Raw genomic sequence first — 57,671 nt, 5'->3', positions numbered from 1 at the left:
CCCGCGTTCCAGACCGAGCTTATGGCTGAGCAGACTGATCGCCGCGATCAGCACCACCACGAAGGTCAACACCACCGACAGCCTTGGTAACATTTGCAGTTTCAGGTGTTCAAGGTACGAGCGCAGCGACAGCCCCAGCGCCGTGATGATGGTAAACAGCACGATGCCGAAGCCGAGCTGGGTTTCGCGGAAGGCGAGGGCGATCAGTACCGGGGTAAAGGTGCCGAGGGTCTGCAAGCCGATCAGGTTGCGCAGGATCAGGATCACCAGCACGCCGATCGGGATCATCACCATGATCATGAAGGTCTGCTGGGTTTGCAGCGGCAGCCCGTACAGCGAGTATTCGAGGAAGTTGGCGTCGGTGTTTTCGTCGGTCAGCTTGGCCAGGCGAATGGCGTTCATTTCGCTGTTGTTCAGGCTGAACGTCACGGTGGCTTTCTTGCCGCCATCGACGGTGATCAGGTTTTCATCGCCGGTCCACCACAGCAGGCGGTCGGTCGGCAGGCCTTGCTCGCCGGTTTCCGGGTTGAAATACAGCCAGTCGGTGCCGTTGAAGCTGCGCAGCCAGAGTTCCGGTGTTTGCGGTTGGTCGGCCACCAGACGGATGGTGTGGACCTTTTCCACCGGCACGTGGGCAATGGACAGTACCAGTTCGACGATTTTGGCCTTGTGCCCGCTGGACGGATCGCCGCCCAGCAACAGTTTCACGTTGTCGTCGTTGAGGTTGTTGACCCGTTTGATCGCTTCGCCAATGAAGGTTTCGACGTCGGCCGAGTGCTGGCGAATCGGTGCGAGCAGGGCTTCGGCGGCAACTTTTTCTGCGCCTTCGACGGCGATGCTGTCGCGGAAGGTCGGGCCTTTGATCTTGGATTTTTCACCGGTGTAGCGCTTGGTCAGCACCAGGCGGTAATAAAGCGTCTGGTTGCCTTTGGCCCGGCGTGCCGACCAGGTGACCTTGCGGTTGCCGTCGACACGGTTCACGGCCACGCCGTAATTATTGGAGATGAAGCTTTCGTTGAGGCTGACGAAATCGCGGCTCAGCGGCGGCACGAACATCTGGATCTTGACCGGGTCCTTGACACTGGCGACGAACTCGACTTTGGCGTCGATGTTCCACAAGTCGTCGGTGGCGTCTTCGGTCACGGGAATGCCGAGCACGAAAATCTGATAGGCCGTAACTGAAATGCCCAGCACCACCAGGATGGCGATCAGCATTTTCAGATGGAGGGTAAGAGAGCGCATTGGAATTACTCTGCGGTATGTGCGTCGGTGGCGCAGGCGGGTTTGCCAGCAGCGTATTTAAGACTGGGGTCGACCAGCGCATCAAAGCGCTTGAGCGCTTCGGAGCCGATCAGGAGCGGATATTGGAAGGCGCTTCGGTCGGTCAAGTTCACTTCGATGCTGCGTAAAGCCGAACCCATGCAGATATCCAGCTCGATCACCGGACGGGCGGTGTACTTTTTGCCTTCTTCCGGATCGTAGTCGCCGGCGCGGCGCTTGATCTTGCTGACGCGGGCCAGTGGCCGTTCGATCGGGTGCGAGTGCGCCGCGTCGATCGCCAGATAGAAGCGCACCCACGACTCGCCATTGCGTTTGAAGCGTTTGATGTCGCGGGCGCTCAGGGAGGCGGTTTTCGCCCCGGTGTCGAGTTTGGCCGCGACTTCCAGGTCGATGCCGTCCAGCGAGGCGTACTCGTTGAGGCCGTACACAGTCTTTTCCCCCGCCGCGGCGACACCGGGCAGGCAAAGCAGATAAAGGAAGGTGGGGAAGGGCTTGAGTCTCATAAATCCTGGTGCGCAGCGGTCCGTGTTTCGATTCAAGGCCCTGGCATCGCTGCGCAAGCTCCCTCGTATGCCTATCAGCTATTTATGACAATTAGTGCAGACGTCACAAACAAATGCGGGCGGCATTCTAGCACGGTGGTTTTATGGCGCCAGCGCTGGCCAGCGGCTATGAGCCTTTGGGTCCGTAGGAGCGAAGCTTGCTCGCGATGGACTTCAGGACGACGCGTGTATCCAGAGAATACGCGTTATCGTTGGCGTCCATCGCGAGCAAGCTCGCTCCTACAGTCGTATGTGGTTATTAGACGATTGTCGACAATACCTATTTATCCTTTGACTATTAGGCCTGTATTCGCTAGTTTTTGCCGCATAAGCTTTCAAGGTGTCGACAATATGCTGAATCAACTCGATCCCCCGGTCATTGCCCAAGACGATTCGGAAACACTTTCCGAGAACGTCTTCCGGCGCATTCAGGCGGCCATCGTCAAGGGCGAGATTGCCCCGGGCAGCAAGATCTCCGAACCGGAACTGGCGCGCACCTATGGCATCAGCCGTGGCCCGTTGCGTGAAGCGATCCACCGTCTGGAAGGCCAGCGCCTGCTGGTTCGCGTGCCGCACGTCGGGGCGCGAGTGGTTTCCCTGAGCCACGCCGAGTTGCTGGAGCTCTATGAAATCCGCGAATCCCTCGAAGGCATGGCCTGCCGTCTCGCGGCAGAACGCATGACCGTCGAAGAAATCGACGAACTGCGCCGCGTCCTTGAAACCCACGAGCGCGATGCGGCGTTTCAGGCCGGTGTCGGCTATTACCAGCAGGAAGGCGATTTCGACTTTCATTACCGGATCATCCAGGGCAGCGGCAACCGCACCCTGACGCAGATGCTCTGCGGCGAGCTCTATCAACTGGTGCGCATGTACCGCATCCAGTTTTCCACCACGCCCAATCGCCCGCGCCAGGCCTTTGCCGAGCACCACCGGATTCTCGACGCCATCGCCGACCGTGACGGTGAACTGGCCGAGTTGTTGATGCGCCGTCACATCGGCGCCTCCAAACGCAATATCGCCCGTCATTACCAGGACGGCGCCACTAAGACAGCCACTGAAAGAGGTGAGTCATGAGTTTCAACAAAAGCACTCCAGGCCAGCGTTTCCGCGATGCGGTCGCCAGCGAGCATCCGCTGCAAGTGGTCGGCGCGATCAACGCCAACCATGCGCTGCTGGCCAAGCGCGCCGGTTTCAAGGCTATCTATCTGTCGGGTGGCGGGGTGGCTGCCGGCTCCCTCGGCGTGCCGGATCTGGGCATCACCGGCCTGGATGACGTGCTGACCGACGTGCGCCGCATCACCGACGTCTGCGACCTGCCGCTGCTGGTGGACGTGGACACCGGTTTCGGTTCCTCGGCGTTCAACGTTGCGCGCACCGTCAAGTCGATGATCAAGTTCGGCGCGGCGGCGATTCACATCGAAGATCAGGTCGGCGCCAAGCGCTGCGGTCACCGTCCTAATAAAGAAATCGTTTCGCAGCAGGAAATGGTCGACCGCATCAAGGCTGCGGTTGATGCGCGCACCGATGACAGCTTCGTGATCATGGCCCGCACCGATGCGCTGGCCGTTGAAGGTCTGGAGTCCGCACTGGATCGCGCTGCGGCGTGCATCGAGGCCGGCGCCGACATGATCTTCCCGGAAGCCATCACCGAACTGGAGATGTACAAGCTGTTCGCCAGCCGCGTGAAAGCGCCGATCCTGGCCAACATCACCGAATTCGGCGCGACGCCGCTGTACACCACCGAGCAGTTGGCCGGTGCCGATGTGTCGCTGGTGCTATACCCATTGTCCGCGTTCCGCGCCATGAACAAAGCTGCGGAAAACGTCTACACCGCGATCCGCCGCGACGGCACGCAACAGAACGTGATCGACACCATGCAGACCCGCATGGAGCTTTACGATCGCATCGACTACCACACGTTCGAGCAGAAGCTCGATGCGTTGTTTGCCGCGAAGAAGTAAGGATCAAAAGATCGCAGCCTCGTTTCACTCGACAGCTCCTACAGGGTGTTGTCGAACGCAGCCAATGTAGGAGCTGCTGAAGGCTGCGATCTTTTCAACATCACCCGAATAGCGTGACGAATCACAATTTGCCGATTCCCTGACAAATTCAAAAATACTGGAGACAGCAATGGCCGAAGCAAAAGTACTCAGTGGCGCCGGGCTCCGTGGCCAGGTTGCCGGACAAACCGCACTGTCCACCGTGGGCCAGTCGGGCGCAGGCCTGACCTATCGCGGCTACGACGTTCGCGAACTGGCGGCTGACGCCCAGTTCGAAGAAGTGGCCTACCTGCTGCTGTACGGCGAACTGCCGACCAAAGCACAACTCGCTGCTTACGAGGACAAACTGAGCAAGCTGCGCGACCTGCCGCAAGCCTTGAAAGAAGTGCTGGAACGCATCCCCGCCGACGCCCACCCGATGGACGTGATGCGCACCGGTTGCTCGTTCCTGGGCAATATCGAGCCGGAGAAAGATTTCTCCGAGCAGCACGACAAAACCGACCGCCTGCTGGCCGCGTTTCCAGCGATCATGTGTTACTGGTATCGCTTCAGCCACGACGGCAAGCGCATCAGCTGTGTGAGCGACGAACAATCCATTGGCGGCCACTTCCTGCACCTGCTGCACGACAAGAAACCGAGCGAGTTGCACGTCAAAGTGATGAACGTTTCGCTGATCCTCTACGCGGAACACGAATTCAACGCTTCGACCTTCACCGCGCGGGTGTGTGCATCGACCCTGTCCGACCTGTTCTCCTGCGTCACTGCGGCCATCGGTTCCCTGCGCGGTCCGCTGCACGGCGGCGCCAACGAAGCGGCGATGGAAATGATCGAGCGCTTCTCGTCGCCGGAAGAGGCGATCAAAGGCACCCTCGGCATGCTCGAGCGCAAGGACAAGATCATGGGCTTCGGCCACGCGATCTATAAGGACAACGATCCGCGCAACGAGGTGATCAAGGGCTGGTCGAAAAAACTCGCGGACGAAGTGGGCGACACGCTGTTGTTCCCGGTTTCCGAAGCCATCGACAAGACCATGTGGGAGCAGAAAAAACTGTTCCCGAACGCCGACTTCTACCATGCGTCGACGTACCACTTCATGGGTATTCCGACCAAGTTGTTCACGCCGATCTTTGTCTGCTCGCGCCTGACCGGTTGGGCAGCGCATGTGTTCGAACAGCGTGCCAACAACCGCATCATCCGCCCGAGCGCCGAATACACCGGCGTCGAACAGCGCAAGTTCGTGCCAATCGAACAACGCTGAATGGTGAGGGCTGACTCCGGGATCTGAATGCAACGCAGATCCCTGTGGGAGTGAGCCTGCTCGCGATGACGGACTGACATTCAACATCAATGTCGCCAGATACATCGCTATCGCGAGCAGGCTCGCTCCCACAGTGGATGGTGTGAACTTCAAGTCTGGTGCCAGGCCCCATCCTTTGTAATTACCGTGACCGAGTCCTGACCGATGAACACTGAATTCCGTAAACCGCTGCCCGGCAGCCATCTGGATTACTTCGATGTCCGTGCGGCGGTCGAAGCCATCCAGCCCGGCGCCTACGACACCCTGCCGTACACCTCCCGCGTGCTGGCGGAAAACCTGGTGCGTCGCTGCGACCCGGCCACGCTCACCGAATCCCTGAAGCAATTCATCGAGCGCAAACGCGACCTCGATTTCCCGTGGTTCCCGGCCCGCGTGGTGTGCCACGACATCCTCGGTCAGACCGCATTGGTCGACCTCGCCGGCCTGCGTGACGCCATCGCCCTGCAAGGTGGCGACCCGGCGCAAGTGAACCCGGTGGTGCCGACGCAACTGATTGTCGACCACTCCCTGGCCGTCGAGCGCGGTGGCTTCGATCCGCAGGCGTTCGAGAAGAACCGCGCCATCGAAGATCGTCGCAACGAAGATCGTTTCCACTTCATCAACTGGACCAAAAAGGCGTTCAAGAACGTCGACGTGATTCCGCCCGGCAACGGGATCATGCACCAGATCAACCTGGAGAAAATGTCTCCGGTGATTCAGGTGCGCGATGGCGTGGCGTTCCCTGATACCTGCGTCGGCACCGACAGTCACACCCCGCATGTCGATGCGTTGGGCGTGATCGCCATCGGCGTTGGTGGTCTGGAAGCCGAGAGCGTGATGCTCGGCCGCGCATCGTGGATGCGTCTGCCGGAAAGCGTCGGCGTCGAACTGACCGGCAAGCTGCAACCGGGCATCACCGCCACCGACATGGTGTTGGCGCTGACCGAGTTCCTGCGCAAGCAAAAAGTGGTTGGCGCATGGCTGGAATTCTTCGGCGAAGGCGCCTCCGCGCTGACCCTCGGCGACCGCGCAACCATTTCCAACATGGCCCCGGAATACGGCGCCACCGCGGCGATGTTCTACATCGACCAGCAAACCATCGACTACCTCAAACTCACCGGCCGTGAAGACGAGCAAGTGCAGTTGGTCGAGCACTACGCCAAGACCACGGGCCTGTGGGCCGACAGCCTGAAGGGCGCGCAATACGAGCGCGGCTTGACCTTCAACCTGTCCTCGGTGGTACGCAACATGGCCGGCCCGAGCAACCCGCACGCCCGCGTTGCGACCTCGGATCTGGCCGCGCAGGGCATCTCCGGCCAGTGGAGTGACGTGCCTGGCCAGATGCCGGACGGTGCGGTAATCATCGCCGCCATCACCAGCTGCACCAACACCAGCAACCCGCGCAACGTGATTGCCGCCGGCCTGCTGGCGCGCAACGCGAACAAGCTCGGTCTGACCCGCAAGCCGTGGGTCAAATCGTCCCTGGCGCCGGGTTCGAAAACCGTAGCGTTGTACCTCGATGAAGCGGGCCTGACCGACGAGCTGGAACAACTCGGTTTCGGCGTTGTGGCCTTCGCCTGCACCACCTGCAACGGCATGTCCGGTGCGCTCGATCCGGTGATCCAGCAAGAGATCATCGACCGCGACCTGTACGCCACCGCCGTGCTCTCGGGCAACCGCAACTTCGACGGGCGGATTCACCCGTACGCCAAGCAAGCGTTCCTCGCTTCGCCGCCATTGGTGGTCGCGTATGCCATCGCCGGCACCATCCGTTTCGACATCGAAAAAGATGTGTTGGGCCTGGATGCGAACGGCAAGGAAATCCGTCTGAAAGACATCTGGCCGAGCGACGAAGAGATCGACGCAGTGGTCAAGGCCTCGGTCAAACCGGAGCAGTTCCGTCAGGTCTACATCCCGATGTTCGCCATCCATGAAGACACCGGGCCGAAGGTCACGCCGCTGTACGATTGGCGCGAGATGAGCACCTACATCCGCCGTCCGCCGTACTGGGAAGGCGCGCTGGCCGGTGCGCGTCCGCTCAAGGGCATGCGCCCGCTGGCGGTGCTGCCGGACAACATCACCACCGATCACCTGTCGCCGTCGAACGCGATCATGCTCGACAGCGCCGCCGGCGAATACCTGGCGAAAATGGGCCTGCCGGAAGAGGACTTCAACTCCTACGCCACGCACCGCGGCGATCACCTGACCGCGCAACGCGCGACCTTCGCCAACCCGAAACTGTTCAACGAAATGGTCCAGGAAAACGGCAAGGTCAAGCAGGGCTCGCTGGCCCGCGTCGAGCCGGAAGGCCAGGTGATGCGCATGTGGGAAGCCATCGAAACCTACATGGAGCGCAAGCAGCCGCTAATCATCATTGCCGGCGCCGACTACGGTCAGGGTTCATCCCGCGACTGGGCAGCGAAGGGTGTGCGTCTGGCGGGTGTGGAAGCGATTGCCGCCGAAGGTTTCGAACGCATTCACCGCACCAACCTGGTGGGCATGGGCGTGTTGCCACTGGAGTTCAAACCGGGCACCGACCGTCACACCCTGGCCATCGACGGCAGCGAAACCTACGACGTGATCGGCGAACGCACGCCGCGTGCCGAGCTGACGCTGGTGATCAACCGCAAAAACGGTGAGCGCGTCGAAGTGCCGGTGACCTGCCGTCTCGACACCGCCGAAGAAGTGTCGATCTATGAGGCCGGCGGCGTGTTGCAACGCTTCGCTCAGGACTTCCTCGAAGAATCGGCAGTCGCCGTCTAAAACCCGGTTTGCGGGCAGGGGATTTCAAGTCCCTTGCCCGCTATGAAGGAGTAACAATGGCTCACGCACCGCAGATCAAAATCCCCGCCACCTACATGCGTGGCGGCACCAGCAAAGGCGTGTTCTTCAGCCTGAAAGACCTGCCCGAAGCGGCTCAGATTCCTGGCCCGGCGCGCGATGCGCTGTTGCTGCGCGTGATCGGCAGCCCCGACCCGTACGACAAGCAAATCGACGGCATGGGCGGCGCGACCTCCAGCACCAGCAAAACCGTGATCCTGTCGAAAAGCCTCAAGGCCGATCACGACGTCGATTACCTGTTCGGTCAGGTGTCGATCGACAAGCCTTTCGTGGACTGGAGCGGCAACTGCGGCAACCTGTCGGCGGCGGTCGGTTCGTTCGCCATCAGCAACGGCCTGGTCGACGCCAGCCGCATTCCGCACAACGGTGTGGCGGTGGTGCGCGTGTGGCAGGCCAACATCGGCAAGACCATCATCGCCCACGTGCCGATCACCAACGGTGAAGTGCAGGAAACCGGCGATTTCGAACTCGACGGCGTGACCTTTCCGGCGGCCGAAGTGCAGGTCGAATTCATGGACCCGGCGGCGGAAGAAGAGGGCGGTGGCGGTTCGATGTTTCCTACCGGGAATTTGGTGGACGACCTCGAAGTGCCCGGCGTCGGGACCTTTAAGGCGACCATGATCAATGCCGGTATCCCGACCATTTTCGTCAATGCCGAAGACATCGGTTACACCGGCACCGAGTTGCAGGGCGCTATCAACGGTGATCCGAAAGCGTTGGCGATGTTCGAGACCATTCGGGCCTATGGCGCGTTGCGCATGGGACTGATCAAGTCGCTGGACGAAGCGGCCAAACGTCAGCACACACCGAAAGTAGCCTTCGTTGCCAAACCTGTGGATTACGTCGCGTCGAGCGGTAAAGCGATTGCAGCGGGGGATGTCGATCTGTTGGTGCGTGCGTTGTCCATGGGCAAGTTGCACCACGCGATGATGGGCACCGCGGCGGTGGCCATCGGCACGGCGGCAGCCATTTCCGGCACTTTGGTGAACCTCGCGGCCGGTGGTGTCGAGCGCAACGCTGTGCGCTTCGGTCATCCGTCGGGCACCTTGCGCGTCGGCGCCGAAGCGAGCCAGGTGAGCGGCGAGTGGACCGTCAACAAAGCCATCATGAGCCGCAGTGCGCGGGTGTTGATGGAAGGCTTCGTCCGTGTGCCGGGGGATTCTTTCTAACCGACACATAACCCCCGTAGGAGCTGCCGAAGGCTGCGATCTTTGCTTTTTAAAACAAGATCAAAAGATCGCAGCCTTCGGCAGCTCCTACGATTTAACCTGAACCGAGGTCCCATCAACGAACCACTTCAAGAGTGAATCGAACATGAGCACCAACGTCGACCAGAACAACCGCCCCGACTACGACACGGTCCTGCAGGACATTGCCGACTACGTCCTCACCTTCAAGATCGAATCCAATGAGGCGTTGGACACCGCCCGCAACTGCCTGATAGACACTCTCGGCTGCGGCCTCCTGGCCCTGCGCTTTCCCGAATGCACCAAACACCTGGGCCCTATTGTGGAGGGCACCGTCGTCCCGTTCGGCACCCGCGTGCCCGGCACCAGTTACCGTCTCGATCCGGTCAAAGCGGCCTGGGACATTGGCTGTATCGTTCGCTGGCTCGACTACAACGACACCTGGCTCGCCGCCGAATGGGGCCATCCGTCCGATAACCTCGGCGGCATTCTCGCGGTGGCCGATCACCTGTCGCAAAAGCGTCTGGCCAGTGGTGATGCGCCACTGACCGTTCGCGCCGTACTTGAAGCCATGATCATGGCTCACGAGATTCAGGGCGTCATTGCGTTGGAAAACTCCTTCAATCGTGTAGGCCTTGATCACGTCATTCTGGTGAAAGTCGCCTCGACCGCCGTTACCGCCAAACTGATGGGCGCCAATCGCGAGCAGTTGCTGTCGGCGTTGTCCCATGCCTTTGCCGACGGGCAAGCGCTGCGCACCTATCGGCATGCGCCGAATGCCGGTTCACGCAAATCCTGGGCGGCGGGTGATGCGACCAGTCGAGGCGTGCGCCTGGCGGACATCGCGATGCGTGGCGAGATGGGCATTCCCGGCGTGCTGACGGCCAGGCAGTGGGGCTTCTACGACGTGTTGTTCAGCCACACCAACAACGACTTGGCGCTCAAGGCCGAAGGCAAGCGTGCCTTCAGTTTTACCCGCTCCTATGGCAGCTACGTGATGGAAAACGTGCTGTTCAAAATCAGCTTCCCGGCCGAATTCCACGCGCAAACAGCCTGCGAAGCCGCCGTGACCTTGCACCCGCTAGTCAGAAATCGCCTGCACGACATCGACAGAATCGTCATCACCACCCACGAATCGGCGATCCGCATCATTTCCAAGGTCGGCCCGCTGGCCAATGCGGCGGATCGCGACCACTGCATTCAATATATGACCGCCGTCCCGCTGGCCTTTGGCAATCTGGTGGCCGAGCAGTACGAAGACAACTTCCATGCGGCGCATCCGGTCATTGATGTGCTGCGCGAGAAAATGGTTATCGTCGAAGACCCGCAATACACCCGTGAATACCTGGAGGCGGACAAACGCTCCATTGCCAATGCGATACAGGTGTTTTTCAAGGACGGTTCAAGCACCGAGAAGGTGGTGGTTGAATACCCGATCGGTCATCGCCGTCGCCGCGCGGAGGGTATTGCGCTGCTGGAAGACAAATTCAAGGCGAATCTGGCGACGCGATTCACGGCGCAGCGCAGTGCCGAGATTTTTGCGTTGTGCAAGGATCAGGCGCGGCTTGAGGCGACGCCGGTGAACCGGTTTGTGGATTTGTTTGTTATCTGAGAGACCGCGTTATCGTTCTTCGTCGGAACGCCGCCCGGAGCAAGCCCGCTCCCACAAGGGATTTTCAGTGAATACAACATTTGCAGACGACTGAGATTCACTGTGGGAGCGGGCTTGCTCGCGAAGGCGGCCTGACAGGCGCTGGAAATCTATTTGAACCGCCGCTCCACGCCTTTCTCAACGAGGATTTTCGCGGAGATTTCTTCCACCGAAAAATGCGTGGAATTGATGTGCGCAATGTTCTCGCGGCGGAACAGGTTCTCCACCTCGCGCACTTCAAACTCGCACTGTGCGTAGCTCGAATAGCGGCTGTTGGGCTTGCGCTCGTTGCGGATCGCGGTGAGACGGTCCGGGTCGATGGTCAGGCCGAACAGCTTGTGCTGGTGGGCGCGCAGGGCGTTTGGCAGGGTCAGGCGTTCCATGTCATCTTCGGTCAGCGGGTAGTTGGCCGCGCGGATGCCGAACTGCATGGCCATGTACAGGCACGTCGGTGTCTTGCCGCAACGCGACACCCCCACCAGGATCAGATCGGCCTTGTCGTAATAATGCGTGCGCGCGCCGTCGTCGTTGTCGAGGGCGAAGTTCACTGCCTCGATGCGTTCCATGTAATTGGAATTGTGGCCGATCGAATGGGACTTGCCGACGGTGTAGGAAGAATGCTCGGTCAGTTCCTGTTCAAGCGGTGCCAGGAAGGTCGAGAAAATGTCGATCATGAAACCATTGGACGTTGCGAGGATCTCACGGATGTCCTGATTGACGATGGTGTCGAAGATGATCGGCCGGAAGCCGTCTGTTTCGGCGGCTTTGTTGATTTGTTGTACCATGGCCCGCGCTTTGTCCACGTTGTCGATATACGGCCGCGTGAATTTGCTGAAGGTAATGTTTTCGAACTGCGCCAGGAGGCTTTGACCCAGGGTTTCGGCTGTAATGCCCGTGCCATCGGAGATAAAGAAAGCAGATCGTTTCATTTGCACCTTGGGCCTTAAGCTAATGTTCATTCTTGGATATGATAGGCGCGATTTGCCGGCCGCCAATGGCCCGCATTCTCACTTATTTTCCAGGTCCAGGCCATACAGTCGGCAAACGCTCCTTTATAGAGCACCGGCTTCTGAGCTTTTCCAACACAGTTAGTGGAGAGATCACCTTGGTAGAGTACGTAGTTTCCCTCGATAAGCTCGGCGTCCATGATGTGGAGCACGTAGGGGGCAAGAACGCATCCCTGGGCGAGATGATCAGTAACCTTGCAGGTGCCGGTGTATCGGTGCCCGGTGGCTTCGCCACGACAGCTCAGGCTTATCGTGATTTTCTGGAACTGAGCGGCCTGAACGATCAGATCCACGCCGCCCTCGACGCCCTGGACGTCGATGATGTCAACGCCCTGGCCAGGACCGGCGCCCAGATCCGTCAATGGATCATGGAAGCCGAATTCCCGGAGAAGCTCAACGCCGAGATCCGCACCGCGTTCGCCACGCTGTCGGCCGGCAACCCTGACATGGCCGTGGCCGTGCGCTCTTCCGCTACCGCCGAAGACTTGCCGGACGCTTCCTTCGCCGGTCAGCAGGAAACTTTCCTGAACATCCGTGGTGTCGAAAACGTTATTCGCGCCGCCAAAGAGGTGTTCGCTTCGCTGTTCAACGACCGCGCCATTTCCTACCGCGTGCACCAGGGCTTCGACCACAAACTGGTGGCCCTGTCGGCCGGCGTGCAGCGCATGGTCCGCTCCGAAACCGGCACCGCTGGCGTGATGTTTACCCTCGATACCGAATCGGGCTTCCGTGACGTGGTGTTCATCACCGGCGCCTACGGCCTGGGTGAAACCGTCGTACAAGGCGCGGTGAACCCGGACGAATTCTACGTCCACAAACAAACGCTTGAGGCCGGTCGCCCGGCGATCCTGCGCCGTAACCTCGGCAGCAAAGCCATCAAGATGATCTACGGCGAAGTCGCCACGGCCGGCAAGTCGGTCAAGACCATCGACGTCGACAAGGCTGATCGCGCACGTTTCTGCCTCAGCGACGCCGAAGTCAGCGAGCTGGCCAAACAAGCGATGATCATCGAGAAGCACTACAAGTGCCCGATGGACATCGAATGGGCCAAGGACGGTGACGACGGCAAGCTGTACATCGTTCAGGCCCGTCCTGAAACCGTGAAGAGCCGTACCTCGGCCAACGTCATGGAACGTTACCTGTTGAAAGAAACCGGCACCGTGCTGGTTGAAGGCCGCGCCATCGGCCAGCGTATCGGCGCCGGCAAGGTGCGGATCATCAAGGACGTGTCCGAGATGGACAAAGTCCAGCCGGGCGACGTTCTCGTTTCCGACATGACCGACCCGGACTGGGAGCCGGTCATGAAGCGCGCCAGCGCCATCGTCACCAACCGTGGCGGCCGTACCTGCCACGCGGCGATCATCGCTCGCGAACTGGGTATTCCGGCCGTGGTCGGTTGCGGCAACGCTACCCAGCTGTTGAAAGACGGCCAGGGCGTCACCGTTTCCTGCGCTGAAGGCGACACCGGTTACATCTTCGAAGGCGAACTGGGCTTCGACATCAAGAAAAACTCCGTCGACGCCATGCCGGATCTGCCGTTCAAGATCATGATGAACGTCGGTAACCCGGACCGCGCCTTTGACTTCGCGCAACTGCCGAACGCCGGTGTGGGCCTGGCCCGTCTGGAGTTCATCATCAACCGCATGATCGGTGTGCACCCCAAAGCGCTATTGAACTACGACGGCCTGCCACAGGAAATCAAGGACAGCGTCGACAAGCGCATCGCCGGTTACAACGACCCGGTCGGCTTCTATGTCGAGAAACTGGTCGAAGGCATCAGCACCCTGGCGGCCGCGTTCTACCCGAAAAAGGTCATCGTGCGCCTGTCGGACTTCAAGTCCAACGAATACGCGAACCTGATCGGCGGCAAACTCTACGAGCCGGAAGAAGAAAACCCGATGCTGGGCTTCCGTGGTGCTTCGCGTTACATCAGCGAATCGTTCCGTGACTGCTTCGAACTCGAGTGCCGCGCCCTCAAGCGTGTGCGCAACGAGATGGGCCTGACCAACGTCGAAATCATGGTGCCGTTCGTTCGTACCCTGGGCGAAGCGAGCCAGGTCGTCGACCTGCTGGCTGAAAACGGTCTGGCCCGTGGCGAAAACGGTCTGCGCGTGATCATGATGTGCGAACTGCCGTCCAACGCGATTCTGGCTGAAGAGTTCCTTGAGTTCTTCGACGGTTTCTCCATTGGCTCCAACGACCTGACTCAGCTGACGCTGGGCCTGGACCGTGACTCCGGGATCATCGCTCACCTGTTCGACGAGCGTAATCCGGCGGTCAAGAAGCTGCTGGCGAACGCCATTGCCGCGTGCAACAAGGCCGGCAAGTACATCGGCATTTGCGGTCAGGGCCCTTCGGACCACCCAGATCTGGCCAAATGGCTGATGGAGCAGGGCATCGAAAGCGTTTCGTTGAACCCCGATTCCGTACTGGAAACCTGGTTCTTCCTGGCGGAAGGTCAAGCTTCGGCGTGATCCTGTAGGAGCGAGCTTGCTCGCGATGGGCTGCAAAACGCCGCGTTTAATCAGCATAAACGCGTCATCGTTGGCGACCATCGCGAGCAAGCTCGCTCCTACAGGGAACGACGTAGCTCAGTGATGGCCTTTTTAGGATTCAAGTAGGGCGGGCATCCAGCCGGATGCCGCCCTTTTTTGTGCAAGGGCATTATGCAAAGCAGCAGCGACCTATTTCCTGTCGCCCTGATCAGCGCCGAGCGGCGCGGCGATCTGAGCGAAGACGTCTATCGTTTGAAGCCCGGCAACGGCCCTGACGGCACCGTCGAACTGGCTGTCACGCGCCTCGGCCTGGCAGATGAGCCGGCTGTGCGTGGCGTACCCGTGATTCTGTTGCACGGTAGTTTTTCCAATCGCCGTTTCTGGTTTTCTCCAAAGGGCCTGGGGCTCGGGGCTTACCTGACGCGCCTGGGATTCGATGTATGGATTCCGGAAATGCGCGGCCATGGCCTGTCCCAGCGCAACCAGGACTACCGCAGGAACCGCGTCGCCGACTACGCTCGTTACGATCTGCCGGCCATTGGCGCGTTCGTGCGTGAGCAGAGCGGCCAGGTTCCGCACTGGATCGGCCACTCGCTGGGCGGGATTACCCTGGCGGCGGCACTCGGTGGCGAGTACATCGGCGAGCCGGTGGTGGCCTCTGCGGCGTTCTTCGGCACGCAAGTCAGCCGCACCTACTGGCCGTTGAAACTTCCGCCGGTTGAGTGGAGCGGGCGCTTCATTCTCAAGCGTTTCGCCCAACTGTCCGGTTCACGGCTCAAGCGCGGCCCGGAGGACGAGCCGATTGGCCTGGCCCTGGAAGGCATGCGCTGGTACGGTCTTTTCGGGCGCTTTGGCGATGCCGACAAGGATTGGTGGGCGGGATTGGCCGAAGTCCGGTTGCCGATACTGGCGGTGAGTGCGGCGGGTGACCATCAGGATCCCGCGTGGGCCTGTCGCAAGTTGTTTGACCAGGTTGGCTCCGAGAATAAGCAGTTCGTCAACCTCGGTCGCGAGCAGGGCTTCGGCGATAATTTCGGTCACGTGGAAATGCTCGTCAGCAAAGCGGCGCAGGCTGAGGTCTGGCCGTTGGTGGCGCGCTGGTTGGCCGATCAGCGCACGCCGTTGCTGGGAGACAAGCCGGATTTGGCGGCGGCAGTCTGAGCCTGATGCTCTATCAAGGGCATTTCTCTCTGATCGGCTTGCGGCTAAGATACGACGCACTAAGTTTTTTTGGTCACTTTGCGACATCCTCGATTGTCTTCCTCTTTACAGGAGTTTCTCGATGAACCATTACCTCACGCCTGACCTGTGCGATGCCTATCCGGAACTGGTGCAGGTGCTGGAACCGATGTTCAGCAATTTCGGCGGCCGTGATTCCTTCGGTGGCGAAATCGTGACCATCAAGTGCTTCGAAGACAATTCGCTGGTCAAGGAGCAAGTCGAGCTCAAGGGGAATGGCAAGGTGCTGGTCGTCGATGGTGGCGGTTCCCTGCGTCGCGCGTTGCTGGGCGACATGCTGGCCGAAAAAGCCGCAAAAAACGGTTGGGAAGGGTTGGTGATCTACGGGTGCATCCGCGACGTCGATGTCATCGCGCAGACCGATCTGGGCGTTCAGGCCCTCGCCAGCCACCCGATGAAAACCGACAAGCGCGGTATCGGCGATCTTAACGTTGCGGTGACCTTTGCCGGTGTGACGTTCCATCCAGGCCACTATGTTTATGCGGACAACAACGGCGTGATCATTTCGCCAAGCCCGCTGAAAATGCCTGAGTAAACGTCGAGCCAAGACTTTGGTTTCTAGAACGGGGTGAGGATGTTCGAGGAAGAAAACGCGCAGTGGGGGCTGGTGCATGCCCTGGTGCTGGATGGTAAAGGCGGTGCGCGTTCGCTAGCCCGGACTGAACTCGATGACTTGCAGCTGCAGGCGCATGAAAGCCTGTGGCTGCACTGGGATCGCAGTCACCCGCAAACCCAGACCTGGCTGCGTAAATCCAGCGGTTTGAGTGAATTCAGCTGTGATCTGTTGCTGGAAGAAAACACCCGTCCGCGTCTCTTACAGCTTTCCGACAGCGAACTGCTGCTATTTTTACGCGGGGTCAACCTGAATCCGGGGGCCGAACCGGAAGACATGGTCTCGGTGCGGATCTTCGCCTCGGCACAGCGGGTGATTTCCCTGCGTCTGCGTCCGTTGCGCGCCACTGATGAGTTGCTGGTGCAGCTCGCCGAAGGCAAAGGACCGAAAACGGCCTCCGAACTCATCCTTTATATGGCTCAGTACCTCACCAACAAGGTGCAGGATCTGGTCAGTTGCCTCTCGGAAGTGGTCGATGAGGAAGAAGAAAAGCTGGATGCCGACGAACGGTATTCACCCAAACACGATTCCATTTTGCAGATCCGTCGCAGGGCGGCTGCGCTGAAACGTTTCCTTGCACCGCAGCGGGATATTTTCGGTCAACTGACGCGGATAAAACTGCCCTGGTTTGTCGAAGATGACGGCGATTACTGGAACGAATTGAACAACAGCCTGACCCGCTACCTCGAGGAGCTGGAGTTGACCCGGGAGCGTGTGGGGCTGGTCCTGGAGGCTGAAGATCGGCGTTTGAGCGTGCGCATGAACCGCACGATGTACCGCTTCGGGATCATCACCGGGATCTTTTTGCCGATGAGCTTCCTGGCCGGGCTTTTGGGTATCAACGTTGGGGGGATTCCATTCTCTGCCAGCCCTTACGGCTTCCTGGTCGCGTGCCTGATGATGGTCTCGGTGGCACTGGGGCAGTGGTGGTTATTCCGACGTTTGCGCTGGGTCTGACGATGAATCATGTGACCCGTGCAAATCTGGCCGCGTCTTTCACAGACATCACGAGAGGTGCGTATGCACGATCCGTTTGAACAGTCTTTGCGCGACATGCTGAACGCTTCACCGTCCACCCGTGACGACGATGCGTGCCTCGGCCGTGTCCTGAAAACCGCTAATCGCCAGGTCGGCGCCGGCGATCTGTTCAGCCTGCTGGGCCGATGGTTGCCCGCGCTGATGATCGCCCTGAATAACGGATCGGCCCATATCTCGCCGGTTTCCCGTCACCGTAAACCTACCGTTCGCACTGCTGATAAGGCTGATTGAATATGGAACTTGATCTCTGGACTCAGAGCCTCGTCACTGCAATGACTGCGTTATGGACCAAGGTTGCGAATTTCATTCCGAACCTGTTCGGTGCACTGGTCGTGCTGCTGCTGGGTTTTGTCGTTGCGAAACTTTTGGATACTTTGTTGTCCAAGTTGCTCGCCAAGCTGGGTCTCGATCGCCTGATGGGCGGCACCGGTCTGACAAAACTGCTGTCCCGGGCCGGCCTTCAAGTGCCGATTTCCACGCTGATCGGCAAAATTGTCTATTGGTTCGTTCTGCTGATTTTTCTGGTTTCGGCCGCAGAATCCCTTGGACTTGAGCGAGTTTCAGCTACGCTGGACATGCTTGCACTGTATTTGCCGAAAGTTTTCGGCGCTGCGCTGGTGCTGCTGGTGGGTGTACTGCTGGCGCAACTGGCCAATGGGCTGGTGCGTGGTGCTGCGGAGGGCGTAGGGCTGGATTACTCCGCCGGGCTGGGGCGAATTGCCCAGGGTCTGGTGATCATCATCAGCATTTCGGTCGCGATCAGCCAGTTGGAGGTCAAGACCGACCTGCTGAACCATGTGATCGTGATTGTATTGATTACCGTTGGTCTGGCGGTTGCGCTGGCCATGGGACTGGGAAGCCGGGAAATTGCCGGTCAGATTCTTGCGGGAATCTATGTGCGTGAGTTGTATCAGGTTGGGCAACAAGTGCGTGTTGGTGAGGTCGAAGGTCAGATCGAAGAGATCGGCACGGTTAAAACCACATTGCTGACCGATGAGGGTGAGCTAGTCTCTCTCTCCAATCGGATTCTCCTGGAGCAGCATGTGAGTAGCCGCTAACCCGGCAAACCCTGCTAATGTACGCCGCCGCAAAATGCCCTGAAAGGGCTGCGGCGGACATTGACCTGACTGTCGGCCAGACTTGTTTTGAATAAAGCTCAATCGCTCTCCACGCGCTACGACCCCCGCGAGCTCTCTGATGAGGAGTTGGTCGCGCGCTCGCATACCGAGCTGTTTCACGTAACGCGCGCCTATGAAGAATTGATGCGGCGTTACCAACGAACATTATTTAACGTCTGTGCACGATATCTTGGGAACGATCGCGACGCAGATGATGTCTGTCAGGAAGTGATGTTGAAGGTGTTGTATGGACTGAAGAACTTCGAGGGCAAATCGAAGTTCAAGACATGGCTGTATAGCATCACGTACAACGAATGCATCACGCAGTATCGGAAAGAACGGCGAAAGCGTCGCTTGATGGACGCTTTGAGTCTGGACCCCCTCGAGGAAGCGTCTGAAGAAAAGGCGCCGACACCCGAAGAGAAGGGCGGACTTGATCGCTGGCTGGTGTATGTGAACCCGATTGACCGTGAAATTCTGGTGTTGCGATTTGTCGCAGAGCTGGAGTTTCAGGAGATCGCAGACATCATGCACATGGGTTTGAGTGCAACAAAAATGCGTTACAAACGTGCTCTAGATAAATTGCGTGAGAAATTTGCAGGCATTGCTGAAACTTAGTTCGGCGCAAATATCTCTTACGTGTAGGCAACTTCTGATAGAATTGCCGCCGAGTTGTCCCCCGGTTTGCGGGACTGCTTCACAATCACCAGATGGGGATTTAACGGATGAAACTGAAAAACACCTTGGGCTTGGCCATAGGTTCTCTTATTGCAGCCACTTCGCTCGGCGCACTGGCACAAGGCCAAGGCGCAGTTGAAATCGAAGGCTTCGCCAAGAAAGAGTACTACGACAGCCAGCGCGATTTCAAAAACGACGGCAACCTGTTCGGTGGCTCGGTTGGTTACTTCCTGACCGACGACGTTGAACTGCGTCTGGGCTACGACGAAGTTCACAACGTTCGTGGCGAAGATGGCAAGAACATCAAGGGTTCGGATACCGCTCTTGACGCTCTGTACCACTTCAACAACCCAGGCGACATGGTACGTCCGTACGTATCCGCTGGTTTCTCCGACCAAAGCATTGGCCAGACCGGCCGTGGTGGTCGTAACGGTTCCACCTTCGCCAACGTTGGCGGCGGTGCCAAGCTGTACTTCACAGACAACTTCTACGCCCGTGCCGGCGTTGAAGCTCAGTACAACATCGACCAGGGCGACACCGAGTGGGCTCCTAGCGTCGGTATCGGTGTGAACTTCGGTGGCGGCTCCAAGCCTGCTGCTGCTCCAGTTCCAGCACCGGCTGAAGTCTGCTCCGACAGCGACAACGATGGCGTTTGCGACAACGTTGACAAGTGCCCGGACACCCCGGCCAACGTAACTGTTGACGCTGATGGCTGCCCAGCTGTTGCTGAAGTCGTTCGTGTTGAACTGGACGTTAAGTTCGATTTCGACAAATCTGTTGTTAAAACCAACAGCTACGGCGACATCAAGAACCTGGCTGACTTCATGAAGCAGTACCCATCCACCAGCACTACTGTTGAAGGTCACACTGACTCCGTCGGTCCTGACGCTTACAACCAGAAACTGTCCGAGCGTCGTGCAAACGCCGTTAAGCAAGTTCTGACCAACCAGTACGGTGTTGAATCGTCCCGCGTTCAGTCTGTTGGCTACGGCGAATCCCGTCCGGTTGCTGACAACGCCACTGACGCTGGTCGTGCTGTAAACCGTCGCGTAGAAGCGCAGGTTGAAGCCAAAGCTAAGTAATTAGCCCGCAGCTCTGAGAAAAGCCCGGCTTAGGTCGGGCTTTTCTTTGTCTGCGATTTGGGTTTCAGCATTGGATTTGCGGTGTGTCGAAAAGATCGCAGCCTGCGGCAGCTCCTACATTGGCCCTGCGTACATCCTTGTAGGAGCTGCCGCAGGCTGCGATCTTTTGATCTCACCGTAGGCGGCCACCTCACCAATCACCAGAATCGCAGGACTTTTCAACTCAAAGGCGTAGGCATCTTCCTCCATCGCCATCAGATCGCTCCGACATTCCCGCTGATTCGGCAGGGAAGCGTTTTCAATCATCGCCACAGGCGTATTCGCCGCCATACCCCCCGCCAGTAATTGCTCGCGAATTTCACTCAGCTTCGCCACGCCCATGTAGACCACCAATGTCGTGCCACCTTGCGCCAGGGCTTGCCAGTTCAGGCGGCTGCCATCCTGCGTGTGGGCCGTCACCAGCGTCACACCGCGCGCAACGCCCCGTAGCGTCAACGGAATATCGCATTGCGTCGCACCGGCAAGCCCGGCGGTGATGCCATTGACCAGCTCGACATCGACCCCGCGTTCGCGCAACCACTGCGCCTCTTCACCGCCGCGACCAAAAATGCACGGATCGCCGCCCTTGAGCCGCACCACGCATTTGCCCTGGCGGGCATAACGCAGCATCAAACGATGAATGAACGCCTGAGGCGTGGAGCGACAGCCACCGCGTTTGCCCACGGCAATGATCCGCGCCTGGGCGCAATGCTCAAGCACTGCTTCGTTCACCAGATCGTCGATCAACACCACGTCGGCTTCGCTCAACGCTCGAACAGCCTTGAGAGTCAGCAATTCCGGGTCGCCAGGACCTGCACCCACCAACCAGACTTTTGCGTTCATAGTGTTTTCCTCACGAGATGACGGCGATCGGCTGCGCAGTTACAGCCAACAAACGCTTGATTTCCGGGACGCAGGAACCGCATTGCGTGCCGCAACCCAATTCTTGTTTCAAGCCATGCAAGTCCAGGCCTCGGCGGATGCCGGCACAGACCGCGTTCTGGCTGACGTTCTTGCAGTTACACAGGGTTCTAGTGCCGGCGGCGGGCGCGCTGGCATTACCTGGTGGCGCGCTCAGCGGTGCGAGCAGCCAGCGCCGCAGTTGTTGGTCGACGCGACCTTCGAGCCAAAGGTCCTGCAGCCAGTGCTGGGCGAGGGTCTCGCCGGCGAGACGAATCGCGGTAATTCGGCCGTTCTCGATCCGCACCCGTTTGCCGATGGAGCGCCGAGGGTCGTCGTAGGCCAGTACCGGACCGTCGTTGAGGCTCAGGCACTGGTCGATATCACGCAACAATTGCGGATCTGGCGCGGCGGCGCTGGCAGCGCGTATGAGCAGCGCAGGGCGCTCACGGCCAGTCAGGCTGAGGCTGACGTAGGAAAACGCCTCGCAAAGCGGTCGTAGCGTCTCAAAGTGTTGTTGGACATTGCCTTCGATCAGGGCGAAAAACGTCCAGGGCAGATGCACGGGGTCAAGTCGTACCCCGGTGTGCTTGAGTTCCGGCTGTTTCGACAGCGGGTCGAACGCCGGTTGGGTGATCGCATTGACGCCACCCTTCAGGAAGCGATCGCCCCAGTGCATGGGCAGGAAGGCTTGGCCGGGGCGCACACTGTCGTCGCTGTCGACGGCAACAATGACCGCGCCGCGACGGCTTTTCAGGCTGACCAGCTCGCCCGGTTGCAGTCCATGGCGGTGCAGTTCATCCGGGTGCAGGCTCAACACGGCTTCGCTGACATGGCCGAATAACTGCGCGGCAGTGCCGGTGCGGCTCATGCCGTGCCATTGATCGCGCAGGCGGCCGGTGATCAGGGTCAGCGGGAATTGCCCGTCGCGTTGTTCCCTGGCGGCGCGATACGGATCGGCGACGAACCGGGCGCGTCCGCTGGCGGTCGGGAAAGTCCCGTCCACGTACAGTCGGGCCGTACCTTCACTGGCGCCTGTCGGAAAAGGCCATTGCTGTGGGCCGAGACGATCGATCAGGTCATGACTGATGCCGGAAAGGTCCAGATCACGGCCGCGAGTCAATTGCTTGTACTCATCGAAAATCTGCGCCGGGGTTTCGAACGCAAACAGACTGGCTTGCCCGGGACGCAGATGTTTTTCCAGACGCTGTGCGAAATCCACCGTGATCGCCCAGTCGGAGCGTGCTTCTGCGGGGGCGATAATCGCACGACGGACGTGGGAAATCCGCCGTTCGGAGTTGGTCACTGTGCCGTCCTTTTCGCCCCAACTGGCGGCGGGCAACAGCAGGTCGGCGAACGCGGCGGTTTCGGTGGTGCGAAAGGCTTCCTGCAACACCACGAACGGGCAGGCTTCCAGCGCTGCACGCACGGCGGTCTGGTCCGGCATTGATTGCGCGGGGTTGGTGCAGGCGATCCACAGGGCTTTGATGGTTCCGCTACGAACCTGCTCAAACAGTTCGATAGCGGTGAGCCCGGTTCTTTCGGGCAACGGGTCCACGCCCCAGTAAGCCGCCACTTCTGCTCGATGCTCAGCATTGGCCGCTTCGCGATGGCCAGGCAGCAAGTTAGACAGACTGCCGGTTTCGCGACCACCCATGGCATTCGGCTGACCAGTCAGTGAGAAAGGTCCTGCACCCGGACGGCCGATTTGCCCGGTGGCGAGGTGAAGGTTGATCAGCGCACTGTTTTTCGCGCTGCCGGCGGTGGACTGGTTCAATCCCATGCACCACAACGACAGGAAGCTTGGCGAGGTGCCCACCCACTCGGCGCACTGTTGCAGTTGTTCAACGCTGATCCCGCACAACTGCGAAACCATCGGCGGCGTGTAATCGCGCACCAGGTTTTTCAGTTCTGCCAGCCCTTCGGTGTGGGCCTCGATGAAGTCGCGGTCGATCCAGTCTTCCCACAGCAACAGGTACAAAATCCCATGGAACAAAGCGACATCGGTGCCCGGAAGAATCGCCAGATGCAGGTCTGCCAAGTCGCAGGTGTCGGTGCGACGTGGGTCGATGACGATGACTTTCATCTGTGGCCGGCGGGATTTGGCCTCTTCCAGACGACGAAACAGTACCGGGTGGGCGTAGGCCATGTTGCTGCCGACGATCATCACACAGTCGCTCGACTCCAGGTCTTCGTAGCTGCACGGCGGCGCGTCGGCGCCCAGGCTGCGTTTGTAGCCAACCACCGCCGAAGACATGCACAACCGCGAATTGCTGTCGATGTTGTTGGTGCCAACCAGCGCTCGCGCCAGTTTGTTGAAGCTGTAGTAATCCTCGGTCAGCAGTTGCCCGGAGATGTAAAACGCCACACTGTCCGGGCCATGTTCGGCGATGGTTTTGGCGAAGACGCTGGCGGCGTGATCGAGGGCCGTGTCCCAATCGGTGCGGCTTCGGGCCAGGCCTTTGCCGAGGCGCAGTTCCGGGTACAACGCTCGGGCCGCGAGGTCACCGGTCAAGTGCAGCGTCGAGCCTTTGCTGCACAGTCTGCCGAAGTTGGCCGGGTGGGCCGGATCGCCGCTGACGCCGAGGATGCGCTCGCCGTCATGCTCGATCAGCACGCCGCAGCCGACCCCGCAGTAGCAGCAGGTGGAAGCGGTGATCTTGTGGTTCATCAGCTGGCTTCCCGCAGGGCTTCACCGAACATCAGGTGATCACGAATCTCGCCGATGTCATGGTTCTCACGAATCTGCCGGAAATACCAACCGCCATCTGCCGTATCGCCATACAGACAGGCCCCGACCAGCACGTCATCCTTGATGACCAGTTTCTTGTAAATCCCGCTGATGGGGTCGGAGAGGGTGATGGCTTCGGTGCCTTCGCCGCCCATGAAGTCGCCGGCGGAAAACAGGTCGATGCCGGTGACTTTCAGTTTGGTCGAGGTCACCGAACCCTTGTAGGTGGCGAACCCCAGCCGGGCGAGATGGTTGGCGCAGACCCTGGCCTGCTCGAACAGCGGCGCAACCAGGCCATAGGCGATGCCACGGTGGCTGGCGCATTCACCGATGGCATAGACCCGTGGATCGTAGGTTTGCATCGTGTCGTTGACCAGAATCCCGCGACTGCAGGGGAGGCCGGACTTTTCCGCGAGTTCGGTCGCGGGGCGAATGCCGGCGGCCATCACCACCAGATCGGCGGGAATGATCTCGCCATTCTGGAACTCAATCGAGCCTACCCGGCCATTGCCGGCATCGTGCAGGGCCCGTGTTTGCTCGCAAAGGCGAAAGTGCAGGCCACGCGACTCAAGCGCGGTTTGCAGCAACCGACCGCTGATGTTGTCCAGTTGTCGCTCCAGCAACCACTCACTGTTGTGCACCACGGTGACGTGCATGCCGCGCAGCATCAGGCCGTTGGCCGCTTCCAGGCCCAGCAGTCCGCCGCCGATGACGACGGCATGCTTGTGGGTTTTTGCGGTGTTGATCATCAACCGGGTGTCGGCGATGTCGCGGTAGCCGATCACGCCGTGCAAGGTATTGCCGGGGATTGGCAGGATAAACGGGGTCGAACCTGTGGCGATCAGCAGGCGGTCGTACTCGGCTTCGGTCCCGTCTTGGGCAATGACCCGGCGTTTGACCCGGTCGATCTCCACTACTTTGCGGTTGAGCAGCAACTTGATGTTGTTGTCCAGGTACCAGTCCAGGTCGTTGAGCACGATCTCTTCGAAAGTTTGCTCGCCGGCCAGTACGGGCGACAGCAGAATGCGGTTGTAGTTGGTATGCGGTTCGGCGCCGAAGACGGTGATGTCGTACAGCTCGTTGCTCAGCTTGAGCAACTCTTCCAGGGTTCGAACCCCGGCCATGCCATTGCCGATCATCACCAGTTTGAGTTTTTTCATCAGGTTCTCCGGAGCGCTCGGACCCGCCTTGTCAGGGCGTTTCAGGCGTGCTCAGCACATTTCGCGCAAACAAAAAAAGGCGTCCCGCTAGTTGCCTAGCGAGGACGCCTTTGTCCTGGTCCCGTTATGTCGGGAAGCGCACCCTTCGTCGTTGAAGGCTGGGCTTTATGTAAGTTAAGAGAGGTAATGCAGTGGTTGTGCCAAGTTCTCCAAGGAATGGCTTTACGGGGCAGCGGGCGGGAATTCAGGAACGGATTCAAAATTTTCTGCACTGATTTGAGGCGGCTTGCTCGGTACTGGAGCATGCGAAACCTGTGGCGAGGGAGCTTGCTCCCGCTGGGCTGCGAAGCAGACCCAAAAATCTGCGACCGCTGCGCGATCGAGCGGGAGCAAGCTCCCTCGCCACATAGGGTCTGGTTCGAATCAGGATGAATGGACAACTAGAATCAGCAGCACCAGATTCACCAGCAACGCCCCCAGCGCCAACGTCCGCCAGACCTTCACCGGCTCACGCTCCAGCAAGGGTCTTGGCCGCACGCTCAAACTGCGGCGCTCGCCCTGTTCCAGTACCAGCAACCATTCTTCCGCCGTTTCATATCGCTCATCCGGATTCGCCGCCACCGCGCGCTCCAGACTTTGCGCGATCCATTCAGGCAGGTCGGGCCGGTAGCGACTGGCGCTGACCGGTGCACCAAACCGCGGCCGCTGGAACGCTTCGATTTCGCCGTAGGGAAAGTGCCCGGTGAGCAAGAAATACAAGGTCACGCCGACCGCATACAAATCCTGTTGCGCGGACGGCGGGTCACCGCGAAAGGCTTCCGGCGCGATATAGCTGGGCGTTCCGGGCAGGGCCGAGAGCTGATCTTCAGACAGGCCGGGGCAGTAGGCGAGGCCGAAGTCCAGCAGGCGCAGCTCGCCGTCGTCCCCCAGCAGCAGGTTTTCCGGTTTGATGTCGCGATGGAAAATCTGCCGTCGATGCAACATACCGACCGCCCGCAGCAAACGTTCTGCCAGATCCTGCCATTGGGCCAGCGGCAGCGTTGTGGTTCGCTCAGCCACTTGCGCCAGGGTAGAACCGGAATATTCACGCATCACGTAGTACAAATGCTGACGCTGATGGGCGGCATGGACTTCAGGAAAATGCCGACCGGCTACACGTTTGAGAAACCATTCTTCCGACAGCAACGCCTGCCCGGCCAGGTGATCGTCGCGCAATGCAACGGGCAAGGTTTTCAGCAACCAAGGTTGTTGCTGAGCGTCGCGCACCCGATAAAGCAGCGATTGCTGGCTCTGACCGAGTATCCCTTCGACCTGCCAGCCCTCAAAGGTCTGGCCCGGTTTCAGTGCTGGCGGTAGCGGCCACTGCTGCACATGAATCAACGCATCGCCGATGCTGGTTTCACCGAGGCCGTCGACCCGCACCAGTAAAACGCTGGCATTGTCCTGACTGCCCGCCAGATGCGCCGCACTCACCAGCGTTTGCGCCGCGCTGTGCAGATCCGGTTGATCACGCAGAATTGCCGCAATGGCGGTGTCACCCAGGACGGCCCAGATGCCATCGCTGAGCAGCACGAAACTCTCATCGAGGCGCAACTCGCCATCGAGAAAATCCAGCACCAGATGCTGATCGAGGCCCAGCGCTCGTTTGAGCACATGCTGCATGCCCGGCTGGTCCCAGACGTGGTCTTCGCTGATCCGCTGCAATTGATCGGCGTGCCAGCGATAAACCCTGCAGTCACCGACATGCGCCAAGGTAAATCGCCTGCCGCGCATGACTAAAGCACTGACAGTGGTGAGCAGCGGTTGCCCACCGCCATTGGCCTGCAACCAGCGATTCTGTGCCAGCAGCAGGCGATCCAGTGCCTGGGCGACGCCCCAGGTTTCCGGGGTGGCGTAATAGTCCAGCGCCAGCGCCTGCAAGGTCGAACGGGCGGCGAGCCCGCCATCGGCGCACTGGCTGACGCCGTCGGCGATGGCGAACAGGTAACCCTTGCTCGCCGCCAGTGCCGGCGCGGGGGTGACCAGGCGCAGGGCGTCCTGATTCTCCTCGCGCGGACCCATGGCGCTGGCTTCGGCGAAACTCAGCTGCAGGCTCATTAGCGCTTACACCCGCGCAGCAGTGACCGCAGCCGAGCCCCAAGTGGTTCTCCAGCGACGTTTCACGCCGTGCAGGCCGAACCAGGCGAGGACGCCGAGGCTGGCGAACAACCACAAGGCCAGTTGATAGCTGCCGGTGTTTTGCTTGATCGCACCCATGCCCGCCGCGAGGGCGAAACCGCCGATACCACCGGCCATGCCGATCAAACCGGTCATCACGCCGATTTCACGACGAAAACGCTGTGGCACCAATTGGAAAACCGCACCGTTACCCGCACCCAAACCGAGCATGGTGCAGACGAAAAGTGCCAGTGCCGCGTAGGAGCTTGGCAAGTTGAAACCCACCACCGCGATGCAGATCGCTGCCACCGTGTACATCGCCAGCAAGGTGCGAATCCCGCCGAAACGGTCAGCCAATGCGCCGCCCAATGGGCGCATCAGACTGCCGCCAAACACGCAGGCTGCCGTGTAGTAGCCGGCGGTCACCGGGCTCAGGCCATATTGGTCGTTGAAGTAACCGGGCAGGGCGCTGGCCAGGCCGATAAAGCCGCCGAAGGTCACGCTGTAGAAAAACATGAACCACCAGCTGTCGCGGTCGCCCAAGGCTTTAAAGTAGTCGGACATCGACTTGGCTTTCGGCCGCTCAGGCGCATTTTTGGCCAGCCAGGCGAAGACGATGAGGGTCAGGACCAGCGGGATCACGGCGAAGCCGAACACGTTGCTCCAGCCAACCGCGGCGGCCAGCACCGGGGCGATCAGGGCCGCGAGCACGGTGCCTGAGTTACCGGCACCGGCAATGCCCATGGCTTTGCCCTGATGCTGCGGCGGATACCACTGCGACGCCAGCGGCAGGGCCACGGCGAAGGACGCACCGGCCATGCCGAGGAACAGGCCCAGCAGCAGCGCTTGTTCATAACTGTGAATGCCGAGTTTCCAGGCGCCGAACAGGGCGCAGATGACGATCACCTGGCCGATCATCCCGGCGGTTTTCGGCGACAGGCGATCCGCCAGCATGCCCATGATGAAGCGCAACACGGCGCCGGCCAGAATCGGCGTGGCGACCATCATCCCGCGTTGTTGGGTGGTCAGGTGCAGGTCGGCGGCAATCTGCACCGCCAGCGGGCCGAGCAGGTACCAGACCATGAAACTCAGGTCGAAATAGAGGAAGGCTGCGAACAGAGTCGGGGTATGGCCGGATTTCCAGAAGCTTGAATTCATCGCGCACCTCAGCTGTGAGTTGTCTCGAGTAGGAGTCATGAGCTTGCAGGTGGGGCGCCGCAACGGCCGCACCACCGGCCCCGGGCTGTGGGGCCTAAACAAAAAAACGCCGCCACCCGATTCGCCTTGGGCAAATGAGGTGAGCGACGTCTTTGTCGTAGGTGGGGCAACCGCCGTTGGTTACCTGTAGGGATTACTTAGCGAGATTTGTGCCACATTTTGAATAGCTAAAAAGATCGCAGCCTTCGGCAGCTCCTACAGGGTGTATGCCATTCCAATGTAGGAGCTGCCGAAGGCTGCGATCTTTGCTTTTGTCAGCCCAACAACTCACTCATCGCGATAATCTGCTCTGCCACCTGAATCAGCTTCTGCTGCCGGCTCATGGCCTGGCGGCGCATGAGGGTGTAAGCCTCTTCCTCGTTGCAGTCTTTCATCTTCATCAGCAACCCCTTGGCCAGCTCGATGCGCTTGCGTTCGGCCAGTTGCTGGTCGCGGGCGTGCAGTTGGGCGCGCAGGGCCTGGTCGCTTTCGAAGCGTGCCATGGCCACGTCGAGAATCGGCTGCAAGCGTTGTGCATGAATACCTTCGACGATGTAGGCGCTGACCCCGGACTTGATGGCCTGGCGCATCACATCGGGGTCATGTTCGTCGGTAAACATCACGATCGGCCGCGGCTGGTCGCGGGTTACCAGCACCACTTGCTCCATCACATCACGGCTCGGTGACTCGGTATCGATCAGAATCACGTCCGGACGCACCGTTTCGACGCGCGCGGGCAGGTCGATGGTCAGGCCGGATTCGTCGATTACCTCGAATCCGGCTTCGGTCAGGGCCGCTTTCAGCCGGCCGACCTTCTTCGCGGTGTCGTTGATCAGCAGGATACGCAACATGTTCGCAGTCTCCTGTCAGCGGCTGGCGAGAAGGGGTGAGCTGTCGCTCATGGCGTGCAGCTTGAAACTGCGGGCATAACCGGCCGGGTCGGACCCGTCCCAGATTTTGCCGTCGATCAACTGACTGCTGCGCATTTCCTGGCCCGACGAGGCAACACCGACTGCGGTCGCGGCCTCTCGATACAAGTCTAGTTGCTGGACCTGACGGGCCACCGCGAGGTAGTCCGGGTCGTCGCGCAACAAGCCCCAGCGGCGGAATTGGGTCATGAACCACATGCCATCGGACAGGTAAGGCAGGTTGACCTCGCCACCGCCATGGAAGCGCAGTGCGTGCGGGTCTTGCCAGCGATTGCCGAGACCGTCGGCGTAATCGCCGAGCAGGCGCGGTTCGATGCAGTCGAGCGGTGCATCGAGGTAGTCCGGGGCGCTTAACAACTGCGCGGTACTGCGGCGATTCTCGGCGCTTTCTTCGATGAAGCGGCTGGCCTCCAGAATCGCCATCACCAGCGCCCGGGCGGTGTTGGGGTATTGCTCGACGAACGCGCGGGTGCAACCGAGGACTTTTTCCGGATGGTCGGGCCAGATAGCCTGGGTCGTCGCCAGCGTAAAGCCGAGATTCTGTTTCACCGCGCTGGCGGACCAGGGTTCACCGACGCAGAAACCGTCGATCCGCCCCGCTTGCAGGTGCGCGACCATTTGCGGCGGCGGCACCACCACGCTGTCGACGTCGTGCAACGGGTGAATGCCCTGGCTCGCCAGCCAGTAATACAGCCACATGGCGTGGGTGCCGGTTGGAAAGGTCTGAGCGAACGTGAGTTTTGGGCGAGTTTGGTGCACGTGACGGTCCAGTGCTTCAGGACCGGTCACACCCAGGGCCTGCAAACCGTGGGAAAGGTTGATGCTTTGCCCGTTCTGGTTCAGGCCCATGAGCACCGACATGTCGGTTGGGGCGACGCCGCCGATGCCAAGGTGCACGGCGTAAATCAGGCCGTAAAGACTGTGAGCAGCATCAAGTTCGCCGCTGACCAGTTTGTCCCGCAGGTTGGCCCAGGAGGACTGGCGCTTGAGGTTCAAGGTCAGCCCGTAAGGCTGTGCAAACCCTTGAGTGGCGGCGACCACCACCGAAGCGCAGTCGCTCAGGGCCATGAAGCCGAGGTTGATGTCGGTCTTTTCCGGGGCATCGCTGCCGTTGACCCAGGCCAATGGGCCGGCTGATGGTTCGTTCATCGCGTCCTCACCTTGCAAAAAAAAGGCGTCGTCCCGGGTCCTCGCACGAGCAAGGTCGGGTGACGACGCCATTGTCCTGGCACTCATCTCGCCGTTGACAGGAGTGCTGATACCTCTGTGGGTGCAAGGCATATGCCAGCCCGGGTTTCATCAGCTTTCCATCAGGACTTCCCGCGCCATGTCTTTCATCCTGCCGACCCTTCATCGTCAGGCCGCAAAGGAGGTTGGCGTGCAAACCGAATCACTTCATGCCACAACATTCTCGGACGCCCGTTCCGGCGGGCGGGTGTTGCATCTGCGTGTCAGCGAATCCACCGAACTTCTGGGCTCGGCGCAGCGCCATCGGTTGGTCGGCGGTTGGGAAGGGCTGATCGCGGTCAGCGAGGCGCTGCAAATGAGCGGCGGCGGTGTGCAGATGTTGCCGCTGCCCGAGACACGGCTGGTGAAGCTACAGGTCTTTTTCGACCTGAGTGATGCGCTGATGGGGCAACGGCCGAGCCATGCCCCGTGGGCCATGTTGCCGGTCACGTACGAGACCGTTCGGTCGGAACGCGCGCTGGAGCGCTGGTACATCGAGCAGGCCATGGGCGCAAGTCCGGCCTACCAGGCCTTTGCCGGCGTGCTGCGTCAGACCGAGAATTACGGGCTTGTGCGATTCCTGCTGGAACAGGGCACCCGCAGTGAAAAACTGACCGACCTGGCGCAACGCTATGGCGTTTCCGTGTCGCACTTTCGTCGATTGTGCCGACAGGCGCTGGGCAGTGCAGCCAAGCCTGCATTGCGCGGCTGGCGCACGGCTCAGGCGCTGTTGAACATGAGTTTGCGGGACTGCTCGCTGACGGATGTCGCGCTGGAGTCCGGCTTTGCCTCTTCTTCGCATTTCTCCAAGGAAATCCGTGAGCTGGTGGGCTTCACGCCCAGCAGCCTCGCCGACATTACCTACCTTCCAGGCAAGTGAGCCGATGAACCGCCGATCGTTCTCCTTATCCCTTTTGCCCGTCTGCCTGACCACGGTGTTGCTGCTCGCACCCTTTGCCGCGCAGGCCGCTGTCTATAATTTCGAGGCCCGCGAACAAAGCGCGCGCACTTTTTTCAGCGAGCTGTCCGGACCACTGGGCAAGCCGGTCATCGTCAGCAAGGCCGCTGCGGCCAAGCGGATTTCCGGTACGTTCGATCTGCTCACGCCGCAACGAACCTTTGAGCGAGTCAGCTCGCAAATGGGCTTGATCTGGTATAGCGATGGTCAGGCGATTTATCTGTATGACGCCCCGGAACTCAAAAGCTCGATGGTGTCGCTGCAGACCTTGACCGTGGCCAAGCTTCAGGCGTTCCTGGAACGCTCCGGGTTGTACGATCGTCGTTATCCGTTGCGCCACGATGGTCTGCGTACGTTCCATGTGTCCGGCCCGCCGATGTATGTCGATCTGGTCACGCAAGCGGCCGGGCTGATGGATAACCAGCGCTCGGAACTGTTGCTGGGCAACCAGCAGATCGGCGTTATCCCGGTGCGAAACACCTTTGTGAGCGACCGCAAATACGAGTTGCGTGATGACAAGGTGACGATTCCCGGACTGGCCACCGTGATTGAGGCCTTGCTGCGCGGCGAGCGCAACGGCGTCGAGCCCGCGGTGGCGCAAACCGCTGCACAGCGACCGCAGGGCTTGATGCCGGCGTTTCCACTGGAAGGCCTGGCGAGCCCCCCTTCGGATCAGGACCCCTCCGCGCCGCGAATCCTCGCGCGCGACACGGCCGCCGGGAACATTCGGGTCGTGGCCTATCCCGATACCAACAGCCTGTTGGTCAAGGGGTTGCCGGAGCAAGTGCGTTTTATCGAGAACCTGGTCAGCGCGCTGGACACGCCCAAACGCCACGTGGAGCTGTCGTTGTGGATCATTGATCTGCACAAGGATGAACTCAATCAGTTGGGCATCAACTGGCAAGGCGCAGTGAATTCCGGCGGAACATTCAGTGTATCGCTCAACGCCGGCTCGGCGACCACGCTCGATGGTGCGTCGTTCGTCACTCAGGTCATGGCGCTGGAGCGCACGAGCCGGGCGAATGTGGTGTCGCGACCGGTGATCCTGACCCAAGAGAATGTGCCGGCGATTTTCGACAACAACCGAACGTTTTATGCGCCTCTGGTGGGCGAGCGCAGTGTTGATCTGCAGCACGTGACCTACGGCACGCTGGTGAGCGTATTGCCGCGTTTCGCCCAGGCGGACGAGATTGAAATGTCGCTCAATATCGAAGACGGCAACGAAATCGAAAACCCTGGCCAGGGCGAACGACCGAGCGCTCTGCCGACGGTTGGTCGCACCCGGATCAGTACGGTGGCGCGGGTGCCGCCGGGCAAGAGCCTGTTGGTGGGTGGTTTCACCCGCGATGACCACAGCGAGCAGATCGGACGGATTCCGGTGCTGGGATCGATTCCGTGGATCGGTCGGCTGTTCAGTTACCGGCAGAACCGCTCGGCCAATACCGTGCGGGTGTTCCTGATTCAACCCAAGGAAATTCGCGACACGCTGGAGCCCGGCGCCGTTGAACCGGGTCCACAGTTGCTGACCCCGGAACAGCACGAACGTTTGCGCCGTTCCTATTTTCGGGCGGCAATAAAATGATCCTGCCGGCGATTTCCACCGGCGGGCGAGCGGCTCAGGCGCGGCTGAATGCCGAGAAGGCCGCAGAGCATCCGCAGCCACAGGCGAGTGCTGACACAGATCTCGACGAAAGCGGTACGGCTGCCGTCATGCAGCGTTTCGTCCAGATCAGCGATGAAATGTCGGCGGCATTGGCGCAGTTTCGTGGTCGACGGCATTTCGAACTGAAGTCCGACACCCTGACTGACAACTTCGAAAGAGTCCTGGACGACGACACCGTGCCGAAGGTGCGACAGATACTCAGCCTGGCACGGCTCGCAGACAAACCCATCGACTGGTTGATGCAGATGGCGCGAAAGCTGTTTGCCGATGACAGTGATCTGGTGTTGGTGCTGCGAGAACTGCTGCGCCGTAAAAAACTGGAGAAAAGCACTCGTCAGCGGCTCGAAACGCTGTTGCAGACAGTGGTCGCTCAGGCGTCCCCCAAGCGCATGAACGCCGGCATTAACGCCGCCCTCAAGGCCAGAATGTTCGGTGCGTGCATGGCTGTTCGCGCAGCGTTGTTGCGCGAGACCTACCGGGATTTTCTCGAGTCCGACGAAGGGTCGGTCAGTTGTTATCAGGACTGGATTGCGCTGTACGGTCCACCGCAACGCACGAATGTGCTGGCCTTCATCGAAGCGGCGCTGCTCACCGATATCAGTGCCCAGGACCCGAGTTGCTCGCGCGCAGAATTTGGCCAACTGCTGGCCCGGCTGAACGACCTCAAGCGCCTGCGTTCAGCCGACGGTCTGTTCATCGGCGGCCTGCTGGGCGATGAACTGATCTGCCAGCACAACCCCGACGAATCCGACTGGCTGGTGTTCCTGTTCGGACTGTTGACCTGGCCCGATGAGCTCGACCAGTTGTTGCTCGGCGTGCTTGGTGAACGCGTGCTGTTGAGCCCGCACCGCGAGCGTTCGACGCTGCTGCAGACGGTCCGTCGGCACAGCCTGCAGTTGCCATTGCAACTGTTTGTCGATGACGAGGCAGCGCTGCGGCTGGCGCAACAGTTTTCGCGTTTGGCAGACATGGCCTACACCCACGAATGCATTGAACAGCGACGTCTCGGCGGTTGCTCATGACTTTCTTCCGGAGCTGACCTGCCATGCTCAATGTGTTTTTACGCAACGTCGGGGCTCGCCCGGAGCTGCTGATCCTGACGCTCATGGTGATGATCATCGCCATGCTGATCATTCCCCTGCCGACGGCGCTGGTGGATTTTCTCATCGGCCTGAACATCGTCATTTCGTTGCTGGTGTTCATGGGCTCGTTCTACATCGAACGCATCCTCAGTTTCTCGACGTTCCCGGCGTTGCTGCTGCTGACCACCCTGTTTCGCCTGGCGCTGTCGATCAGCACCAGCCGCTTGATCCTGAGCCAGGCCGACGCGGGGGAGATCATCGCGTCCTTCGGTGAGTTCGTGATCGGCGAAAGCCTGGTGGTGGGTTTCGTGATCTTTTCCATTGTCACCATTGTCCAGTTCATCGTGATCACCAAAGGCTCGGAGCGGGTCGCCGAAGTCGCGGCGCGCTTCTCGCTGGACGGCATGCCGGGCAAGCAGATGAGCATCGACGGTGACCTCAAGGCCGGCGCCATCACCGCCGAGGAGGCCAAGGAAAAACGTAGCGTGCTGGAGCGTGAAAGCCAGCTGTACGGCTCTTTCGACGGCGCGATGAAGTTCATCAAGGGCGATGCGATCGCCGGCATCATCATTATCTTCGTCAACTTCATCGGCGGCATGGCCATTGGTGTCGGGCAAATGGGCATGGACATGTCCACGGCCTTGTCGACCTACACCTTGCTGACCATCGGCGATGGACTGGTGGCGCAGATTCCGGCGTTGCTGATCGCCATCGGTGCCGGTTTCATCGTGACCCGCGTCAACGGTGACGACAGCAACCTGGGGCGCAACATGCTGGCGCAGATGCTGGGCAATCCGTTCGTGATGGGCGTGACTGCGCTGCTGGCGGTGGGTGTCGGCCTGCTCCCGGGTTTTCCGCTGATGACTTTTCTGCCTATCGCTGCGGTGCTGGCGCTGGTGGTGTTTACCCGGCATCGAAAGGCCTCCAGGGTAGCCGGCGAAGGTGAAAACCGTGGTGCAGCCACCGAGCAAGGCGCGCTGCAAACCGGGTCGGGATTGCTCGACGACGTCGATAACATCGCCACCGAAACCATCGCCTTGATGCTGCTGGTGCCCACGTCGCAACTGGACGCGTTGAACAAAGCCCGTTGGGCGGCGCGCTTTCGCAGCCAGTTTTTCGTCGACTACGGCTTGCGCATACCCGAACCGCAGTTCCGCGCCAGCGAGGCGTTGCCGGCTCATCAAGTGGCGGTGCTGATCAATGAAGTGCGTGCCGAGCAGTTCGATATCCATTTCGATCACTGGCGCCTGCTCGACTACTCGCCGGACCTTGAACCCCTGGGTTTTGCCCTGGTGCGCGGCAACGACAGCAATCGCCTGGGCGGCGTCTGGGTCAACGCCGTCGACAAGGAGCGAGTGCAACAGTTGGGCTATCAACTGCGCCCGGCAGACGAAGAGTGCTACCGCTGCCTGGTCACGTTGCTGGCGCGCAATATCCAGGAGTTTTTCGGCGTGCAGGAGACCAAGCAACTGCTCGACGAAATGGAAACCCGCTATCCCGATCTGCTCAAGGAAGTGTATCGCCACGTCACGGTGCAGAAGATCTCCGAGGTGCTGCAGCGCCTGGTCGGCGAGCGCATTTCCGTGCGCAACATGAAGCTGATCATGGAGTCGCTGGCCCACTGGGCGTCGCGGGAAAAGGACGTGCTGGCGCTGGTCGAACACGTTCGCGGGTCGATGGCGCGCTACATCAGCAACAAATTCGCCCACGGCAATGACTTGCGCGTCCTGCTGCTGTCGCCGGAATTCGAAGAAGTGGTACGCAGAGGCATCCGGCAAACCTCGGGCGGCAGTTTCATCAACCTGGAACCGGCCGAGTCGGAAGAGCTGATGGACCGACTGAGTGTCGGCCTGGACAGCCTGCACATTGCGCACAAGGACATGGTGCTGCTGTGTTCGGTCGATGTGCGGCGCTACATCAAGAAGCTGATCGAGGGACGGTTCCGGGAGCTGGACGTGATGTCGTTTGGCGAAATCTCCGAGACCATTTCGGTCAATGTCATCAAGACCCTCTGAGGAAACCCTGTAAATGATACCGATCGATATTGCCGACCTGTTGCGTGAAGCACTGCGACACAGCGGCTGCGTGGACAGCCAGATAGGGCACTTCGACAGCCACAGCACCATTGAAATGCAGATGAAAAACCTGCCCGATATCAACGTGGCCGTCGTGGAGGGCGATGTGTGGATCTGGGCAGCGGTCGCGCAAGCGAGCCCAAATGTCATGAACCATTGCGCCTTCGAATTGATGCAGTTCTTGCTGGAAGGCAATGCTTTTTCTCGCACCGGCCAACTGCACCTGTGCGAAGTCCAGGGGCAGCTTGAACTGCGCTTGATGGCCAATGACCACGCCCTGGGTGACGCCGAGCATTTCGCACAAGCCCTGGATGCTTTTGTGCAGTCGATTGAAACGCTGTGCGAATTGTTGCGCCGATGAGCATCCGGCTGGAACGGCAGGCCGCCCATCCCTTGCGCTTGAGTGGTCCTTTGATCGAAGCGGCGCTGGACAATGTGGTGGTCGGTGAAGTCTGCGAAGTGCGTCGCCATTGGCGTTCGCCGCACGTGGCGGCCAGGGCGCAAGTCATTGGCTTCAAGCCTGGCGCGGTCCTGCTCAGTTTGCTCGGTGATGCCAAAGGCTTGTCCAGGGAGTCGATGATTGTCCCGACGGGCTCGACATTGCGCCTGAGCTGCAGCGATGCCTTGCTGGGCAGCGTGGTCGATCCTCAGGGCAATATCGTTGAGCGAAGGCCACCGCTTCTTCCTTGTAATAGCCATAGCCCTGCTTCATGACCGGCGTCATCACGAAAATCGCCAGCAACAAGGCAATCGCATTGAGCGTCATGTTCGACGGCACCTGCTGCAACCCTAACGCGTTGCGCACGATGACAAACACGATGGAGAACTTGATGTAGCAAGTTCCGGCGGCCACCAGAAAAGGCAGCAGTGAAGCAAACGCCAGCAGCGCAATCAGCGAGACGTCATTCATTGCCAGTGTTCCGATAGACCTCGAGCAACTCGACACCCAACTGTTCGTCCAGCTGCACCAGTTCGCCACGGGCCACGCGCTTGCCATTGGCGCGAACCTCGATGTGCCGGGCGGCATCGGCCGCCAACGGAATGAGTTGGCCATCGATGATCCGTGACAACGTGCCCAGGTCGATGTCATGGGTGGCGAGCAGAAACTCCAGACGCACCGGCAAAGCATCGAGTTCGACCTGCGTGTCGGCGTCTGTCCCAGCCTGTTGATTTGAATCGGCAACCGTCGATTGCATGTGTAATCCCTCTTCAGTGAACGTGAACACGCCGATGCATTGATCTGCCAACAGGCGTCGCCGGTCAGGCAATGAGTTCATTCAGACTCCGCAGGGTTTCGTCAGGCTCGCAACATTCGCCCGTCGGCTGACGCAGCCAGTGAGTCAAGGCTTCGCGGCGCTGCAGGGCCTGGTCGTTGGCGGCATCGCTACTTATTACGGCGAGCAAGCATTGGCCCATGGTGAGTTACCTGAGGCCGCCAAAGCATGGGCGGTGTTTGCGCTGTCCATGATCGCCCCGGCGCTGATCGTGATCGGGGCAATTCGAAATTTACTTGACGGGACATCGACCCTGCCGTCGCTTCTGGGGCGTGTATGCATGGCCAGCATTACGGTGGGGGCCGCGATTTTGGCGCATGTCACTGGCGCGTCTTCAGGGGTGCTCTCGAAGGTACTTGGCTCGGTGGTTTACGCAGTGACCAGAGGCGCGGCCAACTTCGTCTTTCCCTTAAAAGACAACGCCGGGCCCGCCACCATGGCAACCACCGGTGTATCGGCTTTTGTCCATGGCATAGTTCAGTTTGCAGTGTCAGAGATGGGGCAATGGTTACCGCTGACTAGTCTTGCCCGAGCGGGGATAGGACTTCCTCACAGTCTGGGCGCGGACTTTATCCATGCGTTTGTGACTGCCTTTGGCGTTATCATGGTCGACGTCGTTTCCATTTATTCGAAATGTTTGCCTGCACTGTCTCCGAACTATGGGAAGGACTCGGTATTTACTGACCCGGAGTCTTTGCAGCAAAGAGGGCTGGTGGCGCGAGCGGGGTATCGGCAACCGGACTCGACAAAGGCGATGGACGACGGTCTTGGAATCGTTCCTATACGCTTGTCGTCGTCAATCAACAGCGCATTGATACCAGCCATGCTCGCGCATGTGCTGAGACAGTTGGAGTTCGATGACGGTGATCTGGGTCATGTCATGAGCGGCTGCCTTGCTCTGGTGGCGTTCATCTCTTACTTCCCACTGGTCTTTGGCAGTGCCAAACGCTCCGACAACGCCTATACGCTGCAGGAGACTCCGGTTCCTTGATTCAAGGCAAAGAGGTCGCCTGTCTCCGTCAACCCCGGCTATAATCGCCGCCACTTTTCATTGCCCAGAGTCAACTCCGCCCATGTACACCCTGGCCCGTCAGCTGTTGTTCAAACTTTCCCCGGAAACCTCCCACGATCTGTCCCTGGACTTGATCGGCGCGGGCGGGCGTTTGGGCCTCAACGGCTTGCTGTGCAAGGCGCCGGCGAAAATGCCGGTGAACGTCATGGGCCTCGACTTCCCGAACCCGGTAGGGCTGGCGGCCGGTCTGGACAAGAACGGCGCGGCCATCGACGGTTTTGCCCAACTGGGTTTTGGTTTTGTCGAAATCGGCACCATCACCCCGCGTCCGCAGCCGGGCAATCCGAAGCCGCGGATTTTCCGTCTGCCGGAAGCCGAGGCGATCATCAACCGCATGGGCTTCAACAACCTCGGCGTCGATCACCTGCTGGCCCGCGTGGCAGCGGCCAAGTACAAGGGCGTGCTGGGCATCAACATCGGCAAGAACTTCGATACGCCGGTCGAGCGTGCGGTCGACGACTACCTGATCTGCCTGGACAAGGTTTACGCCCACGCCAGCTACGTGACGGTCAATGTCAGCTCGCCGAATACGCCGGGCCTGCGCAGCCTGCAGTTCGGTGACTCGCTCAAGCAATTGCTGGCGGATCTGGCGACCCGTCGCGCGGAACTGGCGTTGCGTCACGGTAAACATGTGCCGCTGGCGATCAAAATCGCACCGGACATGACCGACGAAGAAACCGCTCAAGTCGCACAAGCGCTGATCGAAACCGGGATGGACGCGGTGATCGCCACCAACACCACCCTGAGCCGTGTCGGTGTCGAAGGTATGGAACACGGTGACGAGGCGGGTGGTTTGTCCGGCGCACCGGTTCGTGACAAGAGCACCCACACCGTGAAGGTGCTGGCCGCCGAACTGGCCGGTCGTTTGCCGATCATCGCCGTGGGCGGCATCACCGAAGGCAGGCACGCTGCCGAGAAAATCGCGGCGGGGGCGAGCCTGGTGCAGATCTATTCGGGTTTCATCTACAAAGGCCCGGCGTTGATTCGCGAATCCGTGGACGCTATCGCCGCCTTGCGCTAACCCCCGTGGTGGCGAGCTTTTGTGGCGAGGGAGCTTGCTCCCGCTGGGCTGCGAAGCGGCCCCAAATTAAAATCACGGTGTGTCAGACAAAACTCGATTGCAGCGGTACGACTGCTTCGCAGCCGAGCGGGAGCAAGCTCCCTCGCCACAAAAGCAGTTCTCAGGTTTTAAGTAATTTGCAGGCATAAAAAAGGGCTCCTCGAAGGAGCCCTTGGGCCGGAGCCCGCCGCCCGGATGGGGCGTGCGTGTTAAGTCGTTACGTAATCAGGTTGTCGTGTCGGAGTGTGTGCCCTGTGTTAGCCGACGGCGTGAAGTTCGTTGAGTCTATGGATTCCCGCAGTGCCGGTCATACCGTCCCAGTTGTCGCCGCGTCCTTCTCGCCAGCCGTTGATCCAGGCTTGGCGTACCGACGGTAGAGTAAATGGGCAAAGCTCACGGGATTTGCCACCAACGCCATATTGATATCCGCGCAAAAATGCTCTTTCCAACGGATCACGCTTAAGTCTTCTCATAGGGTGTTGCCCTCACTTGTTGACTGTAGTTATCGCGTCGACCTCAATCGAGGTCTGGCAGAAATGTCTGCCGTTGGGGGCTCGCTGCCGGCGTGGCGAGCCAGGGTGTTGACGTCCGTTGTGGCGCCAACCTGTATTGAGTTCTAACCAATGCGTCACATCGAGGGAATGATCGTTTTGTCATAAGAACGTAACCATAAAGATGCTATGGCCATAAGTAACACGATGTTTGCCCCATATTTATTGGTCAAAGCCCTGTATGATCGGCCCCCCGCAGAATGATGGGATTAATCCTTTAGTGAGAATGGCTCGTGTTGCGTTGAGCATTATTCGACGAAGGGTCGACTTATGTCATTTTGTTGCATTAACTTTTTTATCTGTCCTTGCATCTAAGCTCTTTTAACCCGAGCAGCAGGGGTGGGACGGCACACCTTCGTGCCACGCGGGCGCTCTTTTAGAAAAGCGCCTGATTGAAAACCGGGCCGGCAATGCGTTGCCGGTTCACTTAGCCAAAGGCTCTGAAAACCATGTCCGATCGTTTCGAACTCTTCCTCACTTGCCCCAAAGGCCTTGAAGGCCTGCTCATCGAGGAAGCCGTCGGGCTTGGCCTTGAAGAAGCGCGTGAGCACACCTCTGCCGTGCGCGGCATGGCGACCATGGAAACCGCGTATCGCCTGTGCCTGTGGTCGCGTCTGGCGAACCGGGTGCTGCTGGTGCTCAAGCGTTTCCCGATGAAGGACGCCGAAGACCTGTACCACGGCGTGCTCGATATCGAGTGGCAAGACCACATGCTCAACGACGGCACCCTGGCCGTCGAGTTCAGCGGTCACGGCTCGGGCATCGACAACACGCACTTCGGCGCCTTGAAAGTCAAAGACGCCATCGTCGACAAACTGCGTACTCCGCAGGGCGACCGTCCGTCCATCGACAAACTCAACCCGGACCTGCGCATTCACCTGCGTCTGGACCGTGGCGAAGCGATTCTCTCCCTCGACCTCTCCGGCCACAGCCTGCACCAGCGCGGCTATCGCTTGCAGCAGGGCGCGGCGCCGCTGAAGGAAAACCTCGCGGCCGCGATCCTGATCCGTTCCGGCTGGCCACGCATTGCGGCCGATGGCGGCGCGCTGGCTGACCCGATGTGCGGTGTGGGTACGTTCCTCGTCGAAGCGGCGATGATCGCCGCCGACATGGCGCCGAACCTGCGTCGCGAGCAGTGGGGTTTCACCGCGTGGCTCGGTCACGTGCCGGCGCTGTGGAAAAAGCTGCACGAAGAAGCCACCGAACGCGCCGCGGCCGGTCTGGCCAAGCCACCGTTGTGGATTCGCGGTTACGAAGCTGACCCGCGCCTGATTCAACCGGGCCGCAACAACGTCGAACGTGCCGGCCTGAGCGAGTGGATCAAGATCTACCAAGGCGAAGTCGGTACGTTCGAACCGCGTCCGGACCAGAACCAGAAAGGTCTGGTGATCTGCAACCCACCGTACGGCGAGCGTCTGGGCGACGAGGCGAGCTTGCTCTACCTCTACCAGAACCTCGGCGAGCGCCTGCGTCAGGCCTGCCTGAACTGGGAAGCCGCCGTCTTCACCGGCGCCCCCGATCTGGGCAAGCGCATGGGCATCCGCAGCCACAAACAGTATTCGTTCTGGAACGGCGCGTTGCCGTGCAAGCTGCTGCTGATCAAGGTCACGCCGGACCAGTTCGTCACGGGCGAGCGTCGTACCCCGGAACAGCGTCAAGTCGAGCGCGAACAGGCGGAATACGATCAGGCGCCGAACGAGCCGCAGGAACGTCAGTACAACAAGAACGGCAACCCGATCAAACCGGCCCCGGTGGTGATTGAGCAACCGCGCTTGAGCGAAGGCGGGCAGATGTTTGCCAATCGCCTGCAAAAGAATCTCAAGGCGCTGGGCAAGTGGGTCAAGCGTGAAGGCATCGACTGCTATCGCGTCTACGATGCCGACATGCCGGAATACTCGATGGCCATCGACCTGTATCAGGATTGGGTTCACGTCCAGGAATACGCCGCGCCGAAGTCCATCGACCCGGAAAAAGCCTCGGCCCGCATGTTCGACGCCCTGGCGGCCATTCCGCAGGCGTTGAACATCGACAAGAGCCGCGTGGTGGTCAAGCGTCGCGAGCGTCAGAGCGGCACCAAACAGTACGAACGTCAGGCCGCACAGGGCAAGTTCGTCGAGGTCAACGAAGGCGGCGTGAAGCTGCTGGTGAACCTCACCGATTACCTCGACACCGGTCTGTTCCTCGACCACCGGCCGATGCGCATGCGCATTCAGAAAGAGGCAGCCGGCAAGCGCTTCCTCAACCTGTATTGCTACACCGCGACCGCCAGTGTTCACGCCGCCAAGGGCGGCGCGCGCAGCACCACCAGCGTCGATCTGTCGAAAACCTACCTCGACTGGGCGCGTCGCAACCTGTCGCTGAACGGTTTCTCCGACAAGAACCGTCTGGAGCAGGGCGACGTGATGGCCTGGCTCGACGCCTGCCGCGACGAGTACGACCTGATCTTCATCGACCCGCCAACGTTCTCCAATTCCAAGCGCATGGAAGGGATCTTCGACGTGCAGCGCGACCAGGTGCAATTGATCGACCTGGCCATGGCACGACTGGCGCCGGGGGGCGTGCTGTACTTCTCCAACAACTTCCGCAAGTTCGAGCTGGAACCCAACCTCACCGAGCGTTATGCGGTCGAGGAGATTACGGCCCAGACCATTGATCCGGATTTTGCCCGCAACGCCAAGATCCACCGAGCCTGGAAAGTCACGGCACGTTGATACTCTCTGGCATTGGATCCACAGAGCCTTGATTTTTAAAGGCTCTTGGCTTCTTTCAGTGCTGGTCAAATTGATGGCTAATCGCTATAACTCAACGCATGGCCAATGGGCTTTTCCGGCACCTGGCGTTTTGAGTTGCCTCTATGTCGTTGCACTCCGTGCGCCCCAAGATCCTGGGTTTTATCAGTGAAGACGTTTCGGCCTGGCTGGTCGCGCTGCTGGTATTGGTCGTTGGCGGCGTTCTCACGGGGCTGTTGGCCTGGTCGACCCTGAATCTGTTCCACCAACAATTGCGGCAACGTTTCCAGCTGATGGCCAGTGAACGTTACAGCCGTATCGAAGAGCGTTTCGAAGATCAGGAACAGCGCCTCGACGGCCTGCGCCGGTTCTTCACCAATTCCGATGTGGTCGACCGCGAGGAATTCAACGGCTACACCCAACCTCTGCTGCACCGAACCCAGGCCTATACGTTTGCCCAGCGGGTCAGCGGTGCCGAGCGCGCTGAATTTGAGCGCCAGGTACGTGAGGAAGGTTTATCCGACTTCAGCATTCGTGAGCTCAATGCCGACGGCCAGCTGCAACTGGCGGCCGAACGGGATGAGTACGTGGTGGTGCTGTACAGCCAGACGCAAAGCCGACTCGGTGCGCCGCTGGGTTACGACTTGCTGGCGCAACCTCTGCGCCGTTCAACCCTCGAACGGGCCGACCAGAGCGCCAGGATGGCGGTGTCGCAGCCGATGTACCTGGTCAGCATCGAGCCGGCCTATGCCCGGGGTGTGCTGTTGGTTGCGCCGGTTCTGTCCGGCAACAGTCCGCAAACCAAACCCTACGGTTACGTGATGGCGGTGATCAGCATGCGTCAGTTGCTGGCCGACGGGTTGCCGGAGGCGAGCCGCGATTATCTGTCGGTGCGCATCCTCGACTTGTCCACTGACGATCAGCACGAAGTGCTCTATGAATCCCCCAACGGGCCCGCCGTCAGTGAGTTGGCCGCGACCCGGCTGCTGCGGCTTGCCGATCACAACTATCAAGTCGATATCCAGCCCAGCGAGGCCTTCCTGAAAGCCAACCATTCTTCGGTCACTAGCGTTGTGGTGCTGGGTGGCTTGCTCAGTCTGATGCTCAGCGCACTGCTTTATGTGCTGGTCAGTCAGCGGCAAAGGGCGTTGAAAATGGTCGAGCAGCGGACCCAGGAGCTGCGCGCCCGTGAGCAGGAACTGCGCGGCACCCATGGTCAGTTGCGCGGCGTGCTGAATGCCGCGACTCAAGTGGCGATCATCGCCACCGACCTGCGCGGCATCATCAGCACGTTCAATGCCGGGGCGGAGCAGATGCTCGGCTATTCCAGCGCTGATGTGGTGGGGCACATGACCCTGGAAAATCTGCATTTGCCCCGGGAACTGGAGGCGCGCTCGGCGGAGTTGAGCGCGCGCTATGGCAAGCCGATTCCGACCTGCCAGGCGATGTTGGTCGAGGGCGGTGAAGAGGGCGGTCACGAAGCGCGGGAGTGGACCCTGGTTCGCGACGACGGCAGCCATTTGACGGTGAACATGCTGGCGACCCCGGTACTCGACGAGCAAGGTCTGTGGGTCGGGCACCTGGCAGTCTGCATCGACGTCACCGAGCGCAAGCGGGTGTACGAGGCGCTCGCCGCACGGGATGTGTTATTGAAGAAACTCAGCGCCCATCTGCCCGGCGGGATTTACCAGTTCAAGATGGAGTTCGACGGACGCTTCAGTGTGATCTACGCCAGCGATGGCATCCGCGAAATCTATGAGCTCGAACCGGAGGTGATGCTGCTCGACGCTGAATCGATTTTCACCCGGATTCATCCCCAGGACACCAGCCGGGTTCGCGCCTCCATCCGGGCGTCGGCGGACACGCTCAGCCCGTGGCGCGAGGAATACCGTGTGCTGCTGCCGGTACGTGGCCTGCGCTGGGTCCGAGGTGAAGCGACGCCGGAGGAACTGCCCGGTGGCGGCGTGCTCTGGCATGGCTACGTCTCGGACATCTCCGACTTGAAACGGGTGGAAGAAGAGTTGCGGGCGCTGTCGATTACTGACTCGCTGACCGGGATTCACAACCGCCGCTATTTCCAGGAGCGCCTGACCACTGAAATGGCCCGGGTCGAGCGCGGTGGCGGCGAGTTGTCCGTGATCATGCTCGACATCGACCACTTCAAACGCATCAATGACCAGCACGGTCATGCGGTGGGCGATCGGGTGTTGCAAGCGGTGTGCGAGCGTATTGGTCATCGGCTGCGGCGCACCGACGTGTTCTGTCGCCTGGGCGGTGAGGAGTTCATGGTGCTCTGCCCGGACATCGACGGCGAAAAGGCCCATGTGCTGGCGCTGGAGTTGTGGCAAGCCTTGCGCAGCTCGCCGATCGACGACGTCGGGATCGTCACCGCGAGTTTCGGGATCGCCAGTTGGCGCGTCGACGAAGGCGCGGATGCGCTGCTATTGCGGGCTGACTCGGGGGTTTATGCGGCGAAGCAGGCTGGGCGTGATCGGGTTGAAGGCGAGATAAGCTAGGCGATTCTGCGGTGAATTGAAAAGATCGCAGCCTTCGGCAGCTCCTACAGGTGTACACATGACCCCGTAGGAGCTGCCGAAGGCTGCGATCTTTTGATTTTAAGGGTTACAGAACCGAAGCCGTATCAGGCAGTTTCGGCTGGCGATACAAATCCAGCAGCACCTGATCCAGCACCGACGACGCACCAAACGGTGCCTTGTCGTTGAGGATCGCCACCACTGCCCAGGTATTGCCGTTGACGTCACGGCTGAAGCCGGAGATCGCGCGCACGGTGTTCAGGGTGCCGGTCTTGACGTGGGCTTCACCGCGCATCGCGGTGGTCTTCAGGCGTTTACGCATGGTGCCGTCGGTGCCGGCAATCGGCATCGAGCTGATGAACTCGGCGGCGTACGGGCTGTGCCATGCGGCTTGCAGCATCGCGGCCATTTCACGAGCACTGACACGTTCTGCACGGGACAGGCCGGAACCGTTTTCCATCACCAGGTGCGGCGCGGTGATGCCTTTTTTCGCCAGCCACTGACGCACCACGCGCTGGGCCGCTTTGGCGTCGTCGGCGTCGGCGTCGGTGCGGAATTTCTGGCCCAGGCTCAGGAACAACTGCTGAGCCATGGTGTTGTTACTGTACTTGTTGATGTCACGGATGATTTCCGCCAGGTCCGGCGAGAAGGCGCGAGCCAGCACCTTGGCGTCTTTTGGCGTGGATGCCAGAACATCCTTGCCCTGAATGCTGCCACCCAGTTCTTTCCAGATCGCCCGGACCGCGCCCGCGGTATAGGTCGCGTGGTCGAGCAACGACAGGTAAGTCTGGGAGCTGCAGCCTTCGCCCAGCTGACCGCCGACGGTTATGTTCACGGTGCCATCGGCCTGGGTCACCGGGTTGTAACGCACGCCACCGGTGCATTGCTTGGAGTTGACGGCCTTGACCTGGTTTTCGATGCGGATACTGGAAATCGGCGGTTCGACCGAAATCAGCACCCGGCCGTTGTCGTTGCGCGCCACGAAGCGCAAGGCCTTGAGGTTGACCAGCAGCGAATCGGGTTTGACCAGGAACGGTTTGTTCTCGTCATTGCCGTCATCGTTGAATTCGGGCAATTGCGGTTGCACGAAGAAGCCACGATCCAGCACCAGGTCGCCGGTGACTTGCGTCACGCCGTTGGCGCGCAGGTCGCGCATCAGCAGCCAGAGTTTTTCCATGTTCAGTTTCGGATCGCCGCCACCCTTGAGGTAGAGGTTGCCGTTGAGAATGCCGCCGCTGAGCGTGCCGTCGGTGTAGAACTCGGTTTTCCACTGATGGTTCGGGCCGAGCATTTCCAGCGCGGCGTACGTGGTCACCAGTTTCATGGTGGAGGCCGGGTTGACCGAGACGTCAGCGTTGAAAATGGTCGGGGTGCCGGGGCCGTTAAGCGGGATCATCACCAGCGACAGGGCGTTGTCCTGCAACTTGCTGGCCTTCAGGGCTTTTTCGACGTTGGGCGACAGCGCGGTGTTGATGGTGGCGGCGGAAGCGGGGAGGGCCAGGGGAAGAAGAAGACTGGCCAGCAACAGTGGACGCAAAGATTTGATCATCTGAAATAGAACCCTGCAGTCGAGGGGGAAAAAAGACGAGGGCATGAAGATAAATTCCCTCGGTGGTCATGAAAGTGTCGGCATTATGCCCCAAGGTGTAGCGGCTTGTGCCGTGCCCGCGTCTTCTAATCCGCTATTTTTTACCGACGGTAACTCGTTGCGCCCAGAGAGTCGGGCAATTGGCGGCTTAAACTGCTAAAGTGCCGCCCGTTATTACTTATGAGGATTGTTCCAATGGCGACTAACCGTTCCCAGCGTCTGCGCAAAAAACTGTGCGTCGATGAATTTCAAGAGCTGGGTTTCGAACTGAACCTGGATTTCAAAGAAGATTTGGCTGATGAAGCCATTGATGCTTTCCTCGACGCGTTCCTGAAAGAAGCCATGGAAGCCAACGGTCTGGGCTATGTTGGCGGCGACGACTTCGGTCTGGTTTGCCTGCAGAAACGTGGTTCGGTCAGCGCTGAACAGCGCGCTGCCGTTGAAGCCTGGCTCAAAGGCCGCACCGAGCTGACCAGCGTTGAAGTCAGCCCGCTGCTGGACGTCTGGTACCCGGAAAAGCCGATCAATCCGGTAGCTTGATGTCATGAAAAACGGCGACCCGAGGGTCGCCGTTTTTTTGTGAAGATCAAAGGATCGCAGCCTCGTTTCACTCGACAGCTCCTACATTGAAATGCGATCCCCTGTAGGAGCTGTCGAGTGAAACGAGGCTGCGATCTTTTGTTTTCAGGCTTTACGCCAGTTCAGAATCACCAGCGTCAACACCCCCGCCACAATCCCCCAGAACGCTGACCCGATGGAAAACAGCGTCAGCCCCGACGCCGTGACCATAAAGGTGATCAACGCCGCCTCACGTTCCTTCACTTGCGCCATGGCAATGCTCAAACCATTGATGATCGAACCGAACAACGCCAGCGCCGCAATCGACAGCACCAGTTCTTTCGGCAACGCGGCAAACAGCGCCGCCAGCGTCGCGCCGAAGACCCCGGCGATCCCGTAGAAAATCCCGCACCAGACCGCCGCCGTATAACGCTTGTTGCGATCCTCGTGGGCATGCGGGCCGGTGCAGATCGCCGCGCTGATGGCGGCGAGGTTGATCCCGTGGGAACCGAACGGTGCCAGCAGCAGCGAGGCGATGCCGGTGGTGGTGATCAGCGGAGAAGCCGGCACGTTATAGCCGTCGGCGCGCAGCACGGCGATGCCGGGCATGTTCTGCGACGTCATCGCCACCACGAACAGCGGGATGCCGATGCTGATGGTCGCGGCCAGGGAGAAGTGCGGCGTGGTCCAGACCGGCGTCGCCACTTCCAGGTGAAACGCGCTGAAATCCAGCAGCCCCATGAACCCTGACAACGCCGTGCCGATGAGCAATGCAGCGAGTACGGCGTAGCGGGGCGACAGGCGCTTGACCACCAGGTACGTGAAAAACATCCCCAGCACCAGCGCGGTGCGATGCTGGGCGGCGACGAAAATTTCGCTGCCGATCTTGAACAGGATCCCCGCCAGCAATGCGGCGGCCAAGGACGCCGGAATCTTCTTTACCAAGCGTTCGAAGCTGCCGGTCAATCCACAAATCGTGACCAGCACCGCGCAGGTGATGTAGGCGCCAATGGCTTCGCCGTAGCTCACACCGCCCAGGCTGGTGATCAGCAGCGCCGCGCCGGGTGTCGACCAGGCAATGGTGATCGGCGTGCGATAACGCAGGGACAGGCCAATCGAGCACACCGCCATGCCGATGGAAATCGCCCAGATCCACGACGAAATCTGCCCACTGGTCAGCCCTGCCGCTTGCCCGGCCTGGAACATCAGCACCAGGGAGCTGGTGTAGCCGGTCATCATCGCGATGAAGCCGGCGACAATGGCCGAGGGTGACGTATCGGCCAGAGGGCGGAGCTGCGTGTGCGTTGCGTCGTTCATGACAGCGATGTTCCCTTTCACGTATGTAGATGTCCTGTAGGAGCTGTCGAGTGAAACGAGGCTGCGATCTTTTGATCTTGAAAAATCAAAATCAAAATCAAAATCAAAAGATCGCAGCCTCGTTTCACTCGACAGCTCCTACGGGATTCCGGGTTAAAGCCTAAACTCAAACGTAAGCAATCGTTGCAATACAGCGAAGGCGACAAACAGCCGTACAGTCGTGTTGCCACCGTCCATTGTGTACAATCGCGGTGTTTTTTACGCGATACTTGCCAGCGACCCACTGTGCCGTATTACAGTCACGGTCAATTCGCCGCAGTTCTCCCGACTCGAGTGCCCATGAACGAACAGTTGCAACCCCTCAAGAAACAACCGCGAGCAGGCAAAGCCGGCCGCAGCGGCACCCAGGACGATATTGTCTACGCGCATATCTTCGAGGCCATCCTCGAACAGCGCCTGGCGCCCGGCACCAAGTTGAGCGAAGAAGCGCTGGGGGAAATTTTCGGGGTCAGTCGCACCATCATTCGCCGCGCGCTGTCGCGCCTGGCCCATGAAGGCGTCGTGCTGCTGCGGCCGAACCGTGGCGCCGTGGTTGCCAGCCCGAGTGTCGAAGAAGCGCGTCAGGTGTTCCTCGCCCGGCGTCTGGTCGAGCGGGCGATCACTGAACTGGCGGTGCAACACGCCACCGCCGAGCAGATTGCCGAATTGCGCCAGATGGTCAACGACGAACGCGACAGCTTCTCCCGTGGCGATCGCGGTGCCGGTATCCGTCTGTCGGGCGAGTTTCACCTGAAACTGGCCGAAGCGGCGAAGAATGCACCGCTAATCAGCTTCCAGCGCAGCCTGGTTTCCCAGACCTCGTTGATCATCGCCCAATACGAAAGCGGCAACCGTTCGCACTGTTCCTACGACGAGCACACCCAACTGATCGACGCCATTGAAGCGCGCAACAGTGAGCTGGCGGTGAATTTGATGATGCATCACATGGATCACATCGACAGCAAACTCAACCTCGACGAGGAAAGTGCGTCGGATGATTTGCATGCGGTGTTCTCGCATTTGTTGCAGACCAAAAAGCCAGGGCGGCCGACGGCGAAACTCTGATAGACCGAGTCGCCTGCTTCGCGAGCAAGCCCGCTCCCACATTTGATCTCCAGCGAACACATTATTTGTGTACGACCCAAATCAAATGTGGGAGCGGGCTTGCTCGCGAAGGCGATATGACAAGCAATAAAAATCCCCCGCGCTTGTAATGCGACGGGGGATTTTTTTGCCCGAAAAACCTTACCGCTGATGCACCTGACTCCCCGCCGCATACGTCTGCAACACCGTCCGGTCATCCCCCAGCGTCATCAACACAAACAACGTCTCGGCAATGTTGTTCGCCTGCTTCAAGCGATAACTCAGCAACGGCGTAGCGTTGTAATCCAGCACCAGGAAGTCTGCATCGGTGCCCGGTTGCAGCGTGCCGATCTTGTCTTCCAGGCGCAGTGCACGTGCACCGCCGAGTGTCGCCAGGTACAACGATTTGAACGGGCTCAGTCGCGCGCCTTGCAACTGCATGACCTTGTACGCCTCGTTCAACGTCTGCAACAGCGAGAAACTGGTGCCACCGCCAACGTCCGTGCCCAGACCGACATTCAGCTTGTGCTTCTCGGCCATCGGCAAATTGAACAGGCCGCTACCGAGGAAGAAGTTCGAGGTCGGGCAGAAGGCAATCGCCGAACCGGTCTCCGCCAGTCGTGCGCACTCGTCGTCGCACAGGTGCACGCCGTGGGCGAACACCGAGCGCTCGCCCAGCAATTGGTAGTGATCGTAGACGTCGAGGTAGCCTTTGCGCTCCGGGAACAGTTCCTTGACCCACTCGACTTCCTTGAGGTTTTCGCTGATGTGGGTCTGCATGTACAGGTCCGGATATTCACTCAGCAACTGGCCGGCGAGGGTCAGTTGTTCCGGGGTGCTGGTCGGCGCAAAGCGCGGAGTGACGGCGTAGTGCAGGCGACCCTTGCCGTGCCAGCGCTCGATCAGCGCCTTGCTTTCGACGTAGCTGGATTCGGCGGTGTCGGTCAGGTAGTCCGGCGCGTTGCGGTCCATCATCACCTTGCCGGCGATCATCCTCAGGTCCAATTGCTCGGCGGCCTCGAAGAACGAGTTCACCGATTGCGGGTGCACGCTGCCGAATACCAGCGCGGTGGTGGTGCCGTTGCGCAGCAGTTCCTTGATGAAAATGTCCGCGACTTCGTCGGCATGGGCCTTGTCGGCAAACTGGCTTTCGCACGGGAACGTATAAGTGTTGAGCCAGTCCAGCAACTGCTCGCCGTAAGCACCGACCATGCCGGTTTGCGGCAGGTGGATGTGGGTGTCGATGAAGCCGGGCGTGATCAGCGCGTCCTGATAATGAGTGATCTCGATATCGGCCGGCAGGGTCGGCAGCAATTCGCTGGCGTGACCGAGGGCGCTGATCTGGCCGTTATCGACCACCAGCAAGCCGTCCTCGAAATACTCGTACGAGGCTTCGATGCCCACTTCGGCGGGGTCGGCGATGCTGTGCAGAATGGCGGCGCGGTAGGCTTTGCGAGTCAGAGGCATGGGCGTTCTCAGTTGGAGGCTTGGCTGCGGCGTGAAGCAGGCAGCAGTTTGGCAATCGATGATCCGGCGCTGGCGGTGTGCTGGCCGAAATTCGCGTTATAGGTGGCGATGATTTCGCCGGCGATGGAGATGGCGATTTCCACAGGCAACTTGCCTTTGACTTCGCCGAGGCCCATCGGGCAGCGCATGCGTTGCAGCACGCTGCTGTCAAAACCACGGTCGCGCAGACGGTGTTCGAACTTCACCCGTTTGGTCTTCGAACCGATCAGGCCGAAGTAGGCGAAGTCGTTGCGTTTGAGGAGCGCGGCGGTAAGTTCGAGGTCGAGCTGGTGGTTGTGGGTCATGACGATGCAATAGCTGCCGGCGGGCAGGTTGTCGATTTCGTCCACCGGTTCTTCGGAGACGATTTTGCGTACGCCGTGGGGGATCTGTTCAGGGAATTCCGCTTCCCGCGAATCGATCCAGCGCACCCGGCAGGGCAGGCTGGCGAGCAGCGGCACTAACGCCCGACCGACATGGCCGGCGCCGAACACGGCAATCTGTGCCTGGACCTGGCCCATCGGTTCGAACAGCAACACGGTCACGCCGCCACAGCATTGACCGAGGCTGGCGCCGAGGCTGAAGCGTTCCAGATGGGTGTCCTGTTTGCCGCTGGCCAGCATCTCGCGGCCGATTTGCATGGCCTTGTATTCCAGATGCCCGCCACCGATGGTGTCGAAGGTCTGGCTGGCACTGATGACCATCTTCGAACCGGCATTGCGCGGCGTCGAGCCGAGCTCTTCGATGATGGTCACCAACACGCAGGGTTCGCCCCGGTTTTGCAGGTCGGCGAGGGCGTCGATCCAGTTGTACATATTCACCTCGACATTTCTGTTGTCTATCCGGGCCTCATCGCTAGCAGGCTAGCTCCCACAGTTGATCGCATTCCCCTGTGGGAGCTAGCCTGCTAGCGATTGGCCGCGCCTCGGTATCAGAGCGAAGCCAACTCGACTTCAGTCTCGGCAGCCTTCGCCGCCTTCAACTGCCGCATCTGCTCACACCCCCACAACACCCGCTCCGGCGTCGCCGGTGCATCGATTTTCGGTTGATGCCTGTAATCGCCCAAGCTCGCCACGGCGTCCTTGATCGCACACCACGACGCAATACCGAGCATGAACGGCGGCTCGCCCACAGCCTTGGAGTGAAACACCGTGTCTTCCGGGTTCTTGCGGTTTTCCACCAGCTTCACCCTCAGGTCCAGCGGCATATCTGCCACGGCCGGAATCTTGTAGCTCGCCGGGCCGTTGGTCATGAGTTTGCCTTTCGCATTCCAGACAAGCTCTTCCATGGTCAGCCAGCCCATGCCCTGGATGAATCCGCCCTCGACCTGCCCGATGTCGATGGCCGGGTTCAGCGAGGCGCCGACGTCGTGGAGGATGTCGGTGCGCAGCATTTTGTATTCGCCGGTCAGGGTATCGATGATCACTTCACAGCACGCCGCACCGAAGGCGTAGTAGTAGAACGGCCGCCCCCGCGCCTGGCTGCGGTCGTAGAAGATTTTCGGGGTCTTGTAGAACCCGGTGCTCGACAGCGAAACCTGCGCGAAATACGCCTGCTGGATCAGTGCTTCGAAGGTCAGGATGTGATCTCGAACCCGCACGTGGCCGTTGTGGAATTCCACATCTTCTTCGCTGACCTTGTATTGCCGAGCGGCAAATTCCACCAGGCGCTGCTTGATGATTTCCGCGGCGTTCTGTGCAGCTTTACCGTTCAGGTCGGCGCCGCTGGAAGCTGCGGTCGGCGAGGTGTTCGGCACCTTGTCGGTGTTGGTCGCGGTGATCTGCACGCGGTCCATTTCCACCTGGAACACTTCGGCCACGACCTGCGCGACTTTGGTGTTCAGGCCTTGGCCCATCTCCGTGCCGCCGTGGTTCAGGTGGATGCTGCCGTCGGTGTAGACGTGGACCAGCGCACCCGCCTGATTGAGGAAACTGGCGGTGAACGAAATACCGAATTTTACCGGGGTCAGCGCCAGGCCTTTTTTCAGGATCGGGCTGTTGGCGTTGTAACGACGGATCGCTTCGCGGCGCTCGGCGTACTGGCTGCTTTCTTCCAGTTCGGCGGTCATTTCCTCGAGCATGTTGTGCTCGACGGTCTGGTAATAATGGGTGACGTTGCGCTCGGTCTTGCCGTAGTAGTTGGCCTTGCGCACGGCCAGCGGATCGAGGGCCAGATGGCGGGCAATCGCATCCATCACTTCTTCGATCGCGACCATGCCTTGCGGACCGCCGAAGCCCCGGTAAGCGGTGTTCGACGCGGTGTTGGTTTTGCAGCGGTGACCGTTGATGGTTGCATCGCCCAGGTAGTACGAGTTGTCGGCGTGGAACATCGCACGGTCGACAATCGACGCCGACAAGTCCGGCGAGCAACCGCAGTTACCGGCTAGTTCCAGTGCGATACCGTGCAGGCGACCGGTGCTGTCGAAGCCGACGTCATACTCGACGTAGAACGGGTGACGCTTGCCGGTCATCAGCATGTCTTCGACGCGCGGCAGGCGCATCTTGGTCGGTTGGCCGGTGAGGTGCGCGATCACCGCGCACAGGCACGCCGGGCTCGCGGCCTGGGTTTCTTTGCCGCCGAAACCACCGCCCATGCGGCGCATGTCGACGACGATCTTGTTCATCGAAACGTCGAGCACTTCGGCGACCAGCTTCTGCACTTCGGTCGGGTTCTGCGTCGAGCAGTAGACGATCATCCCGCCATCTTCAGTCGGCATCACCGAAGAGATCTGGGTTTCGAGGTAGAAGTGTTCCTGACCGCCGATGTGCAGCGTGCCTTGAATACGATGTTCAGCGGTGGCCAAGGCACCGGCCGAATCGCCACGCTGATGCGTGTGGCTGTCGAGCACAAAGTGGCGTTTACGCAGGGCTTCGACCACGTCCAGCACCGGCTCCAGATCTTCGTATTCGATGATCGCGGCCATGGCGGCTTTGCGTGCGGTTTCCAGATCTTTTGCGGCGACGGCAAGCACCGGCTGACCAACGAATTGCACATCATCAATGGCCAACAGCGGATCACCCGGCAGCAACGGGCCGATGTCTTTCAACCCCGGCACGTCTTCGTGGGTGATGGCGATGCGCACGCCTTCGAAGGCGTAGCAGGGCTTGGTGTCGATGCTGATGATTTTCGCGTGGGCGCGGTCCGACAGCCGGGCGTACACGTGCAGCTGATTCGGAAATTCCAGACGGTCGTCGATGTACTGCGCTTCACCGGACACATGCTTGGCGGCACTGTCGTGCTTGACGCTGCGGCCGACACCGGTGGTCAGGTCCTTGGCGAACAGTTCAGCCAGTTCGGCCTGGGTCTTCTCTACGGCGTGATGGTTAGACATAAGCGGTCACCCGAGTCTCGATGTGCGGCGTTTGCAATTCGATGAAGTATTTGCGCAGCAGGTTCTGCGCGCTGAGCAAGCGGTATTCCTTGCTGGCGCGGAAGTCCGAGAGCGGCGTGAAATCTTCGGCCAGTGCGGCGCAGGCGCGTTCGACGGTGGCGTTGTTGAACGGTGAGCCGAGTAACACGGCTTCGCAATTGGCGGCGCGTTTCGGGATGGCAGCCATGCCGCCAAACGCCACGCGGGCATCAGCAATCACACCGTTTTCGATGCGCAGGTTGAACGCCGCGCACACCGCGGAAATATCATCGTCCAAACGCTTGGAAACCTTGTATGCACGGAACAGCAGTTCGGCACTGGCACGCGGCACGATGATCTTCTCGATGAACTCGCTTTCCTGGCGCGCAGTGACGCGGTAGTCGATGAAGTAATCTTCCAGGGCCATGGTGCGGCGTGTCTCACCTTTGCACAGGACGATTTGCGCACCGAGGGCGATCAGCAGCGGTGGCGAGTCACCAATTGGCGAGGCGTTGCCGATGTTGCCGCCGAGGGTGCCCTGGTTGCGGATCTGCAAAGATGCAAAGCGTTGCAGCAGTTCGCCGAAATCCGGGTACTCGGCTTTCAAGGCTTCATAGCAGTCGGAGAGGGCGGTGGCGGCGCCGATTTCCAGGCGATCATCGAAGCGTTCGATGCGCTTCATTTCGGCGACGTTGCCGACGTAAATCATCACCGGCAACGTGCGGTGGAACTGGGTGACTTCCAGCGCCAGGTCCGTACCGCCGGCCAGCAGGCGGGCTTGCGGATAAGCATCGTAGAGGTCGGCCAGATCGGCCACGGTCAGCGGCACCAGGCAGCGCTTGTCGCCACTGTTGAGTTCACCGATATCGGTAGGGGCAATGGCCTTCAGGCGCGCGATGGTCTCGGTTTCGCGCGCGTCAAACTGGTCGGGTTGCTTGCCGCAGCAGGATTGCTCGGCGGCTTCCAGAATCGGCCGGTAGCCGGTGCAGCGGCAGAGGTTGCCCGCCAACGCTTCGTGCGCTTTATGCGAGTCCGGTTGATCGCTGTTCTTTTGCAATGCGAACAGCGACATCACGAAACCGGGGGTGCAGAAGCCGCACTGCGAGCCATGGCACTCGACCATGGCTTTCTGCACGCTGTGCAGCTCGCCTTTGTGCTTGAGGTCTTCGACGCTGATCAGTTGTTTGCCGTGCAACGACGAAACGAACGTCAGGCACGAGTTGAGGCTGCGATAGCGAATGTGTTCGCGGCCATCGTCATCCGTTTGCAACTCGCCGACCACCACGGTACACGCGCCACAGTCACCGCTGGCGCAGCCTTCTTTGGTGCCGGGTTTGCCCACATGGTCGCGCAGATAGTTGAGCACGGTCAGGTTCGGGTCCAGGGCGTGCTCGCTACGGAGTTCCTGGTTTAGTAAAAACTGGATCACGGAAGGCCTCGCAGACTCATTATTGTTGTTAACCGACGTGGACCGAATTTATCAGGTCTGACTTTCGGGTCAATGATTTTCTGACTTAAGGGTCAGGAAATAACATTTTGTCGATCAACAAACTGTTCCTTCATTATTGACCCTCGCGGGATTGCCTGCTTTTTTGCTGGATTCGTGCCAAAAACCGCCGAGTGGGCACTCCGCCATGACCCTTCATGTGCGCTACACTGCGGCGCTTGTGCAGATCGAAGAGTTTTAAGGGACAACCATGACGTTCAAGGCGCCGGACAGCCTCGCCGAGCAAATTGCTCACCACCTCGCCGAACGCATCATTCGTGGCGAAATGAAGCCTGGGGAGCGCATCCAGGAACAGAAAGTCACGCTGGCCCTCAATGTCAGCCGCGGTTCGGTCCGCGAAGCCTTGCTGATCCTCGAGCGACGCCACCTGATCGCGATCTTGCCGCGACGCGGCGCCCACGTGACCGAACTCACCGCCCACAAGGTGCAGAGCCTGTGCACGCTGATGAGCGAGCTGTACATCCTGCTCGGCAACGCCGTGGCCAAAGGCTGGCAAGTCCAGGCCGACATGGCACCGTTCGTGCAGATTCAGCAGCGCCTGACCGCCAGTTACGAGCAGCAGGACATTCGCACCTTCGTTGACGACAGCTTCAATGTGATGCGCGCCGCGTACCCGTTTGCCAATAACCCGTACTTGCAGGAAACCGTCGAGAACCTGCAGCCGGCCATGAGTCGCGCGTACTTTCTCGCCCTTGAGCAGCGCAAGGCCTCGATGAGCGAGTTCCTCGAGCTGTTCGAACGCTTGCTCGCGGCGGTGCTGGCCCGTGACTTTCCGCAGATTCGCGAAGTGCTGACGGCTTACACCGAGCGCAGTTGCGATCTGGTGGTCTCTGCCCTGACGGACGCTTAAGCGTGCGGCTCAAGTGCATCAAACTGGCGGGGTTCAAATCCTTCGTCGATCCGACCACGGTGAACTTCCCCAGTAACATGGCGGCAGTGGTCGGCCCCAATGGTTGCGGCAAGTCGAACATCATCGACGCCGTACGCTGGGTGATGGGCGAGAGTTCGGCGAAGAACCTGCGCGGCGAGTCGATGACCGACGTCATCTTCAACGGTTCGACCAGCCGCAAACCGGTGAGCCAGGCCAGCATCGAGCTAGTGTTCGACAACACCGACGGCACCCTGCTCGGCGAATACGCCGCCTATGCGGAAATCTCCATTCGCCGCAAAGTGACCCGCGACAGCCAGACCACTTATTACCTCAATGGCACCAAATGCCGCCGCCGCGATATCACCGACATCTTCCTCGGCACAGGCCTGGGCCCGCGCAGCTACTCGATCATCGAGCAGGGGATGATCTCCAAGCTGATCGAGTCC

The 57,671-nt window shown here is 60.0% G+C and carries 44 protein-coding genes and 4 pseudogenes (2 of these 48 only partly in view); 28 read left to right on the top strand and 20 right to left on the bottom strand.

The annotated features are described in order from the left end of the window. Together rloB and rloA are read right to left on the bottom strand one after the other, a co-directional pair. Positions 1-1,242, bottom strand: partial view of an osmotic stress tolerance membrane protein RloB gene (rloB, locus tag ACYZTL_RS06800; protein WP_461951127.1) — the 5' portion only. The gene continues 294 nt to the left of window position 1, outside the view; only the first 1,242 of its 1,536 coding nucleotides appear in the window; its start codon is at positions 1,240-1,242; the stop codon falls past the left edge of the window. Between the two features lie 5 nt (positions 1,243-1,247). Further along, entirely contained in the window at positions 1,248-1,784 is a 537-nt protein-coding gene (gene rloA, locus ACYZTL_RS06795; RefSeq protein ID WP_461951126.1) for a retropepsin-like aspartic peptidase RloA, read from the bottom strand. A 393-nt stretch (positions 1,785-2,177) separates the two neighbouring features. Here rloA and ACYZTL_RS06790 point away from each other — a divergent pair, with 393 nt between their 5' ends. The 6 genes from ACYZTL_RS06790 (at position 2,178) to prpD (ending at position 10,760) form a co-directional block, all read left to right on the top strand. Continuing rightward, positions 2,178-2,897 carry a GntR family transcriptional regulator gene (locus tag ACYZTL_RS06790; RefSeq protein WP_461954276.1) on the top strand — a complete coding sequence of 240 codons (720 nt, stop codon included), beginning with the start codon at positions 2,178-2,180 and terminating at the stop codon, positions 2,895-2,897. Continuing rightward, positions 2,894-3,784 carry a methylisocitrate lyase gene (prpB, locus tag ACYZTL_RS06785; RefSeq protein ID WP_461951125.1) on the top strand — a complete coding sequence of 297 codons (891 nt, stop codon included), beginning with the start codon at positions 2,894-2,896 and terminating at the stop codon, positions 3,782-3,784. Before ACYZTL_RS06790 ends, prpB begins: the two co-directional genes overlap by 4 nt. Before the next feature lie 169 nt (positions 3,785-3,953). After that, positions 3,954-5,081 carry a bifunctional 2-methylcitrate synthase/citrate synthase gene (gene prpC / locus ACYZTL_RS06780; protein WP_461951124.1) on the top strand — a complete coding sequence of 376 codons (1,128 nt, stop codon included), beginning with the start codon at positions 3,954-3,956 and terminating at the stop codon, positions 5,079-5,081. A gap of 204 nt (positions 5,082-5,285) precedes the next feature. Further along, the gene (gene acnD / locus ACYZTL_RS06775) at positions 5,286-7,883 is read left to right on the top strand and encodes a Fe/S-dependent 2-methylisocitrate dehydratase AcnD (RefSeq protein WP_461951123.1); all 2,598 of its coding nucleotides are present in this window, start codon (positions 5,286-5,288) and stop codon (positions 7,881-7,883) included. 56 nt (positions 7,884-7,939) lie between these two features. Next, entirely contained in the window at positions 7,940-9,130 is a 1,191-nt protein-coding gene (prpF, locus tag ACYZTL_RS06770) for a 2-methylaconitate cis-trans isomerase PrpF (protein WP_461951122.1), read from the top strand. 145 nt (positions 9,131-9,275) lie between these two features. Beyond that, positions 9,276-10,760, top strand: coding sequence for a 2-methylcitrate dehydratase (gene prpD, locus ACYZTL_RS06765; protein WP_461951121.1), 1,485 nt, complete (start codon positions 9,276-9,278; stop codon positions 10,758-10,760). A gap of 149 nt (positions 10,761-10,909) precedes the next feature. Here prpD and ppsR read toward each other — a convergent pair whose 3' ends face one another. Then, on the bottom strand, positions 10,910-11,728 hold the full coding sequence (gene ppsR, locus ACYZTL_RS06760; RefSeq protein WP_461951120.1) for a posphoenolpyruvate synthetase regulatory kinase/phosphorylase PpsR: 819 nt from the start codon (positions 11,726-11,728) through the stop codon (positions 10,910-10,912). A gap of 176 nt (positions 11,729-11,904) precedes the next feature. Between ppsR and ppsA the strand changes: the two genes are divergently transcribed. The 8 genes from ppsA to ACYZTL_RS06720 all read left to right on the top strand — a co-directional run bounded on the left by ppsA (position 11,905) and on the right by ACYZTL_RS06720 (position 20,069). Next, positions 11,905-14,280, top strand: coding sequence for a phosphoenolpyruvate synthase (gene ppsA, locus ACYZTL_RS06755; RefSeq protein ID WP_461951119.1), 2,376 nt, complete (start codon positions 11,905-11,907; stop codon positions 14,278-14,280). A 192-nt stretch (positions 14,281-14,472) separates the two neighbouring features. Next, a complete protein-coding gene (locus tag ACYZTL_RS06750; RefSeq protein ID WP_461951118.1) occupies positions 14,473-15,462 on the top strand; it encodes an alpha/beta fold hydrolase in 990 nt (329 codons plus the stop codon). Positions 15,463-15,583: 121 nt separating this feature from the next. Then, complete coding sequence (rraA, locus tag ACYZTL_RS06745; protein WP_093217480.1) at positions 15,584-16,075, top strand: ribonuclease E activity regulator RraA; 492 nt, start codon at positions 15,584-15,586, stop codon at positions 16,073-16,075. 39 nt (positions 16,076-16,114) lie between these two features. Next, complete coding sequence (locus tag ACYZTL_RS06740) at positions 16,115-17,110, top strand: zinc transporter ZntB (RefSeq protein ID WP_461951117.1); 996 nt, start codon at positions 16,115-16,117, stop codon at positions 17,108-17,110. Between the two features lie 63 nt (positions 17,111-17,173). After that, the gene (locus ACYZTL_RS06735; protein WP_046027052.1) at positions 17,174-17,422 is read left to right on the top strand and encodes a hypothetical protein; all 249 of its coding nucleotides are present in this window, start codon (positions 17,174-17,176) and stop codon (positions 17,420-17,422) included. Positions 17,423-17,424: 2 nt separating this feature from the next. Then, entirely contained in the window at positions 17,425-18,249 is an 825-nt protein-coding gene (locus ACYZTL_RS06730; RefSeq protein WP_461951116.1) for a mechanosensitive ion channel family protein, read from the top strand. Between the two features lie 87 nt (positions 18,250-18,336). Continuing rightward, positions 18,337-18,927, top strand: a complete 591-nt coding sequence (gene sigX, locus ACYZTL_RS06725) for an RNA polymerase sigma factor SigX (protein WP_461951115.1) — start codon at positions 18,337-18,339, stop codon at positions 18,925-18,927. Positions 18,928-19,034: 107 nt separating this feature from the next. After that, positions 19,035-20,069, top strand: coding sequence for an OmpA family protein (locus ACYZTL_RS06720; RefSeq protein WP_461951114.1), 1,035 nt, complete (start codon positions 19,035-19,037; stop codon positions 20,067-20,069). Positions 20,070-20,183: 114 nt separating this feature from the next. On the opposite strand, the gene cobA is transcribed toward ACYZTL_RS06720, so the two are convergent. From cobA to ACYZTL_RS06685, 7 genes and pseudogenes are all read right to left on the bottom strand, one after another. Further along, entirely contained in the window at positions 20,184-20,951 is a 768-nt protein-coding gene (gene cobA, locus ACYZTL_RS06715; protein WP_461951113.1) for a uroporphyrinogen-III C-methyltransferase, read from the bottom strand. 10 nt (positions 20,952-20,961) lie between these two features. Beyond that, complete coding sequence (locus ACYZTL_RS06710) at positions 20,962-23,679, bottom strand: nitrate reductase (protein WP_461951112.1); 2,718 nt, start codon at positions 23,677-23,679, stop codon at positions 20,962-20,964. A gap of 20 nt (positions 23,680-23,699) precedes the next feature. Continuing rightward, positions 23,700-24,899 (bottom strand): annotated as a pseudogene (locus ACYZTL_RS06705) (NAD(P)/FAD-dependent oxidoreductase); the annotation flags it as partial. A gap of 423 nt (positions 24,900-25,322) precedes the next feature. After that, positions 25,323-26,996, bottom strand: a complete 1,674-nt coding sequence (locus ACYZTL_RS06700; protein ID WP_461951111.1) for a protein kinase domain-containing protein — start codon at positions 26,994-26,996, stop codon at positions 25,323-25,325. A 6-nt stretch (positions 26,997-27,002) separates the two neighbouring features. Continuing rightward, complete coding sequence (locus tag ACYZTL_RS06695; protein WP_461951110.1) at positions 27,003-28,214, bottom strand: nitrate/nitrite transporter; 1,212 nt, start codon at positions 28,212-28,214, stop codon at positions 27,003-27,005. A gap of 314 nt (positions 28,215-28,528) precedes the next feature. Beyond that, on the bottom strand, positions 28,529-29,104 hold the full coding sequence (locus tag ACYZTL_RS06690) for an ANTAR domain-containing response regulator (protein ID WP_461951109.1): 576 nt from the start codon (positions 29,102-29,104) through the stop codon (positions 28,529-28,531). 15 nt (positions 29,105-29,119) lie between these two features. Continuing rightward, positions 29,120-30,331 carry a CmpA/NrtA family ABC transporter substrate-binding protein gene (locus ACYZTL_RS06685; protein ID WP_461951108.1) on the bottom strand — a complete coding sequence of 404 codons (1,212 nt, stop codon included), beginning with the start codon at positions 30,329-30,331 and terminating at the stop codon, positions 29,120-29,122. A 178-nt stretch (positions 30,332-30,509) separates the two neighbouring features. Here ACYZTL_RS06685 and ACYZTL_RS06680 point away from each other — a divergent pair, with 178 nt between their 5' ends. From ACYZTL_RS06680 to ACYZTL_RS06655, 6 genes and pseudogenes are all read left to right on the top strand, one after another. After that, positions 30,510-31,289 carry a helix-turn-helix domain-containing protein gene (locus ACYZTL_RS06680; RefSeq protein ID WP_461951107.1) on the top strand — a complete coding sequence of 260 codons (780 nt, stop codon included), beginning with the start codon at positions 30,510-30,512 and terminating at the stop codon, positions 31,287-31,289. 4 nt (positions 31,290-31,293) lie between these two features. After that, positions 31,294-32,949, top strand: coding sequence for a type III secretion system outer membrane ring subunit SctC (sctC, locus tag ACYZTL_RS06675; RefSeq protein WP_461951106.1), 1,656 nt, complete (start codon positions 31,294-31,296; stop codon positions 32,947-32,949). Further along, a complete protein-coding gene (gene sctW / locus ACYZTL_RS06670) occupies positions 32,946-34,052 on the top strand; it encodes a type III secretion system gatekeeper subunit SctW (RefSeq protein WP_461951105.1) in 1,107 nt (368 codons plus the stop codon). The genes sctC and sctW overlap by 4 nt, the downstream gene beginning before the upstream one ends. A gap of 23 nt (positions 34,053-34,075) precedes the next feature. Beyond that, complete coding sequence (locus tag ACYZTL_RS06665) at positions 34,076-36,127, top strand: EscV/YscV/HrcV family type III secretion system export apparatus protein (protein WP_461951104.1); 2,052 nt, start codon at positions 34,076-34,078, stop codon at positions 36,125-36,127. A 13-nt stretch (positions 36,128-36,140) separates the two neighbouring features. Then, positions 36,141-36,548: an InvB/SpaK family type III secretion system chaperone gene (locus tag ACYZTL_RS06660; RefSeq protein ID WP_461951103.1), complete on the top strand. Its 408-nt coding sequence runs from the start codon at positions 36,141-36,143 to the stop codon at positions 36,546-36,548. Next, positions 36,545-36,865, top strand: a pseudogene (locus ACYZTL_RS06655) (EscN/YscN/HrcN family type III secretion system ATPase); the annotation flags it as partial. The gene ACYZTL_RS06660 and the pseudogene ACYZTL_RS06655, both read left to right, overlap by 4 nt. Here the strand turns inward: ACYZTL_RS06655 and ACYZTL_RS06650 are convergent. From ACYZTL_RS06650 to ACYZTL_RS06640, 3 genes and pseudogenes are all read right to left on the bottom strand, one after another. After that, positions 36,855-37,097: pseudogene (locus ACYZTL_RS06650) on the bottom strand (EscR/YscR/HrcR family type III secretion system export apparatus protein); the annotation flags it as partial. The pseudogenes ACYZTL_RS06655 and ACYZTL_RS06650 sit on opposite strands and share 11 nt — an antisense overlap. Next, positions 37,090-37,464 carry a FliM/FliN family flagellar motor switch protein gene (locus ACYZTL_RS06645; protein WP_461951102.1) on the bottom strand — a complete coding sequence of 125 codons (375 nt, stop codon included), beginning with the start codon at positions 37,462-37,464 and terminating at the stop codon, positions 37,090-37,092. The pseudogene ACYZTL_RS06650 and the gene ACYZTL_RS06645, both read right to left, overlap by 8 nt. Next, positions 37,448-37,573, bottom strand: a pseudogene (locus ACYZTL_RS06640) (hypothetical protein); the annotation flags it as partial. The gene ACYZTL_RS06645 and the pseudogene ACYZTL_RS06640, both read right to left, overlap by 17 nt. On the opposite strand from ACYZTL_RS06640, the gene ACYZTL_RS06635 reads away from it, so the two are divergent. Together ACYZTL_RS06635 and ACYZTL_RS06630 are read left to right on the top strand one after the other, a co-directional pair. Beyond that, a complete protein-coding gene (locus ACYZTL_RS06635) occupies positions 37,523-38,452 on the top strand; it encodes a hypothetical protein (protein ID WP_461954390.1) in 930 nt (309 codons plus the stop codon). The pseudogene ACYZTL_RS06640 and the gene ACYZTL_RS06635 overlap by 51 nt on opposite strands. 82 nt (positions 38,453-38,534) lie before the next feature. Next, positions 38,535-39,554 carry a quinone-dependent dihydroorotate dehydrogenase gene (locus ACYZTL_RS06630; protein ID WP_461951101.1) on the top strand — a complete coding sequence of 340 codons (1,020 nt, stop codon included), beginning with the start codon at positions 38,535-38,537 and terminating at the stop codon, positions 39,552-39,554. 296 nt (positions 39,555-39,850) lie between these two features. Here ACYZTL_RS06630 and rmf read toward each other — a convergent pair whose 3' ends face one another. Further along, on the bottom strand, positions 39,851-40,066 hold the full coding sequence (gene rmf / locus ACYZTL_RS06625; protein WP_003223300.1) for a ribosome modulation factor: 216 nt from the start codon (positions 40,064-40,066) through the stop codon (positions 39,851-39,853). Positions 40,067-40,593: 527 nt separating this feature from the next. On the opposite strand from rmf, the gene rlmKL reads away from it, so the two are divergent. Together rlmKL and ACYZTL_RS06615 are read left to right on the top strand one after the other, a co-directional pair. Continuing rightward, entirely contained in the window at positions 40,594-42,855 is a 2,262-nt protein-coding gene (rlmKL, locus tag ACYZTL_RS06620; protein WP_461951100.1) for a bifunctional 23S rRNA (guanine(2069)-N(7))-methyltransferase RlmK/23S rRNA (guanine(2445)-N(2))-methyltransferase RlmL, read from the top strand. Between the two features lie 143 nt (positions 42,856-42,998). Further along, the gene (locus ACYZTL_RS06615; RefSeq protein ID WP_461951099.1) at positions 42,999-45,389 is read left to right on the top strand and encodes a sensor domain-containing diguanylate cyclase; all 2,391 of its coding nucleotides are present in this window, start codon (positions 42,999-43,001) and stop codon (positions 45,387-45,389) included. Positions 45,390-45,495: 106 nt separating this feature from the next. On the opposite strand, the gene dacB is transcribed toward ACYZTL_RS06615, so the two are convergent. Then, entirely contained in the window at positions 45,496-46,956 is a 1,461-nt protein-coding gene (gene dacB / locus ACYZTL_RS06610; protein ID WP_461951098.1) for a D-alanyl-D-alanine carboxypeptidase/D-alanyl-D-alanine endopeptidase, read from the bottom strand. A gap of 234 nt (positions 46,957-47,190) precedes the next feature. On the opposite strand from dacB, the gene ACYZTL_RS06605 reads away from it, so the two are divergent. Next, on the top strand, positions 47,191-47,535 hold the full coding sequence (locus ACYZTL_RS06605) for a YggL family protein (protein ID WP_095082694.1): 345 nt from the start codon (positions 47,191-47,193) through the stop codon (positions 47,533-47,535). Positions 47,536-47,679: 144 nt separating this feature from the next. On the opposite strand, the gene ACYZTL_RS06600 is transcribed toward ACYZTL_RS06605, so the two are convergent. Beyond that, the gene (locus ACYZTL_RS06600; RefSeq protein ID WP_461951097.1) at positions 47,680-48,870 is read right to left on the bottom strand and encodes a benzoate/H(+) symporter BenE family transporter; all 1,191 of its coding nucleotides are present in this window, start codon (positions 48,868-48,870) and stop codon (positions 47,680-47,682) included. Between the two features lie 339 nt (positions 48,871-49,209). Between ACYZTL_RS06600 and ACYZTL_RS06595 the strand changes: the two genes are divergently transcribed. Beyond that, positions 49,210-49,974, top strand: coding sequence for a GntR family transcriptional regulator (locus ACYZTL_RS06595; protein ID WP_461951096.1), 765 nt, complete (start codon positions 49,210-49,212; stop codon positions 49,972-49,974). Positions 49,975-50,154: 180 nt separating this feature from the next. Here the strand turns inward: ACYZTL_RS06595 and guaD are convergent, their stop codons facing one another. The 4 genes from guaD to xdhA all read right to left on the bottom strand — a co-directional run bounded on the left by guaD (position 50,155) and on the right by xdhA (position 56,276). After that, complete coding sequence (gene guaD / locus ACYZTL_RS06590; RefSeq protein WP_461951095.1) at positions 50,155-51,459, bottom strand: guanine deaminase; 1,305 nt, start codon at positions 51,457-51,459, stop codon at positions 50,155-50,157. Positions 51,460-51,467: 8 nt separating this feature from the next. After that, the gene (xdhC, locus tag ACYZTL_RS06585; RefSeq protein WP_461951094.1) at positions 51,468-52,313 is read right to left on the bottom strand and encodes a xanthine dehydrogenase accessory protein XdhC; all 846 of its coding nucleotides are present in this window, start codon (positions 52,311-52,313) and stop codon (positions 51,468-51,470) included. A 116-nt stretch (positions 52,314-52,429) separates the two neighbouring features. Beyond that, complete coding sequence (xdhB, locus tag ACYZTL_RS06580; protein WP_461951093.1) at positions 52,430-54,829, bottom strand: xanthine dehydrogenase molybdopterin binding subunit; 2,400 nt, start codon at positions 54,827-54,829, stop codon at positions 52,430-52,432. Then, a complete protein-coding gene (gene xdhA, locus ACYZTL_RS06575) occupies positions 54,822-56,276 on the bottom strand; it encodes a xanthine dehydrogenase small subunit (RefSeq protein WP_461951092.1) in 1,455 nt (484 codons plus the stop codon). The genes xdhB and xdhA overlap by 8 nt, the downstream gene beginning before the upstream one ends. 268 nt (positions 56,277-56,544) lie before the next feature. On the opposite strand from xdhA, the gene ACYZTL_RS06570 reads away from it, so the two are divergent. Further along, positions 56,545-57,204, top strand: coding sequence for a GntR family transcriptional regulator (locus tag ACYZTL_RS06570; RefSeq protein ID WP_461951091.1), 660 nt, complete (start codon positions 56,545-56,547; stop codon positions 57,202-57,204). Positions 57,205-57,206: 2 nt separating this feature from the next. Beyond that, a protein-coding gene (gene smc, locus ACYZTL_RS06565; protein ID WP_461951090.1) for a chromosome segregation protein SMC crosses the window boundary here: on the top strand, positions 57,207-57,671 show its beginning. It continues 3,024 nt past the right edge of the window; 465 of the gene's 3,489 nt are visible here — the first part of the coding sequence; the start codon lies at positions 57,207-57,209; its stop codon lies beyond the right edge, outside the window.

Source organism: Pseudomonas sp. LB3P81 (assembly GCF_054897965.1).
Note: the sequence above shows the minus strand (reverse complement) of the source record. Positions and strands in the feature narration are given on the sequence as shown.

Bases quoted from the DNA above. Each gene is read 5' to 3' on its own strand.
- ACYZTL_RS06710 (WP_461951112.1), bottom strand. From the start codon at position 23,679: ATGAACCACAAGATCACCGCTTCCACCTGCTGCTACTGCGGGGTCGGC.
- rmf (WP_003223300.1), bottom strand. From the start codon at position 40,066: ATGAGAAGACTTAAGCGTGATCCGTTGGAAAGAGCATTTTTGCGCGGA.
- ACYZTL_RS06600 (WP_461951097.1), bottom strand. From the start codon at position 48,870: ATGAACGACGCAACGCACACGCAGCTCCGCCCTCTGGCCGATACGTCA.
- rlmKL (WP_461951100.1), top strand. From the start codon at position 40,594: ATGTCCGATCGTTTCGAACTCTTCCTCACTTGCCCCAAAGGCCTTGAA.
- acnD (WP_461951123.1), top strand. From the start codon at position 5,286: ATGAACACTGAATTCCGTAAACCGCTGCCCGGCAGCCATCTGGATTAC.
- ACYZTL_RS06630 (WP_461951101.1), top strand. From the start codon at position 38,535: ATGTACACCCTGGCCCGTCAGCTGTTGTTCAAACTTTCCCCGGAAACC.
- xdhB (WP_461951093.1), bottom strand. From the start codon at position 54,829: ATGTCTAACCATCACGCCGTAGAGAAGACCCAGGCCGAACTGGCTGAA.
- ACYZTL_RS06665 (WP_461951104.1), top strand. From the start codon at position 34,076: ATGCTCAATGTGTTTTTACGCAACGTCGGGGCTCGCCCGGAGCTGCTG.
- prpB (WP_461951125.1), top strand. From the start codon at position 2,894: ATGAGTTTCAACAAAAGCACTCCAGGCCAGCGTTTCCGCGATGCGGTC.
- ACYZTL_RS06685 (WP_461951108.1), bottom strand. From the start codon at position 30,331: ATGAACGAACCATCAGCCGGCCCATTGGCCTGGGTCAACGGCAGCGAT.
- sctW (WP_461951105.1), top strand. From the start codon at position 32,946: ATGATCCTGCCGGCGATTTCCACCGGCGGGCGAGCGGCTCAGGCGCGG.
- rraA (WP_093217480.1), top strand. From the start codon at position 15,584: ATGAACCATTACCTCACGCCTGACCTGTGCGATGCCTATCCGGAACTG.
- ACYZTL_RS06735 (WP_046027052.1), top strand. From the start codon at position 17,174: ATGCACGATCCGTTTGAACAGTCTTTGCGCGACATGCTGAACGCTTCA.
- ACYZTL_RS06750 (WP_461951118.1), top strand. From the start codon at position 14,473: ATGCAAAGCAGCAGCGACCTATTTCCTGTCGCCCTGATCAGCGCCGAG.
- dacB (WP_461951098.1), bottom strand. From the start codon at position 46,956: ATGATCAAATCTTTGCGTCCACTGTTGCTGGCCAGTCTTCTTCTTCCC.
- ACYZTL_RS06700 (WP_461951111.1), bottom strand. From the start codon at position 26,996: ATGAGCCTGCAGCTGAGTTTCGCCGAAGCCAGCGCCATGGGTCCGCGC.
- ppsR (WP_461951120.1), bottom strand. From the start codon at position 11,728: ATGAAACGATCTGCTTTCTTTATCTCCGATGGCACGGGCATTACAGCC.
- ACYZTL_RS06605 (WP_095082694.1), top strand. From the start codon at position 47,191: ATGGCGACTAACCGTTCCCAGCGTCTGCGCAAAAAACTGTGCGTCGAT.
- ACYZTL_RS06615 (WP_461951099.1), top strand. From the start codon at position 42,999: ATGTCGTTGCACTCCGTGCGCCCCAAGATCCTGGGTTTTATCAGTGAA.
- ACYZTL_RS06570 (WP_461951091.1), top strand. From the start codon at position 56,545: ATGACGTTCAAGGCGCCGGACAGCCTCGCCGAGCAAATTGCTCACCAC.
- guaD (WP_461951095.1), bottom strand. From the start codon at position 51,459: ATGCCTCTGACTCGCAAAGCCTACCGCGCCGCCATTCTGCACAGCATC.
- ACYZTL_RS06595 (WP_461951096.1), top strand. From the start codon at position 49,210: ATGAACGAACAGTTGCAACCCCTCAAGAAACAACCGCGAGCAGGCAAA.
- ACYZTL_RS06680 (WP_461951107.1), top strand. From the start codon at position 30,510: ATGTCTTTCATCCTGCCGACCCTTCATCGTCAGGCCGCAAAGGAGGTT.
- cobA (WP_461951113.1), bottom strand. From the start codon at position 20,951: ATGAACGCAAAAGTCTGGTTGGTGGGTGCAGGTCCTGGCGACCCGGAA.
- prpC (WP_461951124.1), top strand. From the start codon at position 3,954: ATGGCCGAAGCAAAAGTACTCAGTGGCGCCGGGCTCCGTGGCCAGGTT.
- prpF (WP_461951122.1), top strand. From the start codon at position 7,940: ATGGCTCACGCACCGCAGATCAAAATCCCCGCCACCTACATGCGTGGC.
- ACYZTL_RS06695 (WP_461951110.1), bottom strand. From the start codon at position 28,214: ATGAATTCAAGCTTCTGGAAATCCGGCCATACCCCGACTCTGTTCGCA.
- xdhC (WP_461951094.1), bottom strand. From the start codon at position 52,313: ATGTACAACTGGATCGACGCCCTCGCCGACCTGCAAAACCGGGGCGAA.
- ACYZTL_RS06645 (WP_461951102.1), bottom strand. From the start codon at position 37,464: ATGAACTCATTGCCTGACCGGCGACGCCTGTTGGCAGATCAATGCATC.
- ACYZTL_RS06660 (WP_461951103.1), top strand. From the start codon at position 36,141: ATGATACCGATCGATATTGCCGACCTGTTGCGTGAAGCACTGCGACAC.
- ACYZTL_RS06740 (WP_461951117.1), top strand. From the start codon at position 16,115: ATGTTCGAGGAAGAAAACGCGCAGTGGGGGCTGGTGCATGCCCTGGTG.
- ACYZTL_RS06720 (WP_461951114.1), top strand. From the start codon at position 19,035: ATGAAACTGAAAAACACCTTGGGCTTGGCCATAGGTTCTCTTATTGCA.
- ACYZTL_RS06690 (WP_461951109.1), bottom strand. From the start codon at position 29,104: ATGTTGCGTATCCTGCTGATCAACGACACCGCGAAGAAGGTCGGCCGG.
- sctC (WP_461951106.1), top strand. From the start codon at position 31,294: ATGAACCGCCGATCGTTCTCCTTATCCCTTTTGCCCGTCTGCCTGACC.
- ACYZTL_RS06730 (WP_461951116.1), top strand. From the start codon at position 17,425: ATGGAACTTGATCTCTGGACTCAGAGCCTCGTCACTGCAATGACTGCG.
- rloA (WP_461951126.1), bottom strand. From the start codon at position 1,784: ATGAGACTCAAGCCCTTCCCCACCTTCCTTTATCTGCTTTGCCTGCCC.
- prpD (WP_461951121.1), top strand. From the start codon at position 9,276: ATGAGCACCAACGTCGACCAGAACAACCGCCCCGACTACGACACGGTC.